This is a genomic window from Streptomyces sp. NPDC020875 (assembly GCF_040641415.1).
GTDB lineage: Bacteria > Actinomycetota > Actinomycetes > Streptomycetales > Streptomycetaceae > Streptomyces.
This window is the reverse complement of the sequence record NZ_JBFADP010000058.1, coordinates 1-51,317: the sequence shown is the minus strand read 5'-3', so window position 1 is coordinate 51,317 and position 51,317 is coordinate 1. Positions and strand designations below refer to the sequence as shown.

48 protein-coding genes, 1 pseudogene and 1 riboswitch are annotated in these 51,317 nt (G+C 72.7%); of the genes and pseudogenes, 27 read left to right on the top strand and 22 right to left on the bottom strand.

Annotation, left to right across the window (positions count from 1 at the left end; all coding sequences use genetic code 11):
* Positions 1-227: 227 nt before the first annotated feature.
* Entirely contained in the window at positions 228-599 is a 372-nt protein-coding gene (locus tag AB0G74_RS28090) for a PPOX class F420-dependent oxidoreductase (protein WP_361151580.1), read from the top strand.
* A gap of 71 nt (positions 600-670) precedes the next feature.
* On the opposite strand, the gene rsgA is transcribed toward AB0G74_RS28090, so the two are convergent.
* Together rsgA and AB0G74_RS28080 are read right to left on the bottom strand one after the other, a co-directional pair.
* Positions 671-1,786: a ribosome small subunit-dependent GTPase A gene (rsgA, locus tag AB0G74_RS28085; protein ID WP_361151578.1), complete on the bottom strand. Its 1,116-nt coding sequence runs from the start codon at positions 1,784-1,786 to the stop codon at positions 671-673.
* A 75-nt stretch (positions 1,787-1,861) separates the two neighbouring features.
* Complete coding sequence (locus AB0G74_RS28080; protein ID WP_361151575.1) at positions 1,862-2,026, bottom strand: hypothetical protein; 165 nt, start codon at positions 2,024-2,026, stop codon at positions 1,862-1,864.
* 147 nt (positions 2,027-2,173) lie between these two features.
* Between AB0G74_RS28080 and AB0G74_RS28075 the strand changes: the two genes are divergently transcribed.
* Both AB0G74_RS28075 and AB0G74_RS28070 read left to right on the top strand, forming a co-directional pair.
* Positions 2,174-3,274 (top strand): right-handed parallel beta-helix repeat-containing protein, encoded by a 1,101-nt coding sequence (locus AB0G74_RS28075; protein ID WP_361151573.1) that lies wholly within the window; start codon positions 2,174-2,176, stop codon positions 3,272-3,274.
* A gap of 115 nt (positions 3,275-3,389) precedes the next feature.
* The gene (locus tag AB0G74_RS28070; protein ID WP_361151570.1) at positions 3,390-4,478 is read left to right on the top strand and encodes a methyltransferase; all 1,089 of its coding nucleotides are present in this window, start codon (positions 3,390-3,392) and stop codon (positions 4,476-4,478) included.
* A gap of 93 nt (positions 4,479-4,571) precedes the next feature.
* Here AB0G74_RS28070 and AB0G74_RS28065 read toward each other — a convergent pair whose 3' ends face one another.
* From AB0G74_RS28065 to AB0G74_RS28035, 7 genes are all read right to left on the bottom strand, one after another.
* Positions 4,572-4,961, bottom strand: coding sequence for a TcmI family type II polyketide cyclase (locus tag AB0G74_RS28065; protein ID WP_361151568.1), 390 nt, complete (start codon positions 4,959-4,961; stop codon positions 4,572-4,574).
* Positions 4,958-5,422 carry an SRPBCC family protein gene (locus AB0G74_RS28060; RefSeq protein WP_361151565.1) on the bottom strand — a complete coding sequence of 155 codons (465 nt, stop codon included), beginning with the start codon at positions 5,420-5,422 and terminating at the stop codon, positions 4,958-4,960. The genes AB0G74_RS28065 and AB0G74_RS28060 overlap by 4 nt, the downstream gene beginning before the upstream one ends.
* A gap of 1 nt (position 5,423) precedes the next feature.
* Complete coding sequence (locus tag AB0G74_RS28055; RefSeq protein ID WP_361151562.1) at positions 5,424-5,681, bottom strand: acyl carrier protein; 258 nt, start codon at positions 5,679-5,681, stop codon at positions 5,424-5,426.
* Between the two features lie 113 nt (positions 5,682-5,794).
* Positions 5,795-7,069, bottom strand: coding sequence for a beta-ketoacyl synthase N-terminal-like domain-containing protein (locus AB0G74_RS28050; protein WP_361151559.1), 1,275 nt, complete (start codon positions 7,067-7,069; stop codon positions 5,795-5,797).
* On the bottom strand, positions 7,069-8,370 hold the full coding sequence (locus AB0G74_RS28045) for a beta-ketoacyl-[acyl-carrier-protein] synthase family protein (protein WP_361151557.1): 1,302 nt from the start codon (positions 8,368-8,370) through the stop codon (positions 7,069-7,071). The genes AB0G74_RS28050 and AB0G74_RS28045 overlap by 1 nt, the downstream gene beginning before the upstream one ends.
* Positions 8,367-8,801 (bottom strand): cupin domain-containing protein, encoded by a 435-nt coding sequence (locus tag AB0G74_RS28040; RefSeq protein WP_361151554.1) that lies wholly within the window; start codon positions 8,799-8,801, stop codon positions 8,367-8,369. The genes AB0G74_RS28045 and AB0G74_RS28040 overlap by 4 nt, the downstream gene beginning before the upstream one ends.
* Positions 8,802-8,899: 98 nt before the next feature.
* Complete coding sequence (locus AB0G74_RS28035; RefSeq protein ID WP_358825966.1) at positions 8,900-10,042, bottom strand: SchA/CurD-like domain-containing protein; 1,143 nt, start codon at positions 10,040-10,042, stop codon at positions 8,900-8,902.
* A gap of 243 nt (positions 10,043-10,285) precedes the next feature.
* Here AB0G74_RS28035 and AB0G74_RS28030 point away from each other — a divergent pair, with 243 nt between their 5' ends.
* Both AB0G74_RS28030 and AB0G74_RS28025 read left to right on the top strand, forming a co-directional pair.
* Positions 10,286-12,073 (top strand): FAD-dependent monooxygenase, encoded by a 1,788-nt coding sequence (locus AB0G74_RS28030; RefSeq protein WP_361151551.1) that lies wholly within the window; start codon positions 10,286-10,288, stop codon positions 12,071-12,073.
* Between the two features lie 671 nt (positions 12,074-12,744).
* On the top strand, positions 12,745-15,381 hold the full coding sequence (locus AB0G74_RS28025; protein WP_361151548.1) for a SpoIIE family protein phosphatase: 2,637 nt from the start codon (positions 12,745-12,747) through the stop codon (positions 15,379-15,381).
* A 111-nt stretch (positions 15,382-15,492) separates the two neighbouring features.
* Here the strand turns inward: AB0G74_RS28025 and AB0G74_RS28020 are convergent, their stop codons facing one another.
* Positions 15,493-16,269, bottom strand: coding sequence for a DUF1775 domain-containing protein (locus AB0G74_RS28020; RefSeq protein ID WP_361151546.1), 777 nt, complete (start codon positions 16,267-16,269; stop codon positions 15,493-15,495).
* Between the two features lie 207 nt (positions 16,270-16,476).
* On the opposite strand from AB0G74_RS28020, the gene AB0G74_RS28015 reads away from it, so the two are divergent.
* Positions 16,477-17,574, top strand: coding sequence for a serine hydrolase domain-containing protein (locus tag AB0G74_RS28015; RefSeq protein WP_361151544.1), 1,098 nt, complete (start codon positions 16,477-16,479; stop codon positions 17,572-17,574).
* Between the two features lie 34 nt (positions 17,575-17,608).
* Here the strand turns inward: AB0G74_RS28015 and AB0G74_RS28010 are convergent, their stop codons facing one another.
* From AB0G74_RS28010 to AB0G74_RS27990, 5 genes are all read right to left on the bottom strand, one after another.
* A complete protein-coding gene (locus tag AB0G74_RS28010) occupies positions 17,609-18,808 on the bottom strand; it encodes a hypothetical protein (protein WP_361151542.1) in 1,200 nt (399 codons plus the stop codon).
* A gap of 452 nt (positions 18,809-19,260) precedes the next feature.
* A complete protein-coding gene (locus AB0G74_RS28005; RefSeq protein ID WP_361151540.1) occupies positions 19,261-19,569 on the bottom strand; it encodes a hypothetical protein in 309 nt (102 codons plus the stop codon).
* Positions 19,566-20,069 (bottom strand): SigE family RNA polymerase sigma factor, encoded by a 504-nt coding sequence (locus tag AB0G74_RS28000; RefSeq protein ID WP_361151537.1) that lies wholly within the window; start codon positions 20,067-20,069, stop codon positions 19,566-19,568. The genes AB0G74_RS28005 and AB0G74_RS28000 overlap by 4 nt, the downstream gene beginning before the upstream one ends.
* Positions 20,070-20,109: 40 nt before the next feature.
* Entirely contained in the window at positions 20,110-20,760 is a 651-nt protein-coding gene (locus AB0G74_RS27995) for an exonuclease (protein WP_361151534.1), read from the bottom strand.
* 96 nt (positions 20,761-20,856) lie between these two features.
* Entirely contained in the window at positions 20,857-21,456 is a 600-nt protein-coding gene (locus tag AB0G74_RS27990; RefSeq protein WP_361151531.1) for a histidine phosphatase family protein, read from the bottom strand.
* 119 nt (positions 21,457-21,575) lie between these two features.
* A riboswitch (adenosylcobalamin (AdoCbl) riboswitch) is annotated at positions 21,576-21,716 on the top strand.
* Positions 21,717-21,726: 10 nt separating this feature from the next.
* Between AB0G74_RS27990 and AB0G74_RS27985 the strand changes: the two genes are divergently transcribed.
* On the top strand, positions 21,727-21,966 hold the full coding sequence (locus AB0G74_RS27985) for a CbtB domain-containing protein (protein WP_361151529.1): 240 nt from the start codon (positions 21,727-21,729) through the stop codon (positions 21,964-21,966).
* A gap of 26 nt (positions 21,967-21,992) precedes the next feature.
* Positions 21,993-22,820 carry a CbtA family protein gene (locus tag AB0G74_RS27980; protein ID WP_361151527.1) on the top strand — a complete coding sequence of 276 codons (828 nt, stop codon included), beginning with the start codon at positions 21,993-21,995 and terminating at the stop codon, positions 22,818-22,820.
* A 122-nt stretch (positions 22,821-22,942) separates the two neighbouring features.
* Here the strand turns inward: AB0G74_RS27980 and AB0G74_RS27975 are convergent, their stop codons facing one another.
* Positions 22,943-24,322: a hypothetical protein gene (locus tag AB0G74_RS27975; protein WP_361151524.1), complete on the bottom strand. Its 1,380-nt coding sequence runs from the start codon at positions 24,320-24,322 to the stop codon at positions 22,943-22,945.
* Positions 24,323-24,551: 229 nt separating this feature from the next.
* Here AB0G74_RS27975 and AB0G74_RS27970 point away from each other — a divergent pair, with 229 nt between their 5' ends.
* Together AB0G74_RS27970 and AB0G74_RS27965 are read left to right on the top strand one after the other, a co-directional pair.
* Positions 24,552-25,013: a hypothetical protein gene (locus tag AB0G74_RS27970; protein ID WP_361151521.1), complete on the top strand. Its 462-nt coding sequence runs from the start codon at positions 24,552-24,554 to the stop codon at positions 25,011-25,013.
* A gap of 121 nt (positions 25,014-25,134) precedes the next feature.
* Positions 25,135-25,527: a VOC family protein gene (locus AB0G74_RS27965; RefSeq protein ID WP_361151519.1), complete on the top strand. Its 393-nt coding sequence runs from the start codon at positions 25,135-25,137 to the stop codon at positions 25,525-25,527.
* Here AB0G74_RS27965 and AB0G74_RS27960 read toward each other — a convergent pair.
* Both AB0G74_RS27960 and AB0G74_RS27955 read right to left on the bottom strand, forming a co-directional pair.
* Entirely contained in the window at positions 25,467-26,225 is a 759-nt protein-coding gene (locus AB0G74_RS27960) for an AraC family transcriptional regulator (RefSeq protein WP_361151517.1), read from the bottom strand. The genes AB0G74_RS27965 and AB0G74_RS27960 overlap by 61 nt on opposite strands.
* A 20-nt stretch (positions 26,226-26,245) precedes the next feature.
* A complete protein-coding gene (locus AB0G74_RS27955) occupies positions 26,246-27,562 on the bottom strand; it encodes a YihY/virulence factor BrkB family protein (RefSeq protein WP_361151514.1) in 1,317 nt (438 codons plus the stop codon).
* A 17-nt stretch (positions 27,563-27,579) separates the two neighbouring features.
* On the opposite strand from AB0G74_RS27955, the gene AB0G74_RS27950 reads away from it, so the two are divergent.
* From AB0G74_RS27950 to AB0G74_RS27880, 15 genes and pseudogenes are all read left to right on the top strand, one after another.
* Entirely contained in the window at positions 27,580-29,220 is a 1,641-nt protein-coding gene (locus AB0G74_RS27950; protein WP_361151512.1) for an acyl-CoA dehydrogenase family protein, read from the top strand.
* Between the two features lie 366 nt (positions 29,221-29,586).
* Positions 29,587-30,840 (top strand): GAF domain-containing protein, encoded by a 1,254-nt coding sequence (locus tag AB0G74_RS27945; RefSeq protein ID WP_361151509.1) that lies wholly within the window; start codon positions 29,587-29,589, stop codon positions 30,838-30,840.
* Positions 30,841-30,902: 62 nt separating this feature from the next.
* The gene (locus AB0G74_RS27940; RefSeq protein ID WP_361151506.1) at positions 30,903-31,133 is read left to right on the top strand and encodes a hypothetical protein; all 231 of its coding nucleotides are present in this window, start codon (positions 30,903-30,905) and stop codon (positions 31,131-31,133) included.
* A gap of 672 nt (positions 31,134-31,805) precedes the next feature.
* Entirely contained in the window at positions 31,806-32,372 is a 567-nt protein-coding gene (locus AB0G74_RS27935; protein ID WP_361151503.1) for a GNAT family N-acetyltransferase, read from the top strand.
* 691 nt (positions 32,373-33,063) lie between these two features.
* The gene (locus tag AB0G74_RS27930; RefSeq protein WP_361151500.1) at positions 33,064-34,761 is read left to right on the top strand and encodes a nitrite/sulfite reductase; all 1,698 of its coding nucleotides are present in this window, start codon (positions 33,064-33,066) and stop codon (positions 34,759-34,761) included.
* A 106-nt stretch (positions 34,762-34,867) separates the two neighbouring features.
* Positions 34,868-35,056, top strand: a complete 189-nt coding sequence (locus AB0G74_RS27925) for a hypothetical protein (RefSeq protein WP_361151497.1) — start codon at positions 34,868-34,870, stop codon at positions 35,054-35,056.
* On the top strand, positions 35,053-35,751 hold the full coding sequence (locus tag AB0G74_RS27920; RefSeq protein ID WP_361151495.1) for a phosphoadenylyl-sulfate reductase: 699 nt from the start codon (positions 35,053-35,055) through the stop codon (positions 35,749-35,751). Before AB0G74_RS27925 ends, AB0G74_RS27920 begins: the two co-directional genes overlap by 4 nt.
* Positions 35,752-35,817: 66 nt before the next feature.
* Positions 35,818-36,378, top strand: a pseudogene (gene cysC, locus AB0G74_RS27915) (adenylyl-sulfate kinase); the annotation flags it as partial.
* A gap of 5 nt (positions 36,379-36,383) precedes the next feature.
* Positions 36,384-37,316: a sulfate adenylyltransferase subunit CysD gene (gene cysD, locus AB0G74_RS27910; protein WP_361151591.1), complete on the top strand. Its 933-nt coding sequence runs from the start codon at positions 36,384-36,386 to the stop codon at positions 37,314-37,316.
* Positions 37,317-37,319: 3 nt separating this feature from the next.
* Positions 37,320-38,696 (top strand): GTP-binding protein, encoded by a 1,377-nt coding sequence (locus AB0G74_RS27905; RefSeq protein ID WP_361151493.1) that lies wholly within the window; start codon positions 37,320-37,322, stop codon positions 38,694-38,696.
* 222 nt (positions 38,697-38,918) lie between these two features.
* The gene (locus tag AB0G74_RS27900) at positions 38,919-40,028 is read left to right on the top strand and encodes an aliphatic sulfonate ABC transporter substrate-binding protein (RefSeq protein WP_361151588.1); all 1,110 of its coding nucleotides are present in this window, start codon (positions 38,919-38,921) and stop codon (positions 40,026-40,028) included.
* A gap of 33 nt (positions 40,029-40,061) precedes the next feature.
* Complete coding sequence (locus AB0G74_RS27895) at positions 40,062-40,868, top strand: ABC transporter ATP-binding protein (RefSeq protein WP_361151491.1); 807 nt, start codon at positions 40,062-40,064, stop codon at positions 40,866-40,868.
* On the top strand, positions 40,855-41,769 hold the full coding sequence (locus AB0G74_RS27890) for an ABC transporter permease (RefSeq protein WP_361151489.1): 915 nt from the start codon (positions 40,855-40,857) through the stop codon (positions 41,767-41,769). The genes AB0G74_RS27895 and AB0G74_RS27890 overlap by 14 nt, the downstream gene beginning before the upstream one ends.
* Positions 41,770-41,777: 8 nt before the next feature.
* Complete coding sequence (locus AB0G74_RS27885) at positions 41,778-42,578, top strand: sirohydrochlorin chelatase (protein WP_361151487.1); 801 nt, start codon at positions 41,778-41,780, stop codon at positions 42,576-42,578.
* Between the two features lie 339 nt (positions 42,579-42,917).
* Entirely contained in the window at positions 42,918-43,115 is a 198-nt protein-coding gene (locus AB0G74_RS27880; RefSeq protein ID WP_361151485.1) for a DUF4236 domain-containing protein, read from the top strand.
* A gap of 46 nt (positions 43,116-43,161) precedes the next feature.
* Here AB0G74_RS27880 and AB0G74_RS27875 read toward each other — a convergent pair whose 3' ends face one another.
* Entirely contained in the window at positions 43,162-43,707 is a 546-nt protein-coding gene (locus AB0G74_RS27875) for a DUF1697 domain-containing protein (protein ID WP_361151483.1), read from the bottom strand.
* Between the two features lie 236 nt (positions 43,708-43,943).
* Here AB0G74_RS27875 and AB0G74_RS27870 point away from each other — a divergent pair, with 236 nt between their 5' ends.
* The gene (locus AB0G74_RS27870) at positions 43,944-46,256 is read left to right on the top strand and encodes an MMPL family transporter (RefSeq protein ID WP_361151480.1); all 2,313 of its coding nucleotides are present in this window, start codon (positions 43,944-43,946) and stop codon (positions 46,254-46,256) included.
* A 458-nt stretch (positions 46,257-46,714) separates the two neighbouring features.
* Here AB0G74_RS27870 and AB0G74_RS27865 read toward each other — a convergent pair whose 3' ends face one another.
* From AB0G74_RS27865 to AB0G74_RS27855, 3 genes are all read right to left on the bottom strand, one after another.
* Positions 46,715-48,013 (bottom strand): extracellular solute-binding protein, encoded by a 1,299-nt coding sequence (locus AB0G74_RS27865; protein ID WP_361151477.1) that lies wholly within the window; start codon positions 48,011-48,013, stop codon positions 46,715-46,717.
* Positions 48,013-48,789, bottom strand: coding sequence for a carbohydrate ABC transporter permease (locus AB0G74_RS27860; protein ID WP_361151586.1), 777 nt, complete (start codon positions 48,787-48,789; stop codon positions 48,013-48,015). The genes AB0G74_RS27865 and AB0G74_RS27860 overlap by 1 nt, the downstream gene beginning before the upstream one ends.
* Positions 48,790-48,914: 125 nt before the next feature.
* Positions 48,915-49,883, bottom strand: a complete 969-nt coding sequence (locus tag AB0G74_RS27855; protein WP_361151584.1) for a sugar ABC transporter permease — start codon at positions 49,881-49,883, stop codon at positions 48,915-48,917.
* Positions 49,884-50,097: 214 nt separating this feature from the next.
* Here AB0G74_RS27855 and AB0G74_RS27850 point away from each other — a divergent pair, with 214 nt between their 5' ends.
* Positions 50,098-50,949 carry an aminoglycoside phosphotransferase family protein gene (locus AB0G74_RS27850; RefSeq protein WP_361151474.1) on the top strand — a complete coding sequence of 284 codons (852 nt, stop codon included), beginning with the start codon at positions 50,098-50,100 and terminating at the stop codon, positions 50,947-50,949.
* Positions 50,950-51,317: the final 368 nt, after the last annotated feature.

The window sequence follows — 51,317 nt, the reverse complement described above, 5'->3', positions numbered from 1 at the left end:
TCGCGGACTGCACGCACCGGACGCCGCGGGCCCCGCCCTACGGGCGGACGGCGCCGTGCTGACGACACGGCCCGGCGGTGACGACCGGTCCGTGCGGCCCGCCGCCGGGCCGTGTCGTGCGGCCCGCCGACTCGGCACCCGGCACCGCGAAGGCACCGGTACGGGCCGGAGGTCCTACGGCCGGGGTCCGATACCGGGGAGCGGTCCGGGCGTGTGAGGCTGTGATCATGACCGAATTCACCGAGACCGAGCGCGCCTATCTCGCGACCCAGCGGCTGGGCCGGCTCGCGACCGTCGATCCGAAGGGACAGCCGCAGGCGAATCCCGTCGGGTTCTTCCCCCAGGCGGACGGGACGATCCTGATCGGGGGTCATGCCCTGGCGACCACCAAGAAGTGGCGGAACCTCCAGTCGAATCCGAAGGTGGCGCTGGTGGTGGACGACATTCTGAGCGTACGGCCGTGGCGGGTGCGCGGGGTCGACATCCGGGGCGAGGCCGAGTTGCTGACCGGGCCGCACGACCTCGGGCCGCACTTCAGCCAGGAGCTGATCAGGCTCCATCCGAAGAAGATCCACAGCTGGGGTCTGGAACAGGAGTAGCGCCGGGCCCGGTCCGGCCGGTGCCGGGTGTCACCCGGCACCGGCCGGACCGGGGCCGCGGCCGCCGTACGTCAGCGGCCCTGACGGCCCCGCTTGGCCTCCATCGCCGCCTTGCCGATGGCGCCCCGCACCCGGTACTCGCGGCGCAGTTCGGCCCGGACCCGGGCATCGGTCTTCGCCACGATGCGCTGGTTCTCCCGCAGCAGTTTGCGGAAGCTCTCCAGTCGTCGTTCCGGCAGCGCGCCGGACTCGACGGCTGCGAGCACCGCGCAGCCGGGCTCGCGGCCGTGGGCGCAGTCGTGGAACCGGCAGTCGGCGGCCAACTCCTCGATCTCCGCGAAGACCTGGTTCACCCCGACCGTGGCGTCCCACATACCGACGCCCCGCAGTCCGGGGGTGTCGATGAGCACTCCCCCGCCGGGCAGCGGCAGCAGATTGCGGGTGGTCGTGGTGTGCCTGCCCTTGCCGTCGACGTCCCGGATCGCGTGGACCTCCATGGTGTCCGCGCCGGCCAGGGCGTTGGCGAGGGTGGACTTCCCCGCGCCGGAGACCCCCAGCAGTACGCTGGTGCCGCCCGCGACGACGGCCCGGAGGACGTCCATGCCGTCGCCGGTGTGGGAGCTGACGGAGAGCACCTCGGCGCCGGGGGCGACGGCGGCGACGTCCTCGACGAGATACGACAGACCGGTCGGGTCCGGCACGAGATCGGCCTTGGTGAGGACGACGACGGGCACGGCTCCGCTCTCCCAGGCGAGGGCGAGGAAGCGCTCGACCCGGCCCAGGTCGAGTTCCCCGGCGAGGGAGACCGCGATGATCGCGGTGTCGACGTTGGCGGCGAGGATCTGGCCCTCGGACCGCTTGGACGAGGCGGAGCGGACGAAGGCGGTCCGGCGCGGCAGATACGTCCGGACGTACCGGGGGTCGCCGCCGACCGGTTCGAGGACGGCCCAGTCGCCGGTGCAGATCACCCGCAGCGGGTCGTGCGGCGTGACGAAGGCGGTGTCGGCGCGGACGACCGTGCCGTCGGCGGTGACCACGTCGCACTGCCCCCGGTCGACCCGGAGGACCCGCCCGGGCAGCAGCCCTTCGGCGGCGTACGGGGCGAACGCGGACTCCCAGGAACCGTCCCAGCCGTAGGCGGGCAGGGCGGACGACGGGGAGGTGTTACCGGTGGTGGAGAGGTTCAAGGAGGGACCCTTCACAGGGGTGGTCCCGGCGGCTCGTCCGCGCGGCGCGCGCGGACGGCGGAATGCTGAAGGAGATCAGCCGGTGACCACGGAGGTGGAGTTGATGGACGTCTGGTCGCGGACAGCGCGCAGCACAGTGACCGTCATGACTCTCACCTCCTCCTTACTCTCGTCGCCCGCGGCCCGGTGGCCCTCGGCGTCGTGCCCCCACTGTAGGGCCCGTCCGGCGCCGTACGCCACGTCTTTTCCACCGGCGCGGGGCGGGACCCCGGCGGCGCCGCCCGTACGGGCCCTCCGCTCCCCCGGGCAACCCGGTCGCCGCACACCGCGCCGCCATCTGGTCACTCCATGTGGCGGGGGGTGGAAATCGACCCTAGCTTCGGCGGTATGACGAAACGCCACAAAAACCACCTATCCCTGCTATGGAATCGGCGGCGCGCGGGCATCGTGGCCGTCGCCGTGGTCGCGATGGGCTCCGGGGTCGCCGCGGCCCCCGGGCATCACGGCGGGCGGCACTCGGTCCAGCCGGGTGAGTCGATCCAGGCCGCGGTGGCCGCCGCGCGGCCCGGGGACACCATCGTGGTGGCGCCGGGGACGTACCGGGAGAGTGTGGAGATCACCACCTCCGGGGTCACCCTGCGCGGCTCGGGGCCCGGGACCGTGATCGCGCCGCCCGCCGGAACCGAGAAGCGGGCCGAGAGCGCCTGCGCCAAGGCGGGCAACGGGATCTGCGTCACCGGGACGGACGACGCCGATGTCACCGGTGTGACCATCCGCTCCCTGGCGATCTCCGGCTTCACCAAGGGCGGCCTGTGGGCGTCCCGTACCGAGGGGCTCACCGTCCGGGACGTGACCGCCGAGAAGAACGGCACCTGGGGCCTGGGCCAGGAGAAGTCCACCCGGGCCGTCTTCCGCGGCAACACCGCGCGCGGCAACGGGGACGCGGGCATCATGCTGACGAACATCGTCGGGCACGAGGCCGCGGCCATCGACAGCGGCGGCACCGTCGTCGCCGACAACGACCTGAGCGACAACCGGCTCGGGGTGATGCTCAAGCGGATCCGCAATGTCTCCACCCACGCCAACGAGATCACGGCCAACTGTGCCGGGATCTTCGTCGTCAGCGACGAGTCACGGCCGGGGTCGGGCGACATCACCATCCGCTCCAACACGATCCACCGGAACAACAAGTTCTGCGCGGCCACCCCCAGGCTGCCCGCGATCCAGGGGTCCGGGATCGTCCTGACCGGCTCCGACGCCACCGTCATCAAGGGCAACTCGGTCCGCGACCACAAGAGCGACACCCTGCTGGCCGGGGGGATCGTGCTGGCCGAGAGCTATGTCGGCGCCGTCAACACCGACAACGTGATCGAACACAACACGGTCACCGGCAATGTGGCGGCCGACCTCATCGACCGCGGCAACGGCTCGGGCAACACCTTCGCCCGGAACGAGTGCGCCTCGTCCAAGCCCGCCGGACTGTGCTGATCCGGTTCCGGCGGCCCGGGGAGCGCCACCGCGCCCCCGGCCGCCGGACCGCGCCGAACCGTCAAGCCCCCATCCGGCGCCCGGCGCCGGGAGAGCAGGAGAACGAGCACACACCATGACAACCCTCGGCACCAGACCCACGCCCGGCGACCCCGCCGGAGTCGACTCGTCCCCGCCCCCGGCGATGCGGCTGCGGGAACTCGTCTTCGGGGCGGCCTGCGCGGCGGCCGTCCGGGCCGCCGCCCGGCTGGGCGTCGCCGACGCCCTCGGCGACGCGCCCACCAGTGTCGACCGGCTCGCCGCCGCCGTCACCGTCGAGCCCCGGCCGCTGCGCAGGCTGCTGCGGGCCCTGTCCTGCTACGGCGTCTTCGCCGAGCGCCCCGACGGCACCTTCGTCCATACGGAGATGTCGCGGATGCTGCGCGAGGACGATCCGCGGTCGCTGAAGTACATCGCCCTGTGGTGCACCGAGCCGTGGACCTGGGCCGCCTGGCCCCGGCTCGACGACGCGGTCCGCAGCGGGGACACGGTCTTCGACGAGCTGTTCGGCAAGGGCTTCTTCGAGTATCTGCACCAGGACGCCCATGAGTCCGCGCATGTCTTCAACCGGGCCATGACCACCTCCAGCCGGCAGTCCGCCCTGGAGGTCGCGGAGCTGCTCGACCTCACCGGGGTCACGTCCGTCGCCGATATCGGCGGCGGCCAGGGGCACGTCCTGGCCGGACTGCTGGAGAAGCACCCGGGGGTCCGGGGCACCCTGCTGGATCTGCCGGACGTGGTCGCCAAGGCGGACCCCCGGCTCCGCGAGGGCGGCGAACTGGCGGACCGGGTCGACATCCTGCCCGGCGACTGCCGCCGGGAGATCCCGGTCGCAGCCGACCTCTACATCATCAAGAACATCCTGGAGTGGGACGACCACAGCACCCTGGCGACGCTGCGCAATGTGATCGCGGCGGCCCGCCCCGGCGCCCGGGTCGTCGTGATCGAGAACCTGGTGGACGACACCCCGTCGATGAAGTTCACCACCGCCATGGATCTGCTGCTGCTGATGAACGTCGGCGGCGCCAAGCACACCCGCGACAGCATGGTGGAACGGATCACCCAGGCCGGGCTGGTGCTCGGCGAGATCCGGCCCGTCAACGCCTATCTGCACGCCTTCGAGTCCGTCGTCCCCGAACGCGAACCCGCGCCCGTCGCGTCCTGAGCCGGACGCGGACGACGGACCGGCCCCGGGAACCCTTCGTACGGGTCCCGGGGCCGGTCCGTCATGGCGTACCACGCCCGCGGCGGGCCGAGGTCAGCCGCTCTCCCAGCGGTAGAACTGCCGGGCCATCGCGTCCTTCGGGGACCGCCAGGTCTCCGGATCGTACGGACTGACGTAGGCACTCAGCCGCTCGCTCAGTTCCCGGAACTCCGGGTGCCCGGTGACCTCGGCGATCGCCGGGCCCGGCGGGCGGTCGGACTCGATCAGATGCAGATACAGATCGGGACCGAACTGGAAGAGGCTGCGCCGGTTCACCCCGACCAGACCCGGCAGTTCACCACTGTCGGAGCGGGCGAAGAGTTCGGCGATCCCGGCCGCCGAGCCGGGCGCCATCCGGGCCACGATCAGCGCCCGGTGGGCACCGGACGGGGCGTCACCGGTCCCGGGCGCCCCGGTGGTCTCCGTCCGGGACGACGTACTCATCGCCGGACCCCCGCCCGGGCCCGGTCCTCGATCTTGTCGCGGATCAGCGCCATCTGGATCTTGGAGTTGCGGTTGATGTTCTCGGTCATCCAGTCGTCGTCGACCGGGGCGTCCGGCTTCATCGCGAAGTCCTGGCGCCAGTGCAGCCGGGTGCCGCCGGGGACCTCCGAGTACTCCCACACGATGTCCATGTGCTGGAACGGGCCGGTCTCCACCCGGCGGGCCCGGACCCGGCGGGCCGCCCGGTCGGGGGTGCGCTCGGAGACCCAGCTCCACACCTTCCCGTTCTCGTCCGGGTGCATGGTCAGCCGGAAGGTGGTGGTGTCGCCGCTGCGCTCCAGGATCTCGACGGAGGCGTATTCGGAGAACAGCTCCGGCCAGTGCTCCAGGTCGTTGGTGATGTCCCAGACCAGGTCCAGGGGCGCGGCGACGGTGATCTCGTTCTCGGTGTGTCCGGGCACTTCAGGCTCCGCTCTTGAGAAGGGTGTCGTTGACCAGTGCGAGGAACTCGCGGGGGGTCTTGCAGCGCTCGGCGTCCTGCGGCATCGGGTGCCCGTAGTGGTTCTCCAGGGTCGCGACGATGCCGAGCAGGCCGAGCGAGTCGAGGCCGTAGTCCTCGAACGGGGTGTCGGGACGGTCGGCGAAGGTGTCGGGGTCGACGTTGACACCGGCGTTCTTGCGCATCAGATCGGCGAGTGCGCCGGAGGTCAGGCTGCTCATGGGGTACTCCTTCGTGGTGCTTCGGGTCGCGGGTCCCGGCCCGGTGGGGCCGGGACCCGCTGGTCGGGGCGTCCGGTACGGGCCCGGGGCCGGGCTCCGTACCGGACGGGCCGTCAGTCGGGGGCGGCGCTGCGCAGGACCAGGGCCGCGTTGGACCCCATCAGGCCCCGGCTGAGCACCAGCGCCGTACGCAGCGGCATCCGCCGGGCCTTGCCGGTGACGACGTCGATGTCGTGGCAGACGTCGAAGACGTTGGGCGTGGGCGGTACGAGGCCGTGCTCCATGGCCATGACGGCGGCGGCGGCGTCCAGCACCGGGCCGCCGCAGTAGGCCCGGCCGATCCCGGTCTTGGGGGCGGTGACGGGGACCCGCCGGCCGTGGGTGCCGAGGGCGTCGGTGAGGGCGAGGGCCTCGGCCCGGTCGGCCTCCGGGGTGCCGACGGCGTCGGCGAAGACCACGTCGATCTCCTCGGGGGCGGTGCCGGACGCCTCCAGGGCGCCGCGGATCGCCCGGGCGAGACCCTCCCGGGACTCCGCCCACCGGGACGGGCCGGTGAAGGTGGCGGCGTGTCCGACGATCCTGGCCCGGGGCCGTACCCCTCGCCGCAGGGCGGCTTCCTCGTCCTCGACGACCAGCATCGCGCCGCCCTCGGCCGGGGCGAAGCCGCATGCCTCGGTAGTGAAGGGGCGGTAGGCGCGGGCCGGGTCGTCGCTGCGGCTGAGGTCCGGATAGCCGAGCTGGCAGACGGCGGAGTAGGGGGCGAGCGGGGCTTCGGCGGAGCCGACGACCACGGCGTCGGTGCCGCGGACGACCGCCCGGGCGGCGAGCGCGAGGGCGTCGAGTCCGCCCGCCTCGTCGCTGCAGACCACCCCGCAGGGGCCCTTGAAGCCGCCGCGGATGGAGATCTGGCCGGTACTGGCGGCGTAGAACCAGGCGATGGACTGGTACGGGCCGACGAAGCGGGAGCCCTTGCCCCAGAGCCGTTGCAGCTCGCGCTGGCCGAACTCGCCGCCGCCGGAGCCGGAGGCGGTGACCACGCCGACGCCGAACGGGAACTTCTCGTAGTCGGCGCGGCCGAGCCGGGCGTCGGCGAGGGCGAGATCGGCGGCGGCCATCCCGAAGTGGGTGAACCGGTCGGTCTGGACCAGGAAGCGGTCCTCGACCATCGCCCCGGGTTCGAAGTCGCGGACCTCGCCGCCGACCTTCAGCGGCAGCTGTTCGCAGCCCTCGCGGGTCACCCGGTCGATGACGCTGATGCCCTCCTGGGTGGACTTCCAGAACACGTCGGCACCGATGCCGTTGGGGGCGACCACGCCGATTCCGGTGACGACGGTACGGCGGGCGGGGTCGCCGCGGCGCCGGGGCGTGGCACTCTCCGCGCTGCCCATCAGGTCCTCCCACTGGTCCTGTCGCTGGTCCGGGAGCCGCTGCGGCCACCGGGACGGGTCATCACGACCGCGGACTGGAAGCCGCCGAAGCCGCTGCCGACGGAGAGCACGGTGCGCAGCTTCCGGGGGCGGGCGGTCCGGGGTACGTAGTCGAGGTCGCACTCGGGGTCGGGGGTCTCGTAGTTGGCCGTCGGCGGCACCACCTGGCGGTCCATCGCCAGGACGCAGGCGACCAGTTCGATCGCGCCGATCGCCCCGAGGGAGTGGCCCACCATGGATTTGATGGAGCTCATGGGGGTGCGGTAGGCGTGGTCGCCGAGGGAGCGTTTGACGGCCGCCGTCTCGTGCCGGTCGTTCTGTTTGGTGCCGGAGCCGTGGGCGTTGACGTAGTCGACGGCGGTCCGGTCGAGCCGGGCGTGGTCGAGGGCGACGTCGATGGCGCGGGCCATCTCGATGCCCTCGGGGGTGAGCCCGGTCATGTGGTAGGCGTTGCCGAAGGTGGCGTAGCCGCCGATCTCGCAGTAGATCCGGGCGCCGCGGGCCCTGGCGTGTTCCAGTTCCTCCAGGACGAGGACGGCGCCGCCCTCGCCCATGACGAAGCCGTCGCGGTCGGCGTCGAAGGGCCGGGACGCGTGGACCGGGTCGTCGTTGTTGGCGGAGGTCGCCTTGATGGCGTCGAAACAGGCCACGGTGATCGGGGATATCGGCGAGTCGGAGGCCCCGGCTATGACGATGTCGGCCCGGCCCTCCTCGATGGTGTGGAAGGCGTAGCCGACGGCGTCGAGGCCGGAGGTGCAGCCGGTGGAGACGGTCTGGACCGGGCCCTTGGCGCCGCACCGTTCGGCGACCGCGGACGCCAGGGTGCTGGGTGAGAACGCCCGGTGGAGATGGGGTTCGGCGGGCCGGTGGTCGACGGCCCAGCGGCTGCCGGAGGCGGAGACGGCGACATAGTCGTGCTCCAGCCGGGTGGTGCCGCCGACGGCGCTGCCGAGGGAGACCCCGGTCCGCCAGGGGTCCGTACGGTCGGGGTCGAGCCCCGCGTCGCGTATCGCCTCGTCGGCGGCGACGAGGGCGAACTGGATATAGCGGTCCTGCCGGTCCCGCTCCTGGCGGCCGAGGCCGAGGGCTTCGGCGTCGAAGTCGACCTCGGCGGCGATCCGGGAGCGGAATCCGGTGGCGTCGAAGAGGGTGATGGCCCGGGTCGCGGTGCGTCCGTCGGCCAGCAGGTCCCAGAACGCCGGGGCGCCGACCCCGCCGGGGGCGACGACGCCGACCCCGGTGATCGCCACCCGCCGGGTCATGACACGGCTCCGGACCGTTCCGGCGGCCCGGCGGGGGCGCCGGCCGGATTGACCTCGGTGTCGACATGGCCGAGGTCGGGGCGGGGTGCCAGCGGGCCGAGGTGGAAGACCATCCGGGCCTCGACATTGCCGACGTTGCGGAACCGGTGCCGCATGTCCTTGGGGATGAGCAGGCCCTGGTCGGGCCGGATGGGGTGCGGTTCGCCGTCGAGGTCGACTTCGAGGAGGCCGCTCACGACATAGATGAACTCCTCCGAGTACGGGTGGTAGTGCTCGGCGATGAACTCACCCGGCTGCACGATGGCGACCCCCATGAACCCGCTCTCGGCGCCCACGGCGGTGGGGGTGAGCATGGCGCGCAGATCGCCGCCGCGCCGGGTGTTGGGCTGGGTGTCGCTGAGGTCCACGATGCGTGGGCGGTGCGTGGTCATGCTGGCTTCCTCCAGATGGGGGTACCGGTCCGGCCGGGCGGTACGGGATGTCCGCGGGGCCCGGCCGGGCCGGTCCCGGGCGGTGGTTCGGTGGTTCTTCAGCTCTCGTCCGGGGCGAACCGGTCGGTGATCAGCTGCATATCGGCCCGGGTGACGAAGCGGGCCACGCCCGGGTCGCCCTCGGTGATCTCGGCGGCGGTGTGCGGGAGTTCCGCGCCGTCGGCGAGCAGCTTGGCGAGGGTGGCGGTCTTCCGGGCGCCCTGGACGCCGAGGGCCAGCACGCTGTGGTCCGCGATGGGGCCGCTGACGTCGATCAGCCGGACCACGATGTCGTCGCGGTGGAAGACGGTGGAGGAGACGATGGGGTCCTGGCCGTGGGCGGCGGCTTCCTCGTCCTGCTGGGCGAGGAGCCGGGCGACGGCCAGTCCGCAGCCCTCCTTCGCCTGGTAGAAGAGGGCGTGCCGGTTGACCTCGCCGGGCGGCCGGGACTCGGCCGAGACGTGGTGTACGGCGGGCAGTGCCGCCCGAGTGAAGAAGACCCGGGCCGAGTTGGCGTCGTCGAGGTCGCGGTCCTGTTCCAGGTACGGATTGATGGCCTCTTCCACGGCCCGTACCTCGGGCTGTTTGGCCACATGCCGCAGGGCCACCATGAGGTCTCCCTGGACCTCGATGGCCCGGACGACCCGGTTCCCGTGCATGAAGAGGGACGTCCGGCGGAGCCGGGTGTGGTCGTCGACCCGGGCGGCGGGCGGCCGGTAGTCGGCCAGGATCTTGGCGACGGTCTTCTCGCTGCCCGGCTTCACGGTGAAGGTGAGGGCGTGCCGTACGACTCCGTCGCCGACCCGGACGGAGGCCCGCTTGTCGGCCGGCCGGCGCGGCGCGGCGTCGACGGTGAACGCCTGTCCGGTCTCGCGCAGGACGTTGAACTTCAGCGACCGGGTGTCGCGGACACAGCTGTGCAGCGGCTGCACGGTCTCCACGTGCTCCTCGCTGTTGACCCAGGCCAGGAACGGCGGCGCGCTCTCCCATTCGCTGGTGATCAGCCACTGCGAGGGGTTCTCGATGGACTGGCAGAGCTGGTCGCTGATGTGCCCGGGCACCGAGGCCACGCTGTTGCGCATGTGCTCGTACGCCTCCAGGAACTCCTTCTGGGCTCCTTCGTAGAGGTCGAGGAGGAGGATCACGCGGAGCCTGGAGCCGTCGAAGACGGACTGCGATATGCGTTCCGACAGGGTGGTCATCGATGTTCACACTCCTTCGCGACCACGCCCGGCGGCAGCGGGCCCGCTGCCCGTCCGTCCGTCGTCACGTCCGTCGCCTGTTCCTGTGCTGGCTGTGCTGGTGTTCCGTCGGCGGGCTCCGCGCGCCGCGCGGAACGCTCCCCGTGGTCCGATCGTGATCCGGTGTCACAGGTGGCGCGAGAGATGGGCACCATGCGGGTGAATGAGCGGGGGAACCGTTCCTGCACCGGGCACACAGAACGCATGGAAGACCCCACGAAGCACCCCGCAACCGCAGCCGTCGCACAGCAACCCGGGGCACCGGCGCTCCGGGTCCCGGTCCTCGTCGTGGGCGGGTCCCTGGTGGGCCTGTCCACCTCCTTGTTCCTCAGCCGTCACGGCATTCCGCATCTGCTGGTCGAGAAGCACTCGGGTACCTCCACGCATCCGCGCGGGCGGGGGATGAACCTGCGCACCATGGAGCTGTTCCGGGTCGCGGGGGTGGAGCGGGAGATCCGCGAGGCGTCGGCGGTGCTGGCGGGAAACCACGGGATCCTCCAGGCCAGGTCGCTCGCCGGGGACGACGGCGAATGGCTCTTCCGGCAGATCGACCCCGGCGGCGGCCACCGGGCGATCAGCCCCAGCGGCTGGTGCCTGTGCAGCCAGAACGACATCGAGCCGGTGCTGGACGCCCGGTCCCGGGAGTACGGCGCCGATCTGCGGTTCTCCCACGAGCTGTGCTCGTTCGAGCAGGACGAGCAGGGGGTGACGGCGCTGGTCGAGAACCGGGCCACCGGGCGGCGGTTCCCGGTCCGGGCGGACTATCTGGTCGCCGCCGACGGGCCCCGCAGCCCGGTCCGGGAGGCCCTCGGCATCGGCCAGAGTGGCAACGGGGAGCTGTTCCACAACGTCAGCGTCACCTTCACCTCGCACGGTCTGGCGGCGGTGGCCGGGGACCGGCGGTTCATCGTCTGCTATCTGACCAGCCCGGGTTCGGACGGGGCGCTGCTGCCGGTGAACAACCGTGAGCTGTGGGTCTTCCACGCGCCGTGGCACCCCGAGGTGGGCGAGCCGCTGGAGGCGTTCACGGACGACCGGTGCCGGGACCACATCAGGGCGGCCGTCGGGGTCCCCGATCTGGATGTGGAGATCACCGGCAAGGCGCCCTGGCACGCGGCGGAACGCGTCGCGGAACGGTACTCGTCGGGGCGGGTGTTCCTGGCGGGCGACTCGGCCCACGAGATGTCGCCGACCGGCGCGTTCGGCTCCAATACCGGGATCCAGGACGCGCACAATCTGGCCTGGAAACTGGCGGCCGTACTCAAGGGCTGGGCCGGTCCCGGACTCCTGGAGAGCTACGGCGCCGAGCGCCAGCCGGTGGCCAGGGCGACCAGCGCGCGGGCGTCGGCCCGATCCGCCGAGCACAGCCATCCGGGGTACGACCCGGCGCCGTCCGCGATCAGCCGCCGGGGCAATGTGCTCACGGTGGCGATGGGGTACGGGTATCCGCGCGGCGCGGTCGCCGGGACGGACCCCGACGCCCCGGTCGTCCCGGACGCGATGCGGATCACGGGCGCGCCCGGCACCCGGGCACCGCATCTGTGGGTCACCCGGTCGGGCGAGCGGATCTCCACGATCGATCTGTACGAGCGGGTGCCGGTACTGCTCTGCGAGGAGGGCTCCGGCTGGCCGGAGGTGGCGCGCCAGGACGCGGCCCGGCTCTCGGTCCCGCTGGAGGTACTGACCTTCGGCCGGGGCCCGGAGGCCGATCTGGTCCCGGAGGAAGGCGTGGACTGGGCGGTGACGCACGGCGTGGAGCCGGGCGGCGCGCTGCTGGTCCGCCCGGACGGCTTCGTGGCCTGGCGGGCGGTGACACCGGTTCCGGCGCCGGGGGCGGCGGTCGCCGGGGCGCTGACCGAGATCCTCAGCCTGGAGACGCGTACCCCCGATCAGGAAGCCCGGATGCTGGACGGGGCGGTCCGTACGGCGGACGGCCCGGCCGCCCGGGAGGAACCGGGCCAGGCCGGGGAGCCGCGCCCCACCGGGGTGTGACGGGCCGTCGGAGCGTGACCGGTACGGCTCCGGGGCCGTACGCGTGGGCGGACGCCGACGCCCCCGGAGTCCCGGGCCCGCGCCCAGTGGCCCGGCGTTGTCGGCGGTCCGCGGCCCGCGTGGGGCTGTTCGCACGGCTCCGCCCCCTATGCCTCCGGCAATTGGGAGGGGACCCCAGCGCCTTGGTCCTCCCGGGCACCGCCCGCGCCATCTGCCCTGCCGAGCCGGTGCATCGCCCGCGCCTGCGGCCCGGTGGTGGGCTGGTCGCGCAGTTCCCCGCGCCCCTCAATGCTCTCCCCAGCGCCGACCCTGAAAAAGGCACCGCCCCACCAACGAGGGCCCGCCTCTTACCGAGGGCGGTCAGAAGGGCAACCAGGTGGCGCCGGGGGTTCTCCCATTGTCGGAGGCATAGGGGGCGGAACTACGCGACCGGCCAAGGCCGGTCCGCAGACCGCCGACAACATCAGGCCGCCGGGCGGGACCCGGGTTTGCGACGGCAACCCGGAGGGCCGAGGCGCCGGGGTCCCCGGAGACGTCTCCGCGCGCGCCGCGCGCGGATAGCCCACCACATGCGGGAGGTGTAGAAAGAGGTCATGGCCGCACGCTCCGGTCGCCCCTCCCGGCACCCGCGTCCCTCCCGGCGTCCGGGGCAGGTACCGCGGGGCCTGTCGATGCGCAGTGTGGCGGGGCAGGTGTTCCTGCTCCAGGCGGTGATCGTGGTGCTGCTGGTGGCCGCAGGCATGGCCGCCCTCGTCCTCCAGTCGCACTCGGACGCCGAGCGGGAGGCCCGGCGCCGTTCGGTCGCCGTGGCGGAGACCTTCGCGTCCGCCCCGGGCATGCAGGCGGCGCTGGAGAGCCCGGACCCCACGGCGGTGCTCCAGCCGAAGACGGAGGCGGCCCGCAAGCTGGCGGGGGTGGACCTCATCGTGGTCTTCGACACCCACGGCAAGCGCTATACCCACCCCGATCCGGGCCTGATCGGGTCGACCGTCGCCGGTGATCTCTCCCGGGTGCTCAAGGGTGGGGTGGTGACCGGGGAGTTCGAGGGCGAGCCGGGCCGGCTGGTGCATGCCACGGTCCCGGTGCACGCCGCGAACGGCACGGTCATCGGTCTCGTCTCGGCCGGGGTCACCCTGGAGCATGTGAGCGGGGTGGTCGAGGAGCAGTTCCCGCTGCTGTTCGGGGTGGCGGCCGGGGTGCTGCTGCTGGCCACCGTCGGCACGGCCCTGGTGACGGGGCGGCTGCGGCGCCAGACGCACGGGCTGGGCCCCGAGGAAATGACCCGGATGTACGAACATCACGACGCGGTGCTGCACGCGGTGCGCGAGGGCGTGATGATCCTGGACGGCGACCGGCGGGTGCTGCTCGTGAACGACGAGGCCCGCCGTCTCCTGGGCCTGCCCGCCGAGGTGGAGGGCCGTACGGTCGACGAGCTGGACCTCGATCCGCACTCGGCCCGGCTGCTGTCGTCGGGGCGGATCGCCAATGACGAGGTCTACCGGGTGGGGCGGCGGCTGCTCGCCGTCAACCAGCGGACGACGGACCGGGACGGCGGCCCGGCCGGTACGGTCGCCACGATCCGGGACACCACCGAGCTGGCGGCGCTCAGCGGCCGGGCCGATATCGCGCAGCGGCGGCTGCGGCTGCTGTACGACGCGGGTGTGGAGATCGGGACGACCCTCGACGTGGTCCACACCTGCGAGGAGCTGACCCTGTTCGCCGCCGCCCGGTTCGCGGACTACGCGACGGTCGATCTGTCGGAGGCGGTGCTGCGCGGCGAGGAGCCGACGGCCACCGGCGCCGGTTCGGATATGCGCAGGATCGCCTTCAGCGGGGCGCGGGACGACACGGCTCTCTTTCCGCTGGGGACGACGATCCGGTTTCTGCCGTCGACGGCGCTGGGCGCGGGCATCACCAAGGGCGAGGCGGTGCTGGAGGCGGATCTGGCGGCCTTCTCGGGGTGGGAGCAGCAGTCGCAGTCCCGGGCCAGGCGGCTGGTCGGCGCCGGGTTCCACTCGATGGTGGCGGTGCCGCTGCGGGCCCGGGGCGCGATCCTGGGTGTGGCGATGTTCTGGCGGTCGGAGCGCCCGGAGCCCTTCGACGAGGAGGACCGGACTCTCGCCGAGGAGTTGGTGGCGCGGGCGGCCGTCAGTGTCGACAACGCCCGCCGCTACTCCCGTGAGCACACCATGGCGGTGACCCTGCAGCGGAGTCTGCTGCCGCGCGGGGTGCCGGTGCAGAGCGCGCTGGAGGCCGCGTACCGCTACCGTCCGGCGCAGGCGGGTCTGGGTGGGGTCGGCGGGGTCGGCGGTGACTGGTTCGACATCATCGCGCTGCCCGGCTCGCGGGTGGCGCTGGTCGTCGGTGACGTCGTCGGCCACGGGCTGCACGCGGCGGCCACCATGGGTCGGCTGCGGACCGCGGTGCACAACTTCTCCACCCTCGATCTGCCGCCGGACGAGTTGCTGTGGCATCTGGACGATCTGGTGCGCCGGATCGACCAGGAGGACGGTGCGGACGCCGAGTCCGCGATCACCGGCGCCACCTGTCTGATCGCGATCTACGATCCGGCGACCGGGGTGTGTTCGATGGCGCGGGCGGGCCATGTGCAGCCGGTGGTGGTCCATCCGGACGGCACCGCCGCGTTCGCCCGGGTGCCCGGCGGGCCGCCGCTGGGGCTCGGCGGGCTGCCCTTCGAGACGCTGGAGCTGCGGCTCCCCGAGGGCAGCACCCTGGTCCTCTATACGGACGGCCTGGTCGAGGACCGGGACCGGGACATCGACCAGGGTCTGGCGCTGCTCCGCGACACCCTCTCCGGGCACGGCGACCGGACCCCCGACGAGACCTGCGACGCGGTGCTGCGGGCGCTGCTGCCGGAGAATCCCCGCGACGACGTCGCCCTTCTGGTGGGCCGGACCCGGGTCCTGGATCCGTCCCGGGTCGCCGAATGGGGCGTACCGTCCGACCCCTCGGCGGTGGCGGAGCTGCGGGCCCGGGTGGCCCGCACCCTGGAGGAGTGGGATCTGGACGACGAGGCGTTCACCACGGAGCTGATCCTGAGTGAGCTGGTCACCAACGCCATCCGGTACGCGGTGGGGCCGATCCGGGTCCGGCTGATCCGGGACCGCGCCCTGATCTGCGAGGTCTCCGACCACAGCAGTACGTCACCGCATCTGCGGCAGGCGGCGAGCACGGACGAGGGCGGCCGGGGGCTCTTCCTGGTCGCCCAGTTCGCGGACCGCTGGGGTACCCGGTACACACCGGACGGCAAGGTCATCTGGACGGAGCAGCCGCTGCCGGGTTTCTGAGCCGCTGGGAGGGGCCGGGACGGCGTACGGGCCCGGCGGCGGTGATCCGCCGCCGGGCCCGCCGGTGCTCCCGGGGGTACGGCTCAGGGGCCGGTGTCCACCCGGTACGGCTCAGGTGCCGGAGGAGCGGCGCCGGTACGCCCACACCCCGGCGGCGGCCAGGACGGCGACACCGCCCGCCGCCGCGGCGATCACGGCACCGTTCCCGCCGCCGTCACCGTCACCGTCGCTCCGGGCGGAGCCGCCGGTCGTCCCGTGCGAGTCGTGTCCCTTCTCAGTGGTCAGCGGGCTCGCGCTCGCCGTGGCCCCGGTCTCCGGCGTCTCGGCCGTCGGCGGGGGCGTCGCCGGGGCGGACGGCGCGCGGACGGGTTCGCGTACGGTTCCGGCGGCCTTGGCCCGCAGCTTGAGGACGGGCGCCGGGTTCTCGGACTTCACCCCGGCCCGGGGCTCCTCCAGCCAGCGGGCCTGGGAGCCGTCGCCGTAGGTTTCGAGGACCCGGAAGACCAGTTCCTTCGCGTCCGGGAGCTGCTGGACGACGACGCTGTGCACCACGTCCCGGCCGACCGGCAGGGCGGCGCCGCTGATGGTGTAGCCGCCCTGGGAGTGGGTGAACTTCCAGCCCTTCGGGGCCTGCTTCAGGGTGACCGCCGCCGACGACATGTCCTGGGCGAGGGCGATCTGGACCTTCATGAGTCCGGCCTTCGCCGACTCGGCCTCGGAGGTGAAGGTGAGGGTGACGTTCTTCGCGAGGGCCCGTGGCTCGGAAGCGGTGACCCCCGCGTGGGCGGCGGCGGGGTGGCCGGTCCCGATCACGAGGGCCAGCCCGCAGACGAACGCGGCGGCGGGCGCGGCGCGCCGGGCTCGGCGGGACAGGGGCGAGCTGCTCATGGTTCTCCTCGGGTGTGTGCCGTGAAGTTGCGCGTCGGACCACCCCCGGCAAACCCCTGGCGCTGTCGGGTCCCTGCCGTGCCGGAGGTGCCGGGGACATCATTCACGACACCGCGCCCCGGGCAAAGACCCTGACCCCCTATACCCCCATGGGGTATTCTCGCATTCTCGCCAACACCCCCCAGGGGTATAGGAGGTCGAGTTGTCATGCCGAGCGATGATTTCGCCGAGGCACCGTACGCCCGGGTACGCCAGATCTTCGACCGGTTGGTCCGCGAGGGCAGGGAGCCCGGCGCCGGACTCTCGGTCTGGCGCGGGGGGCGGGAGGTGGTGCGGCTCACCGGCGGCTGGGCGGATTCCGGCCGCACCCGGCCGTTCGACGCCACGACCCTGGTCCAGCCCTATTCGCTCTCCAAACCGTTCGCCGCCGTCGCGGCCCTGGCCGCCGTCCGGGACGGCGCCCTGGAGCTGGACCGCCCGATCGCGGAGTACTGGCCGGAGTACGGGCGGGCCGGGAAGGAGCGGGTGACCCTGCGCCGGGTCCTCTCGCACCAGGCGGGCCAGCCCCGTTTCCCCGAAACCCTGCGGGGCGCAGACCCGTTCGACGACGCGGCGCTCCGGGCCGGGCTCGCGGCGGCACCGCCCGAGTACGAGCCCGGTACGGCGATCGGCGAGCACGCGCTGACGTACGGGCATCTGATCGACGGCGCCCTCAGGGCGGGCGCCGGAACGACCCTCGGCGAGATGTTCAACGGGGTCGTCCGCCCGGCACTCGGCCTGGACGCCTGGTTCGGGGTGCCGGACGGCGAACTGGGCCGGGTGGCCGAACTGGAGTACGCCGCCCCCGACTGGGCGGAGCGGCTGCCGTCCGCGCCCTGGCTGGAAATCCCGGCGGGCCCGCTGGAACTCGCCACGGTCAACTCGGCCCGGTGGCGGCGATCGGTCTTCGGCACGGTCAACCTCCACACCAGCGCCTCGTCGGCCGCCCGCTTCTTCGGCGGGCTGACCGATCCGGCCGGGCCGATGGCCGAACTGCTCGGACCCGAGGTCCACCGGGAGTTCCTGGCACCCCAGGCGACCGGTCACGACGAGGTCTTCGGTACCGAACTGACCTGGACGCTCGGACTGCTCCGGGACCGTACGAAGATCGCCAAGGGGGGCATCGGCGGCTCGGCGGGCTGGTGGTCCTCCGAACGCGGCCACGGCGTGGCCTATCTGACCCGGGGACTGGCCGACCACTCCCGGGTGGCCGAGATAGCCACAGCCCTCGGGGACGATCTGTCGGTGACACCGCTGGAGAGCTGACCGGCGGCACCCGGCGCCGGGGCGGGCCCGGCAGTCAGATGGCGTACCGCCAGACGGTGAGCATATGGGCGCCGTACCAGCTGCCGACGAGGGTCGCGACGGCGAGCACGGCCACGGCGGTACGCGTCCTCGCCCGGCCCAACACCACCGCCACCGGCACCAGGAAGATCACGGCGGGCACCAGCAGCCGCAGCTTGGAGTGGTAGTAGTTGCTCTGCGCCAGGGTCAGCACCACCATCACCGTCCCGTACACCAGCAGCGGCGGCCAGGTGCCGCGCCGCCAGGCCAGTACCGTGAGGCAGACGGCCCCCACCAGGAGGACGGCGGTACTCACCGGCACCCAGCCCTCGGCCCGTCCGGCGGTCTCCGTCAGGAACGAGAAGAACGCGGCGCCGTTGTCCCAGCGGGTCCCCCACCCGGCTTCCTGGATCACGAACCAGGCGTCGAGCTGCCCCAGCCGCTCCCCCACCCAGAGCAGATACAGCGGCGTCCCCGAACACGCCAGCACCACCCCGGCGACCCGACGCCGGCCGAGCCGCCCGTCCGCGCGCACCGCCAGCACGGCGGCGACCGCCAGCGCCACCGCGAGCGCGAAGGCCGCCGGGCGGGTCAGTCCCGTCAGCAGCCCCAGGAACCCGGCCGTCAGCCAGGCTTCCCGGTGCGCGGCGAGCAGCGCGGCGGCGGCCAGGGCGAGGAAGAGCGACTCGCTGTACGCCATCTGGAAGGTGATCGCCATCGGCTGCGCCCCGGCGAGCAGCGCGATCCCGGCGAGGGCGGTCCGCTCGTCGTACAACCGGTACAGCAGGCCGTGTACGGCGAACAGCGCGCCGAGCAGACAGAGATGCGCCAGGGCGATCGCGACCCCGCCCGCGTCGAGCCCGGTGAGCCGGTGCACGGCCCGTACCAGCAGCGGAAACAGCGGGAAGAAGGCCAGATTGTTGCCGGTCAGCTCACCGTCGTCACGGTAGTGGAACCCGGTCGGATAGCCGTCGGTGGCTATGTCGACGTACAGGGCGGCGTCCCAGGACAGCAGCCGGTCGCGCAGCGACCAGCCCGGCGGCAGCATCGCGGTGAGTACGACGAGATGGACGACGACGCTCGCGGCGTACACCCCGACCACGGCGGTCGCACGCTGCCGCCCCGCCCGCTCCCCCGCCTCCCCGGGGCCGCCGCGCGGCACGGGCACCGGCGGCCCGGCGGTCGGGCGGTCGTCGGTCAGGGACTGGTCGGCCATCGGGCTCCTCGTACGGTTCGTACGGTCGATTACTCGACACGCATACGTACGTTCGCCCCTGTGGGGTTGACACGCTGTGACGCACCTCACGAATCGCCTCCGCCGATGGAGACACCCCCAGCGCCTCGCCCCTCCGGCTGAGGCCAACTACCCGGGTCCCGCCCTGCGGCCTGATGCTGTCGGCGGTCCGCGGACCGGCCGTGGCTGGTCGCGCAGTTCCCCGCGCCCCTGGTTGCCTCTCTTGCCGCCCTCGCCGAAAGACGGGCCCCTCTTCTTCAGGGGCGATGCCTGGGAGGGCATTTAGGGCCGCGGGGAACTGCGCGACAAGCCACCGACGGCGGGTGGTCGGCAATGGTGGGTGGGGGCCGCCCACAGGTTCCGGGGTGAAGCGCTCAGCCGAAGGCGTAGGGGGCGGAAATGCGCGACGAGCCACCGGCGGGGCGCGGGCCGTATCAGGGGGGCGTCGGCATCGTACGCGAGGGGCTCGGGTGGGGTGGGGAGGACGTCGCCATCGGGGTGGGCGAGCCGGACGCGGGTTCCACCGGGCCCGGCCCCGGCCCCGCGTCCGGCCTCGCCACGAGCAGCGCCACCACCGCCGCCACCGCGCACAACAGCCCCGCCCCCGCCGCCCTGCGCCGCCGCGATCTGGCCCTGGCCCGGCCGGTGATGACCGCCGCCCCGGCGGGCCGTACCCGCCCGGCGGCCCGCGCGGCGGCCGTCCGCAGCCGGTCCGCCACCAGTTCGTCGTGGTCGGTCGTCACGGCGATCCCCCGTCCGTCGTCCGTGCAGGATGGTCGTCGATCAGTCCGGCGAGCTTGGCCCGCGCCCGGGAGAGGTGGGTCTTCACGGTTCCGGTGGAGAGCCGGGTCTCGGCGGCTATCCGGTCCACGGGCAGATCGCAGACGTAGTAGAGCGCCGCGCACTGCCGCTGCCGCGCGGGCATCCCCCGCAGCGCCCGTTCGAGATCGACGGCGCCCGGCCCGGGGCCGTCGCTGACGGCGGGGTCGCCGCGCCGCCGCCAGGCCCGCTGGCCCCGGACGACCCGCCGCCACCGGCTGACGGCGAGCCGCCATGCCACGGTCCTCACCCACGCCTCGGGCCCCAGGTCCTCGGCCAGCCGCCGCCGGTGCCCCCAGGCCCGGACGAACGCCTCCTGCACCACGTCCTGCGCCTCGTGGAAGTCGCCGGTCATGACGTACAGCTGGCCGGTGAGCCGGTGCACGGAGCGGGTGTAGAAGTCCGTGAACTCCTCCTCGGTCAAACGTCAGCTCTCCTCGCCGGTGTACGGATCCCCGCCGACGTTACGCGGCGCCGTCCGGGGCGCCGCGACGCGGGTCGCCGCCCCGGCGGGGCCGCTCCCCGGGCCCGGGGGCGTACCGCCGGAGCACGGCGTCGAAGACGGCGGCCAGCTCGGCCGCGTCCTCGCCCGCGTGGTGGGTGTGCGGAAGTCCCTTCAGTCCGGTCGCCGCCTTGATGGTGCTCTTGTGGGAGCGGCGCCATTCGGCGCCCGTCAGGCCCATCCAGTAGCTGCGGAGGTCGATTCCGGCGCCGGTGGCGCCGAAGGGGCTCGCGCCGGTGAAGCGGACGAAGTACCAGTGGACGAACATGCCGTCCCAGACGGCGGGCGCGGCGAGGAAGACGGGGCGGCCGGTCTTCCGCAGCCCGTCCACCCAGCGGGCGGCCCGGGCCATCGCCGCCTCGGGGGCGGGTGCCTCGCGGAGCAGCCGGTCGCGGTCGAGCCCGGAGACGGCGAGGGCCTCGGGGACGACTTCGTCGGAGATGGGCCGCAGTTCGGTGTAGAAGGCGAGTTCGGGGCGGCCGACGACGGACATGCCGAGGGAGAGCATGCTGTACGGCCCCGGGATGGGCCCGTCGGCCTCGACGTCCACGGCAACGTACAGCTCGGGGAGACCGGTGGCGGGCGGGTCGGTCGGACCGCTGGGTGGGTTCACGCGGCGCAGCGTAGACGGGTACGGCTCCGGCGGGCCACGGATTTGCGGACGGCCCGGCACCCGACCCCTGGCCGGGGGGACGTCACGGCCCCCGCGTCACGGTCCCGCGTCCCGTCCCTCCAGCCGCGTACCGAGGCGCAGGTTCCAGCGGCGGCCGTCGCCCGACAGGTCGGTCAGGGTCAGCGGGGGTACGTCCAGCCGCCAGAACGTCTCCGGGGGCAGGGCCAGCGCGTGCAGTACGGCCGCGCGGACGACGGCCGGTTCGGCGACGGCGAGTACCCGGTGCCCGGCGGGGCCTTCGGCGAGGCCGTCCAGCCAGCCGCCGACGCGGGCGCGGAGGTCGAGCAGTGACTCGCCGCCGTGCGGGGCCGACGCGGGGTCGCCGAGCCAGTCGGCCATCGCGTCGGGTTCCGCGCGGGCCGTCTCGTCCAGTCCGCGGCCCCGCCAGCGCCCCAGGTCCCAGTCGGCGATGCCGGGTTCGAGCCGGGGCCCGGGGCCGAGGCCGAGTTCGGCGCAGGTCTCCCGGCAGCGGGCGGAGGACCCGGCGAGGACGGTCCGTCCGGTACGCGGTACCCGGTGCGCGGCGGCGCGGGCGGCGGCCCGGCCCGGCTCGTCCAGTCCCTCGCCGGGGTCGAACCGGGCGGCGCGGACCGCCGCGGTCGCCGCCGCCGTCAGCAGGGTGACCCGTACCACCACATCACCGTCCCCTCCGGCCGCTCCTGTGGCCGTCCGTCCCATCTTCCGCCCCGGGCTCGGGATCCGGCCCCGAGTAGTCGAATACGCGCCATGGCGGCGGAGGTTCGGGCACGGTACGGTCGCGTGGACATGACGAGGATGTGATGGAAGTCCGGTGCAAATCCGGCACGGTCGCGCCACTGTGTACCCGTCTCCCCGGCGGGAAGTCAGACCCGGCGTCCTCGTCTCGGGCACCACGAACGGGACGCGTTGTTCCCCCTGGAGGTTGTCATGGCCCAGTCGGCCGTACCCGCCGCTCCGCTCACCCCCGCACCGGCCCGCACGCCGGTCGCCGTCACTCCCCTCTCCCTCCGGGAGATCGCCCCCTGGGCGCTGTTCACCGGCGTCCTGGCCCTGATCCTGCTCTACTTCGTCGGCGCCGAGCAGGGCGCGGTCGCCCTGGTCTCCGGCGAGAGCGTCCACGAATGGGTCCACGACGGCCGTCATCTGCTCGGCTTCCCGTGCCACTGAACCCCGGTACGGGAGAGAGACGGCGGATGAACCCGACGGACATCAACACCGATATCCACTCCGACACCGACACCGAGCGGCACGCCCCCGTGCCCACCGGCTCCCGGACCGTCCGGGCGCTGCTGGTCCGGGGCATGCTGGCGGGCCTGATCGCCGGGGTGTGCGCCCTGGCCGTCGCGTACTTCCTGGGCGAGGGTCCGGTCGACGCGGCCATCGCGTTCGAGGAGGCGGGCGCCCATGACCACGGCGGCGGCGAGGAACTCGTCAGCCGGGCCGTGCAGTCGACCGCCGGACTCGCCACCGGCGTCCTCGTCTTCGGGGTCGCCGTCGGCGGGATCGCGGCGCTCGCCTATTGCGCGGCGCTCGGCCGGACCGGCCGCTTCGGGCCGCGCGGCACGGCCCTGCTGGTGGCGGTCGGCACACTGCTGAGCGTCTATGTCGTGCCGTTTCTGAAGTACCCGCCGAATCCGCCCGCCGTCGGCGATCCCGACACCATCGGGCAGCGGACCACCCTCTACTTCCTCATGGTGGTACTGGGCGTGGCGCTCACGGTGGGGGCGGTGATCGCCGGCCGCGCGCTGGCGCCCCGTACCGGCACCTGGCACGCGGCGGTCATCGCGGCGGCGGGGCTGGTCCTGGCCGTCGGGCTCGCGTATGCCTTCCTGCCGTCGTTCGACGAGGTGCCGAAGGGGTTCCCGGCGGCTGTGCTGTGGGAGTTCCGGCTCGCGACACTCGCCGTACAGGCCACGCTGTGGGCGGTGTTCGGCCTGGTCTTCGGGGAGTTGGCGGAGCGGCTGCTGATCCCGGCGAAGGCCCGCCCGGCCGGGACGGGGGCGGTGGCGGCGACCGGCTGACGTTACGGGACCGGGCCCGCCCGCCCGGAAGGTCCCGGGCCTCCGAGGCGCCCGCGCGCATACCCGTGCCCCGCCGGATCTCCTCCGGCGGGGCACGGGTGCCGTCCGCCCGCGTACCCGGGTCAGCCGGTCGCGGCCGGGAAAGTCACGGCGATGTCCTCCGGCGCGATCCCGGCCGCGCCCCGGCAGACCGCCTCGACGGGCGCGGCCCCCGGTACGGCCGCCAGCCGCGCCACGACCTCCCCCAGGCACCGCTTCAACGCGCGCTGCCCGTAGTAGTTGGGGTGGAGGACCTCCCGGGCCTCGTCGGCGGGGGGTTCGGCCGCGGTCCGGGGGACGTACCGGGCCCACTCCGCCCGTTCGGCGCCGGGCGAGGCGATCGTCCCGTCGGCGGCGAAGGCGGTCCGCGCCGCCCGGCCGCCGCAGACCTGGTGGCCTTCGAGCAGCCCGCCGACGTCCACGAAGTCGGCGCCGGAGCGGCGGGCGGCGGCCCTGATCCGGTCGTTGAGCGCGCCGCCGACCCCGGTGGCGAGCCAGCGCAGATCACGGTCGTAGAAGGGGCAGCCCGCGACGCCCCAGCGGTCCCGGCCGTTCTCGTCGAGCCGGGTCGTCGCGTCCGGGTCTCCCGAGGCCAGCGGCAGCGGATACGACTGGACGACGACCCGTGGCAGCGAACCGGTGCCATCGGCCGCCGCCCGTACCGACGCGACGGCCGCCGCCACCTTCTCCCCGACCGCCGCGACGCGCTCGGCCGCCGGGCCGGTGATCCGCCGGTCGGTCGAGCAGTCGGTACGGTCGCGCCAGGCGGCGGCGCATGCCTTCATGGTGTCCGTCAGCCGGACGTCGTCACCACCGATCGAGACGACGACGGTCCGTACGTCGTACCGGGCGGCCAGCTTCCGCAACTGTTCGAGCTGCGCCTCGTGGCTCCGTACGGCCCGGGACGGCGCCTCGGCCCCGGCGGTCGAACAGGCGATGTTGTGGTGGTGGACGGTATCCGTGGTGAGGGTGAGGACATCGGAGCGGCGGCAGTCGTCGGTATAGACCCGTGGCGGTACGGCTCCGGACGCCCCGGTCCTGGTCCGGTCCGTGGCGTCGCGCAGCGCGGCCGGAACGCCGCCGTCGCCGCCGAGCCCCTCCGCGTTCCCGGCCCAGCGCGCTCCTTCCCCGGCGAGGAAGCCGTCCCCGAGCGTCACCAGCGCGACCGGCCTCGCGGGCGGCGCGGCCCCCGGTTCGTCGGCGGTGGTGATATCGGGGCGCGGCAGCCCGGGCCCCGGTTCGACGGGCCCGGGTCCCGGGGCCACCACGGGCCCGGTCGGCCTGGGTACGGGCCCGAGCCCCGGTGTCGCGGTGGCGGACGGCGACCCGAAGGCCAGGGCCGCGGGGAGCACGGCGAGGGCACCCAGTACCCCCACGGCGCTCCGCACGGCCCGCGCCACCCGCCGCCGCGCGACGGGGTCCGCGGCGCCCGCCCGGGGTGCCTCGTCGGGGAGTTCGGTCATCGCTGGAGCCTCGATCCTTGGGCCGGTACCCCCGCTGTGCTGCTCCCATTGACCGCCCCACCGGCCGCCGAGGGCTTCCGGCCACGCGTGCCGTACGACGACATCACCCGTCCGGCCCCGTCCGTACGGTGAAGCGAGGCACCCGGCAGAAGCCCCACCGGTCGCGCGACTTCACCGGCCCCGCTTCGAAGGGGCGGCTCCTCCGGACTCCGAGACGGGAAGGACCACCATGACCAGATCGAGAACCATCGCCCTCCTGACGGCCGTCGCGGCCGTGCTCGCGACCATGCTCGTGACGGCGCCGCAGGCCGCCGCGAACACCGGCCGGTGGCAGCCGTGGAACCCCGGCTGGACCACCAAATGCGGATCGACGACCCACCATCCGGTGACGACCCGCGTGATCTACCAGACCTGTTTCGTCCTCGGCAGCGCCAACTACATCCAGCCGGTTCTGGTGGTCACGAACCACGCCCCCAACGCGATCCGGATGCAAGCCGTCGTCCAGTCGACCCACGGAACGCCGACGAGCTGCCCGGACACCTTCCTCAGCGCCGGCTACTCCACCGCGTGTCTGGGGACGACCTTCCAGGCTCGGCCGGGCAGAAACGTGGGTTGGAGCGATGTCTTCCTGTACAACGCGGGCGACTGGTACCGAGGGACGACGGACGCCATCTGGCTCACCTACGCCTGACCGTCGGCCACCCGAGCCCGGACTCGGGTCCGGCGGGTTCGACCTTTCGGCCGCGCCGCCGCCCCGCCCGTGTCCGAAAGGTTCAAGACCCGGTTCCGGCCGGGCGCCTACCGTGAGCGGCATGAACGCACGACTCGACGCCATCAGCCTCGTCGTCTCCGACATGGCCGCATCACTCGCCTTCTACCGCCGACTCGGGCTCGACGTGCCCGCCGACTCCGACGGGGCCCCGCATGCGGAGGCCACCACGCCCGGTGGGGTGCGGGTGCTGTGGGACACCGAGGAGGTCATCACGTCGTACGACCCGTCCTGGACCAGGCCCGTCGGCGGGGAGCGGATCGGGCTGGCGTTCCGGTGCGAGGGGGCCGCCGCCGTGGACGCGCTCCACGACGAGTTGGTCGGCGCCGGGTACGCGTCGCATCTCGCGCCGTGGGACGCGGTCTGGGGGCAGCGCTACGCCGTGGTGCTCGATCCCGACGGGATGGGCGTGTCGCTCTTCGCGGACGCCCAGTAGGAGCTGAGCGTCAGACCCGACAGCAGGCGCATCTCGCGGGCGAGATGCGCCTGGTCGGCATAGCCCGCCGAGACCGCCGCGGTCGCGTGGGGCGTGCCCCGGCCGATCAGGGCGAGGGCGCGCTGGAGGCGGAGTATCCGGGCCAAGGTCTTGGGGCCGTAGCCGAAGACCTCCAGGGAGCGGCGGTGCAGCCGCCGGACGCCGAGCCCTGTCGCCTCGGCCGTCGCGGCGACCGTCGAGCCGCCGTCGAGGAGGCGGACGATCCGGGCCGTCAGCGGGTCGGGTCCCCGGCCCTCGGCGTCCCGGGCTGCGGCGATCCGGACGGCCAGCGCCTCCAGGGCGGCCACCGGGTCGGCGGCCGTGTCGATCCGTTCGACGAGCCGCCGGGCCCGGGCGGCGCCGTGGAGATCGGCCAGTTCGACCCGCCGGTCGCGCAGTTCGCGGGCCGGGATCCCCAGCAGCGCGGGGGCCGTACCGGGGGCGAACCGTACGCCCACGTGGCGGACGCCCGCGCCGGACCCGGGGGCATAGGCCCGGGTGTCGGGTCCGGCGACGTACAGCCTGCCGGGGGTCCACAGCAGATCCATACAGCCGTCGGGGAGTACCGGCCGGGCCGCGGACGCCGCCCTGACCGGTCCCTTGGTCCAGACGATCGCACCGGGGACCGCCGAGGGCCGTTCGGCGTACCCGGATTCCATGGCTTCGACGTTACCGCCCGTTACCGTCGTTCGTCGCCGGACGGCCGGTCCGGCTTGTGGGCCGAGGGGCGGCCCGGGTACGGGGGATGCTGCGGGCGCGGCGGGTACTGGGGGTGCTGGGGGTACGCGGACGCGGGCGGGCCGCCCGTGATGTCGTTCGGCCCCGGGCGCTCCCCGGCGGGCGGTTTGGCGGTGTGCAGCCGGGACCGGACGTCGTCCGGGGGCAGGAAGCGGGACCAGCGCTCCGGGAACTCGGACGGCATGTCGCCCGGCCCGCCGTCGCCCTCGTCGCCGTCGCCGTCCGGGTCGTCGTCGCCGTCGTCGGCGTAGGTGTCGTACAGCCTGGCCGCCTGCGCCTTGGCCAGCACCTCCACCGCCTGCGCCTCCCGGAGCCGGTCGTTGGCGGCGCGCGCGGCGGCGGTCGCGACGGACGGCCAGACCCGGTCGATGGCCGCGTTGACGGCGGCGCCGACGAGTACGGCGAAGGCGGAGATCCCGATCCACAGCAGGACGGCGATGGGCGCGGCGAGCGAGCCGTAGATGGTGGGGCCCTCGACCGTACTGGTGATGTAGACCCGGAGCAGCGCGCTGCCCGCCACCCACATCCCGATCGCCACCAGCGCGCCCGGGACGTCCTCGATCCAGGGCGAGCGGACCGGGACGGAGACGTGGTAGAGCGTCGTCAGGAAGGCGATGCTGAGCAACAGGACCACGGGCCAGTAGAGGATCGTGACGAGCGTCGTGCCCCAGGGGACGAGTTCGACCACCCGGTCGGGTCCCACGGCCGCCAGCGGCAGCACCACCGCCCCGATCAGCAGGGCGACGAGATAGAGCAGAAACGCCAGCAGCCGGGTCGCGACGATGCCCCGGTGCCCGTCGAGTCCGTACATGACGGTGATGGTGTCGATGAAGACGTTCACCGCCCGGGAGCCCGACCAGAGCGCGATGGCGAAGCCGATCGAGATCAGATCGGGCCGGCCGCCGTGGGTGACATCGGCCAGCAGGGGTTTGGCGATCTCGTTGACGCCCCGTTCGGAGAGCACGGTCCCCACGGCGTTGAGGATGTTCTTCTCGATGGAGGCGACGGTGGTGGTGTCGGTCCACGAGTCGATATAGCCCAGAAGGCCGAGGAGTCCGAGCATCAGGGGCGGCAGCGACAGCAGGGTGAAGAACGCCGCCTCCGCCGCCAGCCCGAGGATCCGGTACTCGATACACGAGTTGACGGTGTCCTTCAGCAGCAGCCAGACCATCTTCCGCTTCGAGACGTTGCGGTAGAGGACCCGGGCTCGCTGGAGCCGCCCCGAATGCCGTTCGGGTGTTTCGTTTGCTGCCTGCACCTCCTTACCGTATCGGCATGGAGACCAGCACCCGCACAGTGACCAACCAGGCTCCGCCCCTGGTGGGATACGACGTCTTCGGTTCCGACCGCGCGCTGGGCGAGGCGGTCGCCCGGCATGTCGGGCCGGAGCTGGCGGAGGAGGTCCGTACGGAGCTGACGGAGCTCGGTACGGCGGCCGGATCGGCCCAGGCGCAGGAGTGGGGGCGGCTGGCGAACGAGTGTCCGCCCCGGCTGCGGACCCATGACCGGTACGGCGAGCGGATCGACGAGGTGGAGTTCCATCCGGCCTGGCACCGGCTGCTCGGGCACGCCGTCGGCGCCGGGCTCACCGACGCCTGGGGCCGCCCGGCCGGGCATGTCCGCCGGGCGGCGGGTTTTCTGGTCTGGTCGCAGGTGGAGGCGGGTCACGGCTGTCCGGTGTCGATGACGCACGCGGCCGTACCCGCGTTGCGGACGGACCCGGCCCTGGCCGCCGAGTGGGAGCCCCGGCTGACGTCCCGCGGCTACGAGGCGGGGCTGGTGCCCGCGGCCCGTAAGCCGGGTGTCCTGTTCGGGATGGGCATGACGGAGAAGCAGGGCGGCAGCGACGTCCGGGCCAACACCACCCGCGCCGAACCGGTGCCGGGCGGCGGGGACGAATACCGGCTGACCGGGCACAAATGGTTCTGCTCGGCACCGATGTCGGACGGATTCCTGGTCCTGGCACAGGCGCCGGAGGGGCTGACGTGCTTCCTGGTGCCGAGGGTGCTGGCGGACGGGTCCCGCAACGCGTTCCGGATCCAGCGTCTGAAGGACAAGCTGGGCAACCGTTCGAACGCGTCGGCGGAGGTGGAGTTCGACGGTACGACCCTGGCCCGCCGGGTCGGCGACGAGGGGCGCGGGGTGCCCACCATCATCGAGATGGTCGCGGCGACCCGGCTGGACTGCGTCCTGGGCTCGGCGGCGCAGATGCGGCAGGCGCTGGCCCAGGCGATCCACCACTCGGCGTACCGCCACGCCTTCGGCGGGCCGCTGATCGACAAGCCGCTGATGCGGAACGTACTGGCCGATCTGGCGCTGGAGTCGGAGGCGGCGACGGTGCTGGCGATGCGGCTCGCGGCGGCGTACGACGCCGATACGGACCCGGAGCGGGCGCTGCTGCGGATCGCGGTGCCCGCCGCCAAGTACTGGGTGACGAAGCGGTCCACGCCGATGGTGGGCGAGGCGCTGGAGTGTCTGGGCGGCAACGGCTACGTGGAGGAGTCCGGGCTGCCCCGGCTGCTGCGCGAGGCACCGCTGAACTCGATCTGGGAGGGCTCCGGCAATGTGCAGGCCCTGGACGTACTGCGGGCGCTCCAGCGGGAGCCGGGTGCGCTCGACGCGTATCTGCGGGAGGTGGGGCTCGCCCGGGGCGCGGACCACCGGCTGGACCGGGCGATCAAGGATCTGCTGACCGAACTCGCGGATCTGGAGGGCGTCGAGGGCCGGGCGCGGCGGCTGGTGGAGCGGATGGCGCTGGTCCTCCAGGGGTCGCTGCTGGTGCGCTGGGCGCCGCCGGAGGTGTCGGACGCGTTCTGCGCCTCCCGGCTCGGCGGCGACTGGGGCGCGGCTTTCGGGACCCTGCCGCACGGCCTGGCGACGGGCGCGGTGGTGGACCGGGCGCGGGCGGTGGTCTGAGCGGGGTACAGGGCTCCGCCCTGCCGCGGGCGGGGGACGCGGGCTCCCGGACGGGCCGGTCCGGCGCGTCCGGGGGGTGCGCGGGCTCCTCGGCGGGCCGCTCCGGCGGGCCGCCCCGCCGATGGGGCGCGCGGCCGGGGGCCGTACCGTGGTCAAAAGGATTTGGCCCCGGCGGTTGCGGGCACGGGACGCAAAGATGATCATGGTCGGGGTGGTGCTGCGCCGACACGGCACCACCCCTCGCGCCGTTCACTTTCGTACAGATGAACACCCATTCGCGAGAGTTGCAGAGGGTTGCAACGCTTGCCGCGAATCAGCCGTATCGCGGTGCCCGATCCGTTTCACGCCGAGGAGGACCCCCGCGTCGTGCAGACCACGCCGATCGATCTGGCCAGACTCGCCGCGATGGAACCGGCGGAGGCCGGACGGGTACTCCGGGGCATCCGGGACGCCGCACTCGACGGACGCCGTACCGCCCTCGGCCCCCGGTCCGACATCGGCGCCTCGTGGCGGCGGCTGCTGGACGGCGGGCTCGATCCGGAGCGCGGCGCCCGGGGCGGGCTGCTGCCCCGGGAGGAGATCGAGCGGCGGCGCTGCGACTCCCCGCTCCGTACGGTGCTGCCGGTCCTGCGCGAGGCGCTGGTCACCATCGCGGACGCGGCCCAGCACATCGTCACCGTCGCCGACGCGGACGCCCGGCTGCTCTGGCGCGAGGGCACGGCCGCGGTCCTGCGCAAGGGCGACGCGCACGGCTTCGTGATCGGCTCCGACTGGAGCGAGCCGCTCGCCGGGACCACGGCGGTCGGCACCGTCCTGGTCACCCGGCGGCCGGTCCACGTCCACGCGGCGGAGCACTTCGTCGCCGCGTACCACTCCTGGACCTGCGCCGGGGCACCGGTCACCGACCCGCGCGACGGCCGCCTGCTCGGCGTGGTCAATGTCAGCGGCCCCCAGAACACCCTCCACCCCACGGTGCTGCCCCTGGTCACGACGGTGGCCCGGCTGGCCGAGGCGGAACTGCGCCAGCGCCACCAGACGGCCCTGGAACGGCTGCGGGCCGTGGCGTCGCCGCTGCTGGGCCGGATGACCGGCCGGGCCCTGATCACCGACGGCAACGGCTGGCCCGCCGCCGTGATCGGGATGCCGCCGCCCCCGGGCCGGATCCAGCTCCCCCGGCCCCCGTCGACGGGCCGGTTCTGGCTGGCGTCGCTGGGCATGGCCGATGTCGAGCCGGTGCCCGGCGGCTGGCTGATCCGGGTGACGGAACCCGGCGGGCCGGGACCGGTGGCCCGGGTCGTCGTCGACCTCACCCGGCCCCGGTACGCGTCGGCGACCGTGCACGGCGCGGCGGGCAGCTGGGTTCAGGAGCTGAGCCCCCGCCACGCGGAGCTGCTGGGCCGGCTGGCGGCCCACCGCGAGGGCCGGACCGCGGCCCAGCTCGCGGAGGACCTCTTCGGCGACCCGACCAGAACGGTGACGGTACGCGCCGAACTGTCCCGGCTGCGCCGACAGCTGCCACATGTGATCACCAGCCGCCCGTACCGGTTCGCCGAGACCGTCGAGGTCGAGATCCGCCACCCGGCACCGGACCCGGAGGACGGGCCGCCCGAGGGCCCCTGACCCCGGGCGCTACGATGCGCCACGTCGGAAGCCGTGACCGAAGAGGCTGAAGGGGTGGGGCCGTGCTCGGGGGAATCCTGCTGGCGGTACTGGTCGTCGCGATCATCGGAGTCACCTGGGCCCTGACACGCTGGCGCCCCAGGCCCCGGTGGGCCAACCGCGACGGCCGCGACTGCCCGGGGTGCGGCGGCTTCCGGGTGACCACGGTGAACAACGGCACACGCCTCGACGGCATGCTCGAATGCCGCGCCTGCGCCCGGGTCTGGTCCCCGGAGAACCACACCCGCGACTGACCCCCACCCGGAGCCCGCCGCCCGCCGGACCCCTGGTCGCCCTCTCGCCGCCCTCATAAAGGGGCCCGGTCACCTTCCAGGGGCGGCGCCGGGGAGAGCGTTCGGGGGCGCGGGGAACTGCGCGACCAGCCCACCACGGGCGGCAGCCGGGAAAGCACAGTCGCCGCCACGGCGCGGTGCCGCGCCGTTTCGACGACGGGACCCCAGCGCCACCCGGGTCACCCCTCTCACCGCCCTCACAAAGAGAACCAGTCCCCCTGCCAGGGTCGGCGCCGGGAAGGGCATTCAGGGGCGCGGGGAACTGCGCGACAAGCCCACCACGGGCCGCAGCCGGGAAAGCACAGTCGCCGCCACGGCGAGGTGCCGCGCCGTTTCGACGACGGGACCCCAGCGCCACCCGGGTCGCCCCTCTCGCCGCCCCCGTAAAGAAGCCGGCCCCCTTTCCAAGGGCCGGCCCCTTCCAGCGGCGGCGCCGGGAAGGGCATTCAGGGGCGCGGGGAACTGCGCGACAAGCCACCGACGGGCCGCGGACCGCGAACAACATCGGGCCGCCGGGCGGGGCCCGGCTGGTAGGGCGGTGTCCGGAAGGGCCAAGGCCCTCCGGGGCGGGGGGGGGAGGCCACCGGCACCCCCACCCCGCGGCACGCGGCGACCCCGTGGTTCCCTGGGGGCATGAGCATCACCGTCACCACCTGGTCCCTTGAGCAGACCTCGCCCGCCGATCTGCGGCCCGCCGCCCCCGTGGGGCCCGATGTCACGGTCGTCCGGTCCGAGGTCCCGTCGCCCGAGTTCAGCCGGTTCCTGTACTCGGCCGTCGGCGGGGACGTGACCTGGACCGACCGGCTGGGGATGACCTACGCCGAGTGGGAGGCGGCGCTCGGCCGACCCGGGACCGAGACCTGGGTGGCGTACGAGCGGGGTACGCCCGCCGGGTACGCCGAGCTGGCGACCGACGGCGACGGCTCGGTGGAGATCGTCTACTTCGGGCTGATCGCCGCCTTCCGGGGCCGCCGGATCGGCGGGCATCTGCTGAGCGTGGCGACCGCCCGCGCCTGGGATCTGGCGGACCGCTGGCCCGACCTCCCCCCGACCAAGCGGGTCTGGCTGCACACCTGCTCGAAGGACGGTCCGCACGCCATGGAGAACTACCGGCGGCGCGGCTTCGCCCTCTTCGACACCAAGGTCGGCGAGGAGCCGGAGACGGCGACCCCGGGCCCGTGGCCCGGCGCCCACGGCTGAGCCGCGCGACCCACCCGTACACCGCACTCGCTACACCGCACCCGCGCATCCCCCGCGCACACCCACCCGTACGGCCCCCGGGCGACCCGCCCCGAGGGGCCGTACGCGCTTCCGCGTACGGGCGCCTCCCGCGCACCCCGGGCCGTACGCCCGGCACACGTCCGCCTTACACCCCCAAACACCCCCCGGGACCGTCCGCCACCCCTCCTCTACACCCGGCCGACCTCCGGGAACGCGCCATCGCGTGACCACCGCCACACGTCTCATAGTACGAGATACTTTTGTCCACCATCTGGATTACGGTGGACTCTCCTCCAATCGCCGTGCCACGCTTCCGTCATGTCTCGAGCTGGAATTGCCTTGGTGAGTCGGCGGCACGTCGACCACGGCCGCATGTCCAGCGCCATCTGTCCCGCCTGCTGACAGCCCAGCACCACCGCTCCCTCAGGTAGCCGTCGCCAGCCGAGCATTCCGCCGTCCGATCCGCCGAGCACGCCGATCCTCCCGCCCGCTCCACCTGCGCGTTCGCACCACTTTCGACTGAACACCGCCAGATCGCCCCGTACACCGCCCGACCTGCGCCTGTTCTCCGCCTGCCACTCACCGCACTTCCGCACCCCGCGCACCGTCGCGCGGACCGTCAGTGTGCGGTCGCGAGCCGCCCTCCCGTTGCCCCGAAGGACATACCGCCATGGCCGCCACACCGGACAAGCCCGCTCCCGCAGCCGCCCGCCGCAAGGCCGGCCGCCACCGCGGCGAAGGACAGTGGGCCGCGGGCCATTTGACGCCCCTCAACGCCAACGAGCAGACGAAGAAGGACGACGACGGTCTCAATGTGCGGACACGCATTGAGACGATCTACGCCAAGCGGGGTTTCGACTCCATCGACGGCGCCGACCTCCGCGGCCGGATGCGCTGGTGGGGTCTGTACACCCAGCGCAAGCCCGGGATCGACGGCGGGAAGACCGCGATCCTGGAGCCGGAGGAGCTGGACGACAGCTACTTCATGCTCCGGGTCCGGATCGACGGCGGCCGGCTGACCACCCGCCAGCTCCGGGTGATCGGGGAGATCTCCGAGGAGTTCGCCCGCGGCACCGCCGACATCACCGACCGGCAGAACGTCCAGTACCACTGGATCCGGATCGAGGACATGCCGGAGATCTGGCGGCGCCTGGAGGCCGTCGGGCTCTCCACCACGGAGGCGTGCGGTGACACCCCCCGCGTCATCCTGGGTTCCCCGGTCGCCGGGATCGCCGCGGACGAGATCATCGACGGCACGCCCGCGATCGACGAGATCTACCGCCGGATCGTCGGCAACAAGGACTTCTCCAACCTGCCGCGGAAGTTCAAGTCCGCGATCTCCGGCTCGCCGCTGCTGGATGTGGCCCATGAGATCAACGACATCTCCTTCGTCGGGGTGAACCACCCCGAGCAGGGCCCCGGCTTCGACGTCTGGGTCGGCGGCGGGCTCTCCACCAACCCCAAGCTCGGGGTCAGGCTCGGTGTCTGGGTGTCGCTGGACGACGTCCCGGACGTCTACGAGGGCGTCATCTCCATCTTCCGCGACTACGGCTACCGCCGGCTCCGCAACCGGGCCCGGCTGAAGTTCCTGGTCGCCGACTGGGGGCCGGAGAAGTTCCGCCAGGTGCTGGAGGACCAGTACCTGCTGCGCAAGCTCTCCGACGGGCCCGCGCCCGAGGTACCCGTACAGCAGTGGCGTGACCACGTCGGTGTCCACCGCCAGCTGGACGGCCGGTTCTACATCGGCTTCGCGCCGCGCGTCGGCCGGGTGGACGGCACGATCCTCACCAAGATCGCCGATCTGGCGGAGGCGCACGGCTCCGGCCGGGTCCGTACCACGGCCGAGCAGAAGATGATCGTCCTCGATGTCGAGGAGGACCAGGTCGACTCGGTCGTCGCCGGGCTGGAGGCGCTCGATCTGCGGGTCACGCCGTCGCCGTTCCGGCGGGGCACCATGGCCTGCACCGGTATCGAGTTCTGCAAGCTGGCGATCGTCGAGACCAAGGGCCGCGGTGCGTCCCTCATCGACGAACTGGAGCGACGGCTGCCGGAGTTCGACCAGCCGATCACCATCAACCTCAACGGCTGCCCCAACGCCTGCGCCCGGATCCAGGTGGCGGACATCGGTCTCAAGGGCCAGCTGGTCCTGGACGACGACGGCCGCCAGGTCGAGGGCTACCAGGTCCACCTCGGCGGCGCCCTCGGCCTGGAGCCCGGCTTCGGCCGCAAGGTCCGCGGCCTGAAGGTCACCTCCGACGGCCTCCCGGACTATGTCGAGCGGGTCCTGCGCCGCTTCCAGGAGCAGCGCGAGGACGGCGAGCGGTTCGCCCAGTGGGCGGCGCGGGCATCGGAAGAGGCCCTCTCGTGAGCGACGCGCGCGCGGCAGCCGGGCCGCGGACGACGACGAAACCCGCACAGCGCCGCGCGAGCGGAGAAGCGAACAGAGTGATCGGTGCCCCCGAGGGCGGTACACGATGAGCGAGCGGGCGGCGCCGTTCTACTGCCCCTACTGCGGGGACGAGGATCTGCGGCCCAACGAGCAGGGGCACGGCGCCTGGGAGTGTGCCGCGTGCAACCGGGGCTTTCAGCTGAAGTTCCTCGGGCTGCTCGCCCGGGGGCTGCGCGAGCGCGGCAGCGGTGACGGGGGAAAGGACACGATATGACGGTCACGGAGACGGCCGGGCTACGGGCCCTGGCCGAGCGGGCCGGGCACGAACTGGAGGACGCTCCGGCGCTGGAGATCCTCACCTGGGCCGCCGAGACCTTCGGCGACCGGTTCTGTGTCACCTCCTCCATGGAGGACGCGGTCGTGGCCCATCTCGCCGCCCGGGCCAGGCCCGGCGTGGACGTGGTCTTCCTGGACACCGGCTACCACTTCCCGGAGACCATCGGTACCCGGGACGCGGTCGAGGCCGTGATGGACGTCCGGCTGATCACTCTCACGCCCCGGCAGACCGTCGCCGAGCAGGACGCCGAGTACGGGCCGCGGCTGCACGACCGCGACCCGGACCTCTGCTGCGCGCTGCGCAAGGTCAGGCCGCTGGAGGAGGGGCTGGCGGGTTACGACGCCTGGGCGACCGGGCTGCGCCGCGACGAGTCCCCGACCCGGGCGAACACCCCGGTGGTGGGCTGGGACGAGCGGCGGCGGAAGGTGAAGATCTCGCCGATCGCCCGCTGGACTCAGGACGACGTGGACGCCTATGTGGCCGAGCACGGGGTACTGACCAATCCACTGCTGATGGACGGCTACGCCTCCGTGGGCTGCGCCCCCTGCACCCGCCGGGTGGCGGCGGGGGAGGACGCCCGCGCCGGACGCTGGGCCGGGCGCGGCAAGACCGAATGCGGGCTGCACGGCTGACCGCCGACGACAGGACGGACCACGGCGGGCCGACACGGGCCGCGCCGTTCCGCCACCGATGACGAAGCCGCTGATGACGAATCGGAGAATGACATGACCGGGGCCACGATCTGGCTCACCGGCCTGCCGAGCGCCGGAAAGACCACGATCGCGCACGAGGTCGCCGGCCGGCTGCGGGCCCGCGGGCGGCGTACCGAGGTACTCGACGGAGACGAGATCCGTGAGTTCCTCTCCGCCGGGCTGGGTTTCGACCGGGCCGACCGGGACACCAATGTGCGGCGGATCGGTTTCGTCGCCGAGCTGCTCGCCTCGCACGGGGTGATCGTCCTGGTACCGGTGATCGCGCCGTACGAGGAGAGCCGTGCGGCGGTCCGCAAGCGCCACCAGGCCGAGGGCACCGGCTACGCCGAGGTGCATGTGGCGACGCCGGTGGACGTCTGCTCCGAGCGGGATGTGAAGGGGCTCTACGCCAAGCAGGCGGCGGGTGAGCTGACCGGGCTGACCGGTGTGGACGATCCGTACGAGGTACCGGACTCCCCCGATCTGCGGATCGAGTCCCAGAACCAGACCGTGGCCCAGTCCGCGGACGCGGTATGGGCGTTGCTGGCCGAGAGGGGCCTGGTGTGAGTGGCGTGGTGACGGGTGCGAGCCAGGACGTGGACGACAGTCCGTACGCGCTCACGCACCTGGACTCCCTCGAGTCGGAGTCGGTGCATATCTTCCGCGAGGTGGCGGGCGAGTTCGAGCGGCCGGTGGTGTTGTTCTCCGGCGGCAAGGACTCCATCGTGATGCTGCATCTGGCGCTGAAGGCGTTCGCCCCGGCGAAGGTGCCGTTCGCCCTGTTGCACGTGGACACCGGGCACAACTTCCCCGAGGTACTGGACTACCGCGACCGGGCGGTGGCGCGGCACGGGCTGCGGCTGCATGTGGCGTCGGTCCAGGACTACATCGACCGGGGGGTGCTGCGGGAGCGCCCGGACGGGACCCGTAATCCGCTGCAGACCCTGCCGCTGACCGAGAAGATCGCGGCCGAGCGGTTCGACGCGGTCTTCGGCGGCGGGCGGCGCGACGAGGAGAAGGCGCGGGCGAAGGAACGGGTGTTCTCGCTCCGGGACGAGTTCTCGCAGTGGGACCCCCGGCGGCAGCGGCCGGAGCTGTGGCAGCTCTACAACGGCCGCCACGCGCCGGGCGAGCACGTCCGGGTCTTCCCGCTCTCCAACTGGACCGAGCTGGACGTCTGGCAGTACATCGCCCGGGAGAAGATCGAGCTGCCGGAGATCTACTTCGCCCATGAGCGGGACGTCTTCGCCCGGAACGGGATGTGGCTGACCGGCGGGGACTGGGGCGGTGCGGCCGACGACGAGCCGGTGGAGCGGCGGCTGGTGCGCTACCGCACGGTCGGCGACATGTCGTGCACCGGTGCCGTGGACTCGGACGCCACCACCCTGGAAGCGGTGATCGCGGAGATCGCGGCGTCCCGGCTCACGGAACGGGGCGCTACCCGCGCGGACGACAAGTTGTCCGAGGCGGCGATGGAGGACCGCAAGCGGGAAGGCTATTTCTAGATCATGACATCCACCCCCACCACCGACGGTACGAGCGCGGCGGACGCGCTGCTGTCGGCGACGACGCTGCTGCGGTTCGCCACCGCCGGTTCGGTCGACGACGGTAAGTCGACCCTGGTCGGACGGCTGCTCCATGACTCCAAGTCGGTCCTGACCGACCAGTTGGAGGCGGTCGAGCACGCCTCGCGGAGCCGGGGCGCCGAGGGCCCCGACCTGGCGCTGCTCACCGACGGTCTGCGGGCCGAGCGGGAGCAGGGCATCACCATCGATGTCGCCTACCGCTACTTCGCCACGCCCCGGCGGCGGTTCATCCTCGCGGACACCCCCGGGCATGTGCAGTACACCCGGAACATGGTCACCGGGGCGTCCACCGCCGATCTCGCGGTGGTCCTGGTCGACGCCCGGAACGGTGTGGTCGAGCAGACCCGCCGGCATGCCGCCGTCGCCGCCCTGCTGCGGGTGCCGCATGTGGTGCTGGCGGTCAACAAGATGGACCTCGTGGACTACGCGGAGGAGGTGTTCGCCTCGATCGCCGAGGAGTTCACCGCGTACGCCACGGCGCTCGGGGTCCCCGAGATCACCGCGATCCCGATCTCGGCACTGGCCGGGGACAATGTGGTCGAGCCCTCGGCGACGATGGACTGGTACGGCGGCCCCACGGTGCTGGAGCATCTGGAGACCGTGCCGGTCAGCCATGATCTGGCGTCCTGCCACGCCCGGCTGCCGGTGCAGTACGTGATCCGGCCGCAGAGCGCCGAACACCCGGACTACCGGGGGTACGCGGGGCAGATCGCGGCGGGCACGTTCCGTACCGGTGAGTCCGTGACGGTCCTGCCGGGCGGGCGGACCTCCACCGTGAAGGCGATCGATCTGCTGGGCGAGCGGGTGGACGTCGCCTGGACCCCGCAGTCGGTGACCCTCCTGCTGGAGGACGACATCGACATCTCGCGCGGTGATCTGATCGTGCCGACCGCGGACGCTCCCGAGCCGGGCCAGGACCTGGAGGCGACGGTCTGCCATGTCGCCGACCAGCCGCTGACCGTGGGCCACCGGGTGCTGCTGAAGCACACCACGCGGACGGTGAAGGCGATCGTCAAGGAGATACCGGCCCGGGTCACCCTGGACGATCTCTCCCACCACCCGGAGCCCGGGAAGCTGGTCGCCAATGACATCGGTCTGGTGAAGGTGCGGACCGCGGAGCCGATCGCCCTGGACTCCTACGCGGAGTCCCGGCGTACCGGTTCCTTCCTTCTGATCGACCCGGCCGACGGCACGACGCTGGCGGCCGGGATGGCGGGCGATTCCTTCGCCACCGCCGACAGGGCCGCCCCGGCGGACCCGAACACCACGACCGGCCAGGACGCGGAGTGGGACTTCTGATGAGAAATGTATTCGCCACCTTCGCCGTCGAGGGTGGCCGGGTGGGCAGCGGCAGGCTCGGCTCCGGATCGGGGGGTGTCGCGCGATGTGCGGGATGACCCGTCGCCCGACCAGCCCGATCCGTCCGTTCCGGACGGCTGCATCCACCACCCATGTCCCGGTCGCCGCGCCCGCGCGGCGGGTGCGCCGGGGCTTACGAGAGGAAACCCTCGCGTGCCTGCCATTGCCCGATCCAGAACTCCGCTGCGTCGCTCGCTCGTCGCGGCCGCCGCACTGCCGCTGCTGATCGGGGCCCTCGCGTCCTGCGGCTACGGTTCCGAGAAGGCCGACAAGGACGACAAGGCCCCCGTCGCCAAGGGTGAGAAGCTCTCCGCGGACTCCGTTCGCGTGGGCTACTTCCCCAATCTGACCCATGCCACCGCGCTCGTCGGCGAGCAGGAGGGCATCCTCCAGAAGGAGCTGGGCGGCACCCAGATCAAGTCGACCACGTTCAACGCCGGTCCCTCGGAGATCGAGGCGCTGAACGCGGGCTCCATCGACATCGGCTTCATCGGCCCCTCCCCCGCGGTGAACGGCTTCACCAAGTCCAAGGGGAAGAATCTGCGGATCGTCGCGGGCTCGGCGTCCGGCGGGGTGAAGCTGGTGGTCAACCCCGACAAGATCAAGACCCTGGACGACCTCAAGGGCAAGAAGATCGCCACCCCGCAGCTCGGCAACACCCAGGACGTGGCCTTCCTCAACTGGATCTCCACCCGGGGCTGGAAGACCGACCCGCAGAGCGGCAAGGGCGACGTCTCCGTGGTCCGTACCGACAACAAGATCGCCCCGGACGCCTACAAGTCGGGCTCCATAGACGGCGCCTGGGCTCCCGAGCCGACCGCGTCCCGGCTGGTCGCCCAGGGTGCGAAGGTCCTGCTGGACGAGTCGACGCTCTGGCCGGACAAGAAGTTCGTGATCACCCATGTGATCGTCTCCCAGAAGTTCCTGAAGGACCACCCGGACGTGGTGGAGGCGTTCGTCCGCGGCACGGTGAAGACCAATGCCTGGATCAACGCCGACCCGAACCGGGCCAAGGCGTCCGCCAACGCCCGGCTGAAGGCGCTGACCGGCAAGGAGCTGCCGAAGGAGATCATCGACGGCGCCTGGCCGTCGATCACGTTCCTCGACGACCCGCTGGCCTCGACGCTGAAGACGCAGGCCGACTACGCGGTGGAGGCCGGGCTGCTGAAGGAGCCCGACCTGGCGGGGATCTACGACCTGACGAGTCTGAACAAGGTCCTGAAGACCGAGGGCAAGCCCGGGGCCACCGATGCCGGACTCGGCGTCAAGTAAGCCGTACGCGTTGAATCCCAGGAGGTGACGACCATGGCCAGCACCACACTGCCGAAGGGCCGGACGGATTCCGGTTCCGAGACCGCTCCGCCGGAGCACGCGGCACGCATCGAGCACGTGTCGAAGTCCTTCGCCACGCCCGGGGGGCGGCAACTCGTCCTCGACGACATCAGCCTCGATGTCGCGCCGGGCGAGTTCGTCACCCTCCTGGGGGCGTCGGGCTGCGGCAAGTCCACCCTGCTCAATCTGGTGGCGGGGCTCGACGCGCCGACCGCGGGGTCGATCGAGACCCCCGGCGGACGGCCGGCCCTGATGTTCCAGGAGCATGCCCTGTTCCCGTGGCTGACCGCGGGAAAGAACATCGAACTGGCGCTGCGGCTGCGCGGCGTGCCCAAGGCCGAGCGGCGTCCGGAGGCGGAGCGGCTGCTGGAGCTGGTCCGGCTCCAGGGCTCGTACGGCAAGCGGGTGCACGAGCTGTCCGGCGGTATGCGGCAGCGCGTGGCGCTGGCCAGGGCGCTCGCCCAGGACAGCCAGCTGCTGCTGATGGACGAGCCGTTCGCGGCGCTGGACGCCATCACCCGGGACGTGCTCCACGACGAGCTGACCCGGATCTGGCGCGAGACCCGGCTCTCGGTGCTCTTCGTGACCCACAACGTCCGTGAGGCCGTGCGGCTGGCCGAGCGGGTCGTGCTGTTGTCGTCGCGACCGGGCCGGATCGCCCGGGAGTGGCGGGTCGGCATCGAACAGCCGCGCAGGATCGAGGACTCGGCCGTGGCCGAACTGTCCGTCGAGATCACCGAGGAACTGCGGGGGGAGATCCGCCGACATGGCCAGCACTGAGACACCGTCCCCGGCGAAGGGCCGGGCCGGGGACGACGGCGGGAACCACGATCTCGCCGGTCTGGAGGCCGGGCTCGACGCCCTGGACTCCGTCCAGACCCAGCGGGCGTCGTTCAAAGAGGTACTGCTGGGGAAGGTGGTACCGCCGCTGACGGCGGTGGCACTCGTCCTGGTGATCTGGCAGACCCTGGTCTCGGCCGAGGTCACGGACGAGGGCAGTCTGCCCGCGCCGTCCGCGGTCTGGGACAGTGTGTCCGATCTCTGGATGCAGGGCACCCTGCTGGAGATCGTCTGGACCAGTGTCTCCCGTGGTCTGCTGGGCTTTCTGCTCGCCCTCGCGATCGGCACCCCGCTGGGGCTGCTGGTCGCCCGGGTGAAGTTCGTCCGGGCCGCGATCGGGCCGATCCTCTCCGGTCTCCAGTCGCTGCCTTCGGTGGCGTGGGTACCCCCGGCGGTGATCTGGCTCGGGCTCAACAACCAGATGATGTACGCGGTCATCCTGCTGGGCGCGGTGCCGTCGATCGCCAACGGACTGGTCTCCGGGGTGAACCAGGTACCGCCGCTCTTCCTGCGGGCGGGCCGCACCATGGGCGCCACCGGACTGAAGGGCACCTGGTTCGTCGTGATGCCCGCGGCGCTGCCCGGCTATGTCGCCGGACTCAAGCAGGGCTGGGCGTTCTCCTGGCGGTCCCTGATGGCGGCCGAGATCATCGCCTCGTCGCCTGATCTGGGCCTCGGTCTGGGCCAGTTGCTGGAGAACGGCCGGAACAACTCGGACATGCCCGGGGTGTTCCTGGCGATCCTGCTGATCCTGGTGGTCGGCATCGCCATCGATCTGCTCATCTTCAGTCCACTGGAGCGCGCGATCCTTCGGGGCCGCGGTCTCCTCGTCAAGAGCTGAGCGCAGTCATGGACCGACCCCGTCTCCTCGTCGTCGCCCACGGCAGCCGTGACCCCCGGCACGCCGCGACCGTCCACGCCCTGGTGCGCCGGGTCCGGTCGCTGCGGCCGGGGCTGCGGGTGGAGACGGGGTTCCTCGACTTCAACGCGCCCACGGTGCCCCGGGTCCTCGAACGGCTCGCCGCCGAGGACCCGGGCGCCGAGGTCGTAGCGCTTCCCCTGCTGCTGACCAGGGCCTTCCACGCCAAGTCGGATATCCCGGCGGTACTGGCGGACGCGTCCGCCCGGCTGCCCGGACTACGGATCCGGCAGGCCGGGGTACTGGGCCCGTCACCGCTGCTCACGGCGGCGGTACGGCGGCGGCTGTACGAGGCGGGGGCCGGACGCACCCCCGCCGAACGACGCTCGACGGGGCTGGTACTGGCCTCGGCGGGCTCCACGGACCCGGAGGCGATCGCAGTGATCGCAGACATGGCGCGGGAGCTGAGGCGCACCGGTTGGTGCTCCGTGCGGCCTGCGTTCGCCTCCGCATCCCTTCCGCGTACGGAGGACGCCGTACGCATGCTGCGGGCCGACGGCTGCGCCCGGGTGGCCGTCGCCCCGTATGTGATCGCACCGGGACGGCTGCCGGACCGGATCGCCGAGGGCGCCCGGGACGCGGACGTGCTCGCGGACGTCCTGGGCCCCTGCCTCGAACTGGCCCGGCTGGTCGTCCGCCGGTTCGACGAGGCCGTGGCGGCGGCGACCCCGGCGAAGACGGACTCACAACCGGTCTCCGGCGCGCTCGGCCGCCTCGGGGTCACCGCCTGATCCACCGCCGCCCGACCCCGAGGACGTCTCGGGGTCGCAGCCGGGCGTACGGGCGGCGCCGCCGGTGACACGATCGTCGCGGGGCGGTGACGGGACCGGGCCGACGGCAACGCATGATGGATACCGTGCCTAGGCCGTGTCGTCACAGTGGCGCCTGGCCCGCGACGCCCGGCACGCGCACTCGCGGCGTTGTCGGGATTCCCGAGTACGTCCAGTACGAGGGAACCCCTCCGCCTTGCGACTGCACGCACCGGACGCCGCGGGCCCCGCCCTTCGGGCGGACGGCGCCATTGTGACGACACGGCCTAGGGAAGGTACCCGAGGGGAAGGAGGCCCGGTATGCCGTTCCACTACCACAAGCGGATCACCGTGATCCCGAAGCTGCTCCATGTCACCATCAGCCGCCACGGCTGGTCCTGGTCGCTCGGCGGACGCCGGGCTCATATCACCGGCGACCGGCGCGGGGCGCGGGGCGGGGCCGTACGGCTGCCCGGTGGCTTCACGCTCCGCCGGGACCGGCGGCGGCACCACCACTGAGCCTCCGGCCGCGTGTCCTCGCCGCCCCGGTCGGGCCCGGCGCCGCTCAGCCCGTCAGCTCGACCAGCTTTCTGACGGTGTTCCAGTTACGGCTGGTGGCGACGAGGCCCCTGGTGAGGGTGGGGCGGGCCAGGGCGTCGGCCAGTTTGGAGCCGCCCAGCCCGTCGGGGGCGTAGAGATAGAGCGCCCGGTCGCCGAGCCGGAAGTCCTCGGGGGCGTACGTCCGGCGGTCGACGGCGGCGAACCTTTCGGCGGTCACCGGCTGGGAGAAGAAGGTGACATGAAGCTGGCGTCCCTCCAGTTCGGCGGCCGGGAAGGGGCAGCCGTCGGCGACGGCCCGCAGATAGGCCGCGCTGCGGACCAGGGTGTCGACGGCGAAACCGAACCGTTCCTCGATGGCGCGTTCCAGCTCCCGGGCGAGGGCGTCCTCGTCCCCGCCGGAGCTGGTGAAGACCGCGTTGCCGCTCTGCAGATAGGTGGCTACCCCGCCGTGGCCCAGTCCTTCGAGGACTTCCCGCAGTTCGGCCATGGGCACTTTGCGGTGCCCTCCGACGTTGATCCCCCGTAGCAGTGCCGCGTATCCCGTGGTCATGGGCTCAGCCTAGGCCGTGCTCCCCGGGAGCCACAGCCGTCCCGTCCCGGCGATAGGTGTAAGGGGTCGCGGTCTTCCGCGTCGGGGACGGGACCGGTACCGGCGGATGAGAGCGGCGGTTCCCGGCTCACCGGTGAGACGGATCCCCCGGTCCACCACCGCCCCTAGCGTCGATGTCCGTGACCTGAAGTCGCCGGCACGGAGCCGGCGCGGGGCCGGGAGGGGCGCGGACGCTCATGGCGCGGACAGTGGGGCAGACGGAGACGGCCGGAGGGCCGGGCGGCAGACCCGGGCGGCGAAACGGCGGGCGGGACGCGGGGCCGCGCGGATTCGCCGCGCGGGCCGGGGGCTGGAGCGCCCGGCACCGCTGGGCCGCGGTGGGGATCTGGGTGCTGTTCGTCCTGGTGACGATGGTCGCCGGTACGGCGGTCGGGCAGAAGGACCTCAAGGACAGCGACCAGCTCAAGGGTGAGACGTCCCAGGCGGCCCGGATCATCGAGGACGCGGGCATCGAGGACCCGGCGACCGAGCGGGTCCTGCTGGCCGCGTGGGACGCCGGAGGGCCAGGGGCGAAGGACCCGGAGTTCCGGGCCGCCGTGGCCGCGGTGATCAAGGAGGTGAAGGCGACCGGTGAAGCCACCGAGCCGTCCTCCCCGTACGACACCGGGGCCATTTCCGAGGACGGCCGCAGCGCCCTCGTCCAGTTCGACGTCCGCGGCGATCCGGAGACCGCGCCCGAGCGGGTCGACCCGCTGCTGAAGGCGGTGGCGAAGGCCCAGGACCAGCACCCCGGGCTGCGGATCGAACAGATCGGCGGCGCCAGCATGGAGAAGGTCTTCGAGAAGGCGTTCGGCGACGACTTCAAGCAGGCCGAGTACTCCGCCGTCCCCGTCGCCCTCGGCATTCTGCTGATCGCCTTCGGCGCGCTGGTGGCCGCGCTGGTCCCGGTGGTCCTGGCGATCACCGCCATCATGGCCACGATCGGGCTGATGGGCCTGATCAGCCAGGTCATGCCGATGACGGACACCGCGAACTCGGTGATGCTGCTGGTCGGTCTCGCCGTCGGCGTCGACTACTGCCTCTTCTATCTGCGGCGCGAACGCGAGGAGCGGGCGGCCGGCCGGGACGCCGCGACGGCGATCCGGATCGCGGCGGCCACCAGCGGCCGGGCCGTCGTCGTCTCCGGTGTCACGGTCTGCGTCGCCATGGGCGGCATGCTCTTCACCGGTATCGGCGAGTTCGAGTCCATGGGTCTGGCGTCGCTGATCGTGGTCGCCGTCGCGATGGTCGGCTCGGTGACCGTACTCCCGGCGCTGCTGTCGCTGCTGGGCGAGCGGGTCGAGAAGGGCCGGGTGCCGTTCCTGGCCCGGCTGAAGAAGGGCAACGGCGAGAGCCGGTTCTGGCGGGCGGTACTCGGCCGGGTCCTCAAGCGCCCCGTCGCTTCCCTGGTGATCGCCACCGGCGCGCTGGCCGCGATCGCGCTGCCCGCGGTCGGGATGAAGACCCAGGAGCTGAAGCTGGACCAGGAGTTCGGCTCCTCCGTCCCGATCGTCGCTACGTACGAGCGGCTCAACGAGGCGTTCCCCGGCGGGGCCGAGCCCGCGACCGTCGTCGTCCGGGCCGATGACATCGACGCGGCGCCGGTGAAGCGGGCGATCGGGACCTTCACCGAGCGGGCGGTGTCGTCGGGCGCGTCGCAGGGCCCCGTGAAGGTCGAGAGCCACCCCGACCGGAATATCGCCTTCATCTCCGTACCGCTGGTCGGCGGCTCCGACCAGGAACGCGCCGAGAAGAGCCTCGGCCTGCTGCGGGACGAGGTCAGGCCCGAGGTCTTCGGCACGCTCTCCGGTGTGGAGGCGCCGATCACCGGCCAGGTCGCCGGATCCAAGGACTTCAACGACCAGCTGTCGGGCGCGGTCGTACCGGTCTTCGCCTTCGTCGTCGTCTTCGCCTTGGTCCTGATGCTGCTGTCGTTCCGCTCACTGACGATCGCGGTCACCTCCATCGTCCTCAACCTGCTCTCGGTGGGCGCCGCGTACGGCATCCTCACCGCCGTCTTCCAGCACGGCTGGGGCGCGTCGCTCGTCGGCGCGGAGGGCGTCGGGGCGGTCGTGGCCTGGCTGCCGCTCTTCCTCTTCGTCATCCTGTTCGGGCTCTCGATGGACTACCACGTCTTCGTGGTCTCCCGGATCCGCGAGGCGAAGCTGCGGGGCATGGACACCCGGGACGCGATCTCCCACGGTGTGGTCACCACGGCGGGCGTCGTCACCAGCGCGGCCGTCATCATGGTCGCCGTCTTCGCGATCTTCGGCACGCTGTCGATGCAGTCGATGAAGCAGATGGGCGTCGGCCTCGCGGCGGCGGTCCTGATCGACGCGACGGTGATCCGGGGCGTGCTGCTGCCGTCGGTGATGGCGCTCCTGGGCGACGCGAACTGGTACTTCCCCAAGTGGCTCCACCGCCTGCCGGACCTCACCCACGACGAGCCCGCGCCCTCGGAGCCCGCCGCCACCACGGACCCGGCTCCCCTGCGGGTCCCCGTCGGCTAGCCCCGCCGGCCCGGGCCATCCAAGGCCCGGGCCGCGCCGCGCCCGGCGACCTGGTGTCGTCGGCGGTCTGCGGACCGCCTGTGGCTGGTCGCGCAGTTCCCCGCGCCCCTAAATGCTCTCCCCGGCGCCGCCCCTGAAAGGAACCCGTCCTTCTGCGAGGGCGACGAGAAGGGCAACCAGGGGCGCGGGGAACTGCGCGACAAGCCACGGACGGCGCGGGGTCGCCCGACAACACCCGCCCGGCAGGGCATTGTGCGCGAATGACCTCACCCGGAGGGCCAAGGCGCTGGGGGTCCCCCCATCGCCGAAGACATAGGGGGCGGAACTGCGCGACCGGCCACGACGGTGGTGCGGACCGCGAACTACATCAGGTCGCCGGGCGAGACCCGGGTAGTTGGCCTCACCCGGAGGGCCAAGGCGCTGGGGTCCCCCCATCACCGAAGACACAGAACGCCGCGTCAGTCGCGCTGGTAGCGGGCCAGGACCAGATTCCCGTCGCGTTCCAGGCGTCGTTTCAGTTCCCGTTCACCGATCGCCCCGCTGTAGTACTCCTGGTACGCCGGGGTGGCCACCTTGTCCTTCCATTCGGGGTAGCCGCGGACCGACTGCGCGGGCGCGGACCGCAGGCCCCGGGCGAGCGCCGTGCCGACGGCCCAGCCGTCGTCGGGGACGGTGAGTGCCGGGTCGGCGAGGGCCGTCCGCCCGGTGGGCAGCATCCAGTCGCCCCGGGCGAGCCGGACCGTGTTCGCGGGCCGCAGCAGGAAGTCGACGAACGCCGCCGCCGCCTGTTTGTGCCGGGTGTCCTCGGCGATGGAGAGGGTTTGCGGGCTGACGCCCTGGATCGCGCCTTCGGGTCCGACCGGCATCGGCAGGACCGTCCAGCGGAAGCCTTCGGGGGCCTGCTGCGCGATCTGCTGGCGGTAGGAGAACCCGAGCGGCACTATCGCGTATTTGCCGCCGAAGAACCCGGGCAGCGCGTCGGAGCCGCCCGAGCCGAGGATCGTCTTGGAGGCCGTGCCGTCTTCGTTGACCTGGTCCCGGATCACTCCGGGCACCAGCGCGTCGCCGGGGCCGAAGCGGATCCGGGCCTTTCCGTCGGTGTCGCGGTGGAAGAGCCGGCCGCCCGCGGAGAGGCCGAGGTTGAGGGTGGTGGCGACGGGTTCCTTCAGCGGCCAGGCGACCGCGTGCCGCCCCTCCCCCATGGTCCGGGTGAGCTCCCGGGTGACGGTCCGGAACTCCTGCCAGCTCCAGGGCCGTTCCGGCGTCGGCAGCCGGATGCCCGACTTCTCGACGATGTCCCGGTTGGCGATCAGTACCTTCGGTTCCTGGAGGAACGGCACCCCGTACACGCCGTCGCCGAAGGTCGTGGTCTCCCAGCTGGCCTGCGGGATATCGGCGGTCAGCCGGTCCGGTAGCAGGGGCCGGAGGTCCGCGAGATAGCCGCCGTAGGCGAAGTCCGCGAGGTCGTCGGAGGCGTTGTGGATGATGTCGGGCGCCTCACCGCCTTCGAAGGAGGTGAGGAGCTGGTCGTGGACGCTGCTCCAGCTGCCCTGGACGTACTGGACGCGTATCCCGGGGTTGGCCGCGTTCCACTCCCGTACCAGCTCCTTGTTGGCGGTCACGGACTCCTGCTGCCAGGCCAGTGAGAGGAACCTGAGCCGGATCACCCCGTCCCCGGCGTCCTCGCCGCCGCCGGTGCAGGCGGCCGTGGTGAGGAGGAGCAGCAGGGCCGCCGCGGCGGTCAGCGCGCGCCGCATCACTTCACCGCCCCCGCGAGGACGCCGCCGGTGATCCGCCGCTGGATCAGCGCGAAGATCACCAGTGACGGCAGGGTGGCGAGGAACGCCGCCGCCGCCAGCGGTCCGAGGTCGGCGACGCCTTCCGCGCCCAGGAAGTGGGTCAGCACCACCGGCAGGGTCTGTTTCTCCGGTGATTTCAGGAGCACCAGGGCGAAGAAGAACTCGTTCCACGCGATGATGAAGGAGAAGAGCGCCGTGACGACGATCCCGGGCGCGAGCAGTGGTGCCGTCACGGAGACCAGGGTCCGCAGCCGTCCCGCGCCGTCGACCGCCGCGGCCTCCTCCAGCTCCCTGGGGACGGCGCGGACGTACCCCATCAGCATCCACAGGGCGAACGGCAGCGCCCAGACCACGTACACCAGGATCAGCCCCCACAGTGTGTTGATCATCCGGAGGTTCTTCAGGACCAGGAACAGCGGGATGATCACCAGGACGAAGGGGAACGCCTGGCTCACCACCACCCAGACCGTGGTGGCCGTGGAGAGCCTGCCCCGGATCCGGGCGACGGCGTACGCGGCGGGGGTCGCGATCAGTACCGCGATCACGGCGGCGGCCAGCGCGACCAGCAGACTGTTCCCGGCGGCCCGCAGCAGTGGATGTTCGTCGAACGCCTGCCGGAAGTTGCCGAGTGTCGGATCGTCGGGGATCCAGGCGGGGTGGAGCGACGCCAGTTCCCCGGCCGGTTTGAAGGCGGTGGAGACCAGCCACAGGAACGGCAGGGCGAGAAAGAGCAGATAGCCGGTGAGGGCGGCGTACTGGGCGGCGCGGCCGACGGCCCGGCGCGGATTCCGGGGCCGGGCGCGGGGCCGGTCGGGGAGCGGGGCGCGGGGCCGTCGCGGCTCCGCCGTGGGTGTCCGGGTCACCGCTCGTCGCCTCCTCTGAGCCGTCCCACCAGATACACCGAGAGCAGTACGGAGATCACCGCGACCATGGCGAGCCCCATAGCGGCGGCGTAGCCGAACTGCCCGTACTTGAAAGCCTGTTCGTAGGCGAAAAGGGTGGGGAGCCGGGTCCGTCCGCCGGGCCCGCCGCTGGTGAGCACCCACACCAGGGCGAAGGCGTTGAAGTTCCAGATGAAGTTGAGCGCCGTGATCGCCAGGGCGACGGGCCGGATAGCGGGCCAGGTGACGGTACGGAACCGGCGCCAGGCGCCCGCGCCGTCCAGGGCGGCGGCCTCGTGCAGTTCGCGCGGGGTGTTCTGGAGACCCGCGAGCAGGGCGACCGTGGTCTGCGGCATCCCCGCCCAGACGGCGACCACGATCACCGCGGGCAGGGCCGTGCCGAGACCGGTCAGCCAGTCCCGGCCGTCCCCGAGTCCGGTATCGCGCAGGGTCTCGTTGAGGACGCCCGCGTCGGGGTGGTAGACGAGCCGCCAGATGATGCCGACGACGACCTCCGGCATCGCCCACGGGATGATCGCCAGCGACCGGGCGAGCCAGCGCAGCCGGAGCTGCTGGGTGAGCAGCAGGGCGAGGCCGAGGGCGAGCAGGAACTGGGGGACGGTCACCCCGACGGCCCACACCAGTCCGATCCCGAAGGACTCCCAGAAGAGGGTGTCCTGCCGCAGATCACTGAAGTTCAGCAGCCCGATCCACCGGGTGGACTCCGTACGGCCCGACTGGGCGTCGGTGAAGGCGAGCGCCACGCCGTACAGCAGGGGTCCGACGCTGAGGATCAGGATGGGGACGAGGGCGGGGAGTACGAGGAACCAGGCGCCGTGGTCGAGGGGTTTCGCGGGCCCCGCCCGGCCGGGCCCGGCTCTCCGAGCCTTCCGGGTCCGCCGGGCCTTCCCGGCCCCGGTTCGGCCGGTCTCCGGTGCCGCCGTCACACCTGTCACCGATTCGGCTCCTTCACTTCGGACCGGGGCGCGCCCCGGCCGGTGTGACCCCCGTCACTGGCCCAGGTCATGGTCCTGAGCGGCCGGGGGCCCGTCAAGCACACCTGCCGCGGATGCGACACTTTGGCGTGTTCGTACGGGTGAGCGGTGCTCCGGATACGACACGGGACACGGGTACGGGACACGGAAGGACGGCGGTACGGCGGTGGACGCGACACGCGCACGTGAGGTGCTGACGGCGGCCGGACTGCCCGAGGGCGAACTCATCGCCCTCGGCGAGAACGCGGTCTTCACGGCGGGCGACCTCGTGGTCAAGGTCGGCCGGACGGCCGAACTGCTGGCCCGGGCGGAACGGGAGGTCGCCGTCGGCACCTGGCTCGCGGCCGAGGACGTGCCCGCGGTACGTCCCGCGTGGGACACGGCCCGGCTCGTCGACGGTCACCCGGTGACGGCCTGGCACCGGCTGCCGGACCCGGTACGCCCCGCGGACCCGGTGGATCTCGCGGCGCTGCTGCGGCGGGTCCACGCCCTGCCGGAACCGCCGCCCGGGCTCGTACTGCCGCCGCGTGAACTCCTCGGCGGGGTGGACCGGTGGCTCCGGCTGGCGGGCGACGCGATCGACCCGGCGGACGCGGCGTATCTCCGGGAGCGGCGGGACGGTTTCGCGGCGGCGGCCGCCGCGCTGACGCCCCGGCTGGCACCGGGGCCGATCCACGGGGACGCGCTGCCGCGCAATGTCCATATCGGGCCGGATGGTCCGGTCCTGGTCGACCTGGAGACCTTCTCGGCGGATCTGCGCGAGCACGATCTGGTGGTGATGGCCCTCTCGTACGACCGGTACGGGCTCCCGGCGGAGGCGTACGACGCGTTCGTCACCGCGTACGGCTGGGACGTCCGCGAGTGGGAGGGCTGCGAGGTGCTGCGGGGCGCGCGGGAGACGGCGAGCTGTGCGTGGGTGGCCCAGCACGCCCCGACGAACCCGAACGCCCTGAAGGAGTTCACCCGCCGGGTCCACTCCCTCCGCGCCGCCCTCCCCACGAGGTGGTACCCCTTCTAGGGTGACGCTTGAGTCCAATGGCGGGACCCCCAGCGCCTTGGCCCTCCGGGTGAGGCCCACGCCTTTCGCCCAGCGGAGCGAGCATTGTCGGGCGACCGCGCGCCGTCCGTGGCTGTTCGCGCAGTTCCGCCCCCTATGCCTTCGGCAATGGGGGGACCCCCAGCGCCTTGGCCCTTCAAGTGAGGCCCACAACCCGGGCCGCGCCCAGCAGCCTGATGTTGTTCGCGGTGCGCACCACCGTCGTGGCTTGTCGCGCAGTTCCCCGCGCCCCTAAAAGCCTCTCCCCGGCCCCGCCCCTGGGAAGTAAGGGGCCCGCCTTCCTACGAGGGCGACGAGGAGGGCAACCCAGGGGCGCGGGGAACTGCGCG

Bases quoted from the DNA above. Each gene is read 5' to 3' on its own strand.
- AB0G74_RS28090 (WP_361151580.1), top strand. From the start codon at position 228: ATGACCGAATTCACCGAGACCGAGCGCGCCTATCTCGCGACCCAGCGG.
- AB0G74_RS28075 (WP_361151573.1), top strand. From the start codon at position 2,174: ATGACGAAACGCCACAAAAACCACCTATCCCTGCTATGGAATCGGCGG.
- AB0G74_RS28070 (WP_361151570.1), top strand. From the start codon at position 3,390: ATGACAACCCTCGGCACCAGACCCACGCCCGGCGACCCCGCCGGAGTC.
- AB0G74_RS28065 (WP_361151568.1), bottom strand. From the start codon at position 4,961: ATGAGTACGTCGTCCCGGACGGAGACCACCGGGGCGCCCGGGACCGGT.
- AB0G74_RS28055 (WP_361151562.1), bottom strand. From the start codon at position 5,681: ATGAGCAGCCTGACCTCCGGCGCACTCGCCGATCTGATGCGCAAGAAC.
- AB0G74_RS28050 (WP_361151559.1), bottom strand. From the start codon at position 7,069: ATGGGCAGCGCGGAGAGTGCCACGCCCCGGCGCCGCGGCGACCCCGCC.
- AB0G74_RS28045 (WP_361151557.1), bottom strand. From the start codon at position 8,370: ATGACCCGGCGGGTGGCGATCACCGGGGTCGGCGTCGTCGCCCCCGGC.
- AB0G74_RS28040 (WP_361151554.1), bottom strand. From the start codon at position 8,801: ATGACCACGCACCGCCCACGCATCGTGGACCTCAGCGACACCCAGCCC.
- AB0G74_RS28035 (WP_358825966.1), bottom strand. From the start codon at position 10,042: ATGACCACCCTGTCGGAACGCATATCGCAGTCCGTCTTCGACGGCTCC.
- AB0G74_RS28030 (WP_361151551.1), top strand. From the start codon at position 10,286: ATGGAAGACCCCACGAAGCACCCCGCAACCGCAGCCGTCGCACAGCAA.
- AB0G74_RS28025 (WP_361151548.1), top strand. From the start codon at position 12,745: ATGCGCAGTGTGGCGGGGCAGGTGTTCCTGCTCCAGGCGGTGATCGTG.
- AB0G74_RS28020 (WP_361151546.1), bottom strand. From the start codon at position 16,269: ATGAGCAGCTCGCCCCTGTCCCGCCGAGCCCGGCGCGCCGCGCCCGCC.
- AB0G74_RS28015 (WP_361151544.1), top strand. From the start codon at position 16,477: ATGCCGAGCGATGATTTCGCCGAGGCACCGTACGCCCGGGTACGCCAG.
- AB0G74_RS28010 (WP_361151542.1), bottom strand. From the start codon at position 18,808: ATGGCCGACCAGTCCCTGACCGACGACCGCCCGACCGCCGGGCCGCCG.
- AB0G74_RS27985 (WP_361151529.1), top strand. From the start codon at position 21,727: ATGGCCCAGTCGGCCGTACCCGCCGCTCCGCTCACCCCCGCACCGGCC.
- AB0G74_RS27980 (WP_361151527.1), top strand. From the start codon at position 21,993: ATGAACCCGACGGACATCAACACCGATATCCACTCCGACACCGACACC.
- AB0G74_RS27975 (WP_361151524.1), bottom strand. From the start codon at position 24,322: ATGACCGAACTCCCCGACGAGGCACCCCGGGCGGGCGCCGCGGACCCC.
- AB0G74_RS27970 (WP_361151521.1), top strand. From the start codon at position 24,552: ATGACCAGATCGAGAACCATCGCCCTCCTGACGGCCGTCGCGGCCGTG.
- AB0G74_RS27965 (WP_361151519.1), top strand. From the start codon at position 25,135: ATGAACGCACGACTCGACGCCATCAGCCTCGTCGTCTCCGACATGGCC.
- AB0G74_RS27960 (WP_361151517.1), bottom strand. From the start codon at position 26,225: ATGGAATCCGGGTACGCCGAACGGCCCTCGGCGGTCCCCGGTGCGATC.
- AB0G74_RS27950 (WP_361151512.1), top strand. From the start codon at position 27,580: ATGGAGACCAGCACCCGCACAGTGACCAACCAGGCTCCGCCCCTGGTG.
- AB0G74_RS27935 (WP_361151503.1), top strand. From the start codon at position 31,806: ATGAGCATCACCGTCACCACCTGGTCCCTTGAGCAGACCTCGCCCGCC.
- AB0G74_RS27930 (WP_361151500.1), top strand. From the start codon at position 33,064: ATGGCCGCCACACCGGACAAGCCCGCTCCCGCAGCCGCCCGCCGCAAG.
- AB0G74_RS27925 (WP_361151497.1), top strand. From the start codon at position 34,868: ATGAGCGAGCGGGCGGCGCCGTTCTACTGCCCCTACTGCGGGGACGAG.
- AB0G74_RS27920 (WP_361151495.1), top strand. From the start codon at position 35,053: ATGACGGTCACGGAGACGGCCGGGCTACGGGCCCTGGCCGAGCGGGCC.
- AB0G74_RS27905 (WP_361151493.1), top strand. From the start codon at position 37,320: ATGACATCCACCCCCACCACCGACGGTACGAGCGCGGCGGACGCGCTG.
- AB0G74_RS27895 (WP_361151491.1), top strand. From the start codon at position 40,062: ATGGCCAGCACCACACTGCCGAAGGGCCGGACGGATTCCGGTTCCGAG.
- AB0G74_RS27890 (WP_361151489.1), top strand. From the start codon at position 40,855: ATGGCCAGCACTGAGACACCGTCCCCGGCGAAGGGCCGGGCCGGGGAC.
- AB0G74_RS27885 (WP_361151487.1), top strand. From the start codon at position 41,778: ATGGACCGACCCCGTCTCCTCGTCGTCGCCCACGGCAGCCGTGACCCC.
- AB0G74_RS27880 (WP_361151485.1), top strand. From the start codon at position 42,918: ATGCCGTTCCACTACCACAAGCGGATCACCGTGATCCCGAAGCTGCTC.
- AB0G74_RS27875 (WP_361151483.1), bottom strand. From the start codon at position 43,707: ATGACCACGGGATACGCGGCACTGCTACGGGGGATCAACGTCGGAGGG.
- AB0G74_RS27870 (WP_361151480.1), top strand. From the start codon at position 43,944: ATGGCGCGGACAGTGGGGCAGACGGAGACGGCCGGAGGGCCGGGCGGC.
- AB0G74_RS27865 (WP_361151477.1), bottom strand. From the start codon at position 48,013: ATGCGGCGCGCGCTGACCGCCGCGGCGGCCCTGCTGCTCCTCCTCACC.